The 56,483-nt window shown below is 70.8% G+C and carries 54 protein-coding genes and 1 tRNA gene (2 of these 55 cut by a window edge); 36 read left to right on the top strand and 19 right to left on the bottom strand.

Annotated features, from left to right (window positions below):
• The 10 genes from uvrA to ACIQH8_RS11595 form a co-directional block, all read left to right on the top strand.
• Positions 1–1,850 carry the 3' portion of an excinuclease ABC subunit UvrA gene (gene uvrA, locus ACIQH8_RS11640; protein WP_400998707.1) on the top strand. Its footprint begins 1,042 nt before the window's first position, so 1,850 of the gene's 2,892 nt are visible here — the last part of the coding sequence; the start codon falls outside the window, past its left edge; the stop codon is at positions 1,848–1,850.
• A 2-nt stretch (positions 1,851–1,852) separates the two neighbouring features.
• Positions 1,853–3,817 (top strand): excinuclease ABC subunit UvrC, encoded by a 1,965-nt coding sequence (uvrC, locus tag ACIQH8_RS11635; RefSeq protein WP_400998704.1) that lies wholly within the window; start codon positions 1,853–1,855, stop codon positions 3,815–3,817.
• 42 nt (positions 3,818–3,859) lie between these two features.
• Positions 3,860–4,732 (top strand): RNase adapter RapZ, encoded by an 873-nt coding sequence (gene rapZ / locus ACIQH8_RS11630; protein WP_400998701.1) that lies wholly within the window; start codon positions 3,860–3,862, stop codon positions 4,730–4,732.
• 43 nt (positions 4,733–4,775) lie between these two features.
• Positions 4,776–5,756, top strand: a complete 981-nt coding sequence (gene whiA / locus ACIQH8_RS11625; protein WP_400998698.1) for a DNA-binding protein WhiA — start codon at positions 4,776–4,778, stop codon at positions 5,754–5,756.
• 138 nt (positions 5,757–5,894) lie between these two features.
• Positions 5,895–6,521: a superoxide dismutase gene (locus ACIQH8_RS11620; protein ID WP_400998695.1), complete on the top strand. Its 627-nt coding sequence runs from the start codon at positions 5,895–5,897 to the stop codon at positions 6,519–6,521.
• Positions 6,522–6,619: 98 nt separating this feature from the next.
• Complete coding sequence (gene gap, locus ACIQH8_RS11615; RefSeq protein WP_400998691.1) at positions 6,620–7,624, top strand: type I glyceraldehyde-3-phosphate dehydrogenase; 1,005 nt, start codon at positions 6,620–6,622, stop codon at positions 7,622–7,624.
• 9 nt (positions 7,625–7,633) lie between these two features.
• Positions 7,634–8,848, top strand: a complete 1,215-nt coding sequence (locus ACIQH8_RS11610; RefSeq protein ID WP_400998688.1) for a phosphoglycerate kinase — start codon at positions 7,634–7,636, stop codon at positions 8,846–8,848.
• The gene (gene tpiA / locus ACIQH8_RS11605; RefSeq protein WP_400998685.1) at positions 8,839–9,627 is read left to right on the top strand and encodes a triose-phosphate isomerase; all 789 of its coding nucleotides are present in this window, start codon (positions 8,839–8,841) and stop codon (positions 9,625–9,627) included. Before ACIQH8_RS11610 ends, tpiA begins: the two co-directional genes overlap by 10 nt.
• Positions 9,628–9,754: 127 nt before the next feature.
• Complete coding sequence (secG, locus tag ACIQH8_RS11600; RefSeq protein WP_067947350.1) at positions 9,755–10,006, top strand: preprotein translocase subunit SecG; 252 nt, start codon at positions 9,755–9,757, stop codon at positions 10,004–10,006.
• Between the two features lie 10 nt (positions 10,007–10,016).
• Positions 10,017–10,382: an RNA polymerase-binding protein RbpA gene (locus ACIQH8_RS11595; RefSeq protein ID WP_166548841.1), complete on the top strand. Its 366-nt coding sequence runs from the start codon at positions 10,017–10,019 to the stop codon at positions 10,380–10,382.
• A 186-nt stretch (positions 10,383–10,568) separates the two neighbouring features.
• Here the strand turns inward: ACIQH8_RS11595 and pgl are convergent, their stop codons facing one another.
• The 6 genes from pgl to tkt are packed head-to-tail and all read right to left on the bottom strand — an operon-like array spanning position 10,569 to position 18,687.
• Positions 10,569–11,339 (bottom strand): 6-phosphogluconolactonase, encoded by a 771-nt coding sequence (pgl, locus tag ACIQH8_RS11590; protein WP_400998680.1) that lies wholly within the window; start codon positions 11,337–11,339, stop codon positions 10,569–10,571.
• Complete coding sequence (locus tag ACIQH8_RS11585) at positions 11,336–12,301, bottom strand: glucose-6-phosphate dehydrogenase assembly protein OpcA (RefSeq protein ID WP_400998677.1); 966 nt, start codon at positions 12,299–12,301, stop codon at positions 11,336–11,338. Before ACIQH8_RS11585 ends, pgl begins: the two co-directional genes overlap by 4 nt.
• Positions 12,298–13,839, bottom strand: coding sequence for a glucose-6-phosphate dehydrogenase (gene zwf / locus ACIQH8_RS11580; protein WP_400998674.1), 1,542 nt, complete (start codon positions 13,837–13,839; stop codon positions 12,298–12,300). The genes ACIQH8_RS11585 and zwf overlap by 4 nt, the downstream gene beginning before the upstream one ends.
• Before the next feature lie 13 nt (positions 13,840–13,852).
• Entirely contained in the window at positions 13,853–15,457 is a 1,605-nt protein-coding gene (locus ACIQH8_RS11575; protein WP_400998671.1) for a glucose-6-phosphate isomerase, read from the bottom strand.
• The gene (tal, locus tag ACIQH8_RS11570) at positions 15,454–16,566 is read right to left on the bottom strand and encodes a transaldolase (protein ID WP_400998668.1); all 1,113 of its coding nucleotides are present in this window, start codon (positions 16,564–16,566) and stop codon (positions 15,454–15,456) included. Before tal ends, ACIQH8_RS11575 begins: the two co-directional genes overlap by 4 nt.
• Positions 16,567–16,590: 24 nt before the next feature.
• Complete coding sequence (gene tkt, locus ACIQH8_RS11565; RefSeq protein ID WP_400998665.1) at positions 16,591–18,687, bottom strand: transketolase; 2,097 nt, start codon at positions 18,685–18,687, stop codon at positions 16,591–16,593.
• 286 nt (positions 18,688–18,973) lie between these two features.
• Here tkt and ACIQH8_RS11560 point away from each other — a divergent pair, with 286 nt between their 5' ends.
• Positions 18,974–19,894 carry a heme o synthase gene (locus tag ACIQH8_RS11560; protein WP_400998662.1) on the top strand — a complete coding sequence of 307 codons (921 nt, stop codon included), beginning with the start codon at positions 18,974–18,976 and terminating at the stop codon, positions 19,892–19,894.
• A 142-nt stretch (positions 19,895–20,036) separates the two neighbouring features.
• Here the strand turns inward: ACIQH8_RS11560 and ACIQH8_RS11555 are convergent, their stop codons facing one another.
• Complete coding sequence (locus ACIQH8_RS11555) at positions 20,037–20,975, bottom strand: heme A synthase (protein WP_400998659.1); 939 nt, start codon at positions 20,973–20,975, stop codon at positions 20,037–20,039.
• A gap of 246 nt (positions 20,976–21,221) precedes the next feature.
• On the opposite strand from ACIQH8_RS11555, the gene sufB reads away from it, so the two are divergent.
• The 6 genes from sufB (at position 21,222) to ACIQH8_RS11525 (ending at position 26,245) form a co-directional block, all read left to right on the top strand.
• A complete protein-coding gene (gene sufB / locus ACIQH8_RS11550) occupies positions 21,222–22,640 on the top strand; it encodes a Fe-S cluster assembly protein SufB (RefSeq protein WP_400998656.1) in 1,419 nt (472 codons plus the stop codon).
• Positions 22,641–22,655: 15 nt separating this feature from the next.
• A complete protein-coding gene (gene sufD, locus ACIQH8_RS11545) occupies positions 22,656–23,825 on the top strand; it encodes a Fe-S cluster assembly protein SufD (RefSeq protein ID WP_400998653.1) in 1,170 nt (389 codons plus the stop codon).
• Position 23,826: 1 nt separating this feature from the next.
• Complete coding sequence (locus tag ACIQH8_RS11540) at positions 23,827–24,153, top strand: non-heme iron oxygenase ferredoxin subunit (protein ID WP_400998650.1); 327 nt, start codon at positions 23,827–23,829, stop codon at positions 24,151–24,153.
• Positions 24,154–24,217: 64 nt separating this feature from the next.
• Entirely contained in the window at positions 24,218–24,985 is a 768-nt protein-coding gene (gene sufC, locus ACIQH8_RS11535; protein WP_400998647.1) for a Fe-S cluster assembly ATPase SufC, read from the top strand.
• A gap of 19 nt (positions 24,986–25,004) precedes the next feature.
• Positions 25,005–25,334 carry a metal-sulfur cluster assembly factor gene (locus tag ACIQH8_RS11530; RefSeq protein ID WP_092669939.1) on the top strand — a complete coding sequence of 110 codons (330 nt, stop codon included), beginning with the start codon at positions 25,005–25,007 and terminating at the stop codon, positions 25,332–25,334.
• 89 nt (positions 25,335–25,423) lie between these two features.
• Positions 25,424–26,245: a methyltransferase domain-containing protein gene (locus ACIQH8_RS11525; protein WP_400998643.1), complete on the top strand. Its 822-nt coding sequence runs from the start codon at positions 25,424–25,426 to the stop codon at positions 26,243–26,245.
• Between the two features lie 10 nt (positions 26,246–26,255).
• Here ACIQH8_RS11525 and ACIQH8_RS11520 read toward each other — a convergent pair whose 3' ends face one another.
• From ACIQH8_RS11520 to ACIQH8_RS11505, 4 genes are all read right to left on the bottom strand, one after another.
• Positions 26,256–26,429 (bottom strand): hypothetical protein, encoded by a 174-nt coding sequence (locus ACIQH8_RS11520; protein ID WP_400998641.1) that lies wholly within the window; start codon positions 26,427–26,429, stop codon positions 26,256–26,258.
• Between the two features lie 53 nt (positions 26,430–26,482).
• Entirely contained in the window at positions 26,483–26,929 is a 447-nt protein-coding gene (locus tag ACIQH8_RS11515; RefSeq protein ID WP_400998639.1) for a GNAT family N-acetyltransferase, read from the bottom strand.
• On the bottom strand, positions 26,926–29,520 hold the full coding sequence (gene valS / locus ACIQH8_RS11510; RefSeq protein ID WP_400998636.1) for a valine--tRNA ligase: 2,595 nt from the start codon (positions 29,518–29,520) through the stop codon (positions 26,926–26,928). Before valS ends, ACIQH8_RS11515 begins: the two co-directional genes overlap by 4 nt.
• A 190-nt stretch (positions 29,521–29,710) precedes the next feature.
• Positions 29,711–30,976: an MFS transporter gene (locus tag ACIQH8_RS11505; RefSeq protein WP_400998633.1), complete on the bottom strand. Its 1,266-nt coding sequence runs from the start codon at positions 30,974–30,976 to the stop codon at positions 29,711–29,713.
• 165 nt (positions 30,977–31,141) lie between these two features.
• On the opposite strand from ACIQH8_RS11505, the gene ACIQH8_RS11500 reads away from it, so the two are divergent.
• The 5 genes from ACIQH8_RS11500 to ndk all read left to right on the top strand — a co-directional run bounded on the left by ACIQH8_RS11500 (position 31,142) and on the right by ndk (position 37,374).
• Entirely contained in the window at positions 31,142–31,492 is a 351-nt protein-coding gene (locus tag ACIQH8_RS11500; protein ID WP_400998630.1) for a GntR family transcriptional regulator, read from the top strand.
• Positions 31,493–31,767: 275 nt separating this feature from the next.
• Complete coding sequence (ileS, locus tag ACIQH8_RS11495; protein ID WP_400998628.1) at positions 31,768–35,094, top strand: isoleucine--tRNA ligase; 3,327 nt, start codon at positions 31,768–31,770, stop codon at positions 35,092–35,094.
• Positions 35,091–36,464 (top strand): bifunctional folylpolyglutamate synthase/dihydrofolate synthase, encoded by a 1,374-nt coding sequence (locus ACIQH8_RS11490; protein ID WP_400998626.1) that lies wholly within the window; start codon positions 35,091–35,093, stop codon positions 36,462–36,464. The genes ileS and ACIQH8_RS11490 overlap by 4 nt, the downstream gene beginning before the upstream one ends.
• Positions 36,461–36,955 carry a DUF4233 domain-containing protein gene (locus tag ACIQH8_RS11485; protein WP_400998623.1) on the top strand — a complete coding sequence of 165 codons (495 nt, stop codon included), beginning with the start codon at positions 36,461–36,463 and terminating at the stop codon, positions 36,953–36,955. Before ACIQH8_RS11490 ends, ACIQH8_RS11485 begins: the two co-directional genes overlap by 4 nt.
• On the top strand, positions 36,952–37,374 hold the full coding sequence (gene ndk, locus ACIQH8_RS11480; protein WP_129235399.1) for a nucleoside-diphosphate kinase: 423 nt from the start codon (positions 36,952–36,954) through the stop codon (positions 37,372–37,374). Before ACIQH8_RS11485 ends, ndk begins: the two co-directional genes overlap by 4 nt.
• 99 nt (positions 37,375–37,473) lie before the next feature.
• Here ndk and ACIQH8_RS11475 read toward each other — a convergent pair whose 3' ends face one another.
• Positions 37,474–38,097, bottom strand: coding sequence for a vitamin K epoxide reductase family protein (locus ACIQH8_RS11475; RefSeq protein ID WP_400998620.1), 624 nt, complete (start codon positions 38,095–38,097; stop codon positions 37,474–37,476).
• Positions 38,098–38,369: 272 nt separating this feature from the next.
• On the opposite strand from ACIQH8_RS11475, the gene ACIQH8_RS11470 reads away from it, so the two are divergent.
• Positions 38,370–41,060, top strand: coding sequence for an Rne/Rng family ribonuclease (locus ACIQH8_RS11470; RefSeq protein WP_400998617.1), 2,691 nt, complete (start codon positions 38,370–38,372; stop codon positions 41,058–41,060).
• Here ACIQH8_RS11470 and ACIQH8_RS11465 read toward each other — a convergent pair.
• Positions 41,046–41,327: a DUF4031 domain-containing protein gene (locus tag ACIQH8_RS11465; protein WP_400998615.1), complete on the bottom strand. Its 282-nt coding sequence runs from the start codon at positions 41,325–41,327 to the stop codon at positions 41,046–41,048. The two genes, ACIQH8_RS11470 and ACIQH8_RS11465, sit on opposite strands and share 15 nt — an antisense overlap.
• A gap of 261 nt (positions 41,328–41,588) precedes the next feature.
• Here ACIQH8_RS11465 and rplU point away from each other — a divergent pair, with 261 nt between their 5' ends.
• The 10 genes from rplU (at position 41,589) to ACIQH8_RS11415 (ending at position 48,689) form a co-directional block, all read left to right on the top strand.
• Entirely contained in the window at positions 41,589–41,897 is a 309-nt protein-coding gene (gene rplU / locus ACIQH8_RS11460) for a 50S ribosomal protein L21 (RefSeq protein ID WP_166548834.1), read from the top strand.
• A gap of 21 nt (positions 41,898–41,918) precedes the next feature.
• Positions 41,919–42,176 (top strand): 50S ribosomal protein L27, encoded by a 258-nt coding sequence (rpmA, locus tag ACIQH8_RS11455; RefSeq protein ID WP_067948501.1) that lies wholly within the window; start codon positions 41,919–41,921, stop codon positions 42,174–42,176.
• 72 nt (positions 42,177–42,248) lie between these two features.
• On the top strand, positions 42,249–43,784 hold the full coding sequence (gene obgE / locus ACIQH8_RS11450; protein WP_400998611.1) for a GTPase ObgE: 1,536 nt from the start codon (positions 42,249–42,251) through the stop codon (positions 43,782–43,784).
• Complete coding sequence (proB, locus tag ACIQH8_RS11445) at positions 43,781–44,566, top strand: glutamate 5-kinase (protein WP_400998608.1); 786 nt, start codon at positions 43,781–43,783, stop codon at positions 44,564–44,566. Before obgE ends, proB begins: the two co-directional genes overlap by 4 nt.
• Positions 44,567–44,612: 46 nt before the next feature.
• Complete coding sequence (locus tag ACIQH8_RS11440; protein WP_400998605.1) at positions 44,613–45,893, top strand: glutamate-5-semialdehyde dehydrogenase; 1,281 nt, start codon at positions 44,613–44,615, stop codon at positions 45,891–45,893.
• A 69-nt stretch (positions 45,894–45,962) separates the two neighbouring features.
• Positions 45,963–46,184, top strand: a complete 222-nt coding sequence (locus ACIQH8_RS11435) for a hypothetical protein (RefSeq protein WP_400998603.1) — start codon at positions 45,963–45,965, stop codon at positions 46,182–46,184.
• Positions 46,108–46,806, top strand: a complete 699-nt coding sequence (gene nadD, locus ACIQH8_RS11430) for a nicotinate-nucleotide adenylyltransferase (RefSeq protein ID WP_400998601.1) — start codon at positions 46,108–46,110, stop codon at positions 46,804–46,806. The genes ACIQH8_RS11435 and nadD overlap by 77 nt, the downstream gene beginning before the upstream one ends.
• A 545-nt stretch (positions 46,807–47,351) precedes the next feature.
• The gene (locus ACIQH8_RS11425; RefSeq protein WP_400998599.1) at positions 47,352–48,077 is read left to right on the top strand and encodes a hypothetical protein; all 726 of its coding nucleotides are present in this window, start codon (positions 47,352–47,354) and stop codon (positions 48,075–48,077) included.
• Between the two features lie 52 nt (positions 48,078–48,129).
• Positions 48,130–48,534: a ribosome silencing factor gene (gene rsfS, locus ACIQH8_RS11420; RefSeq protein WP_400998597.1), complete on the top strand. Its 405-nt coding sequence runs from the start codon at positions 48,130–48,132 to the stop codon at positions 48,532–48,534.
• Between the two features lie 79 nt (positions 48,535–48,613).
• Positions 48,614–48,689, top strand: a tRNA-Ala gene (locus tag ACIQH8_RS11415).
• 125 nt (positions 48,690–48,814) lie between these two features.
• Here ACIQH8_RS11415 and ACIQH8_RS11410 read toward each other — a convergent pair.
• Positions 48,815–49,030, bottom strand: a complete 216-nt coding sequence (locus tag ACIQH8_RS11410) for a hypothetical protein (RefSeq protein ID WP_400998594.1) — start codon at positions 49,028–49,030, stop codon at positions 48,815–48,817.
• Between the two features lie 121 nt (positions 49,031–49,151).
• Between ACIQH8_RS11410 and ACIQH8_RS11405 the strand changes: the two genes are divergently transcribed.
• Positions 49,152–49,658 carry a hypothetical protein gene (locus ACIQH8_RS11405; RefSeq protein WP_400998591.1) on the top strand — a complete coding sequence of 169 codons (507 nt, stop codon included), beginning with the start codon at positions 49,152–49,154 and terminating at the stop codon, positions 49,656–49,658.
• 86 nt (positions 49,659–49,744) lie between these two features.
• On the opposite strand, the gene ACIQH8_RS11400 is transcribed toward ACIQH8_RS11405, so the two are convergent.
• From ACIQH8_RS11400 to ACIQH8_RS11380, 5 genes are all read right to left on the bottom strand, one after another.
• Positions 49,745–51,316 carry a dihydrolipoamide acetyltransferase family protein gene (locus ACIQH8_RS11400; RefSeq protein WP_400998588.1) on the bottom strand — a complete coding sequence of 524 codons (1,572 nt, stop codon included), beginning with the start codon at positions 51,314–51,316 and terminating at the stop codon, positions 49,745–49,747.
• Positions 51,313–52,341 carry an alpha-ketoacid dehydrogenase subunit beta gene (locus tag ACIQH8_RS11395; protein ID WP_400998583.1) on the bottom strand — a complete coding sequence of 343 codons (1,029 nt, stop codon included), beginning with the start codon at positions 52,339–52,341 and terminating at the stop codon, positions 51,313–51,315. Before ACIQH8_RS11395 ends, ACIQH8_RS11400 begins: the two co-directional genes overlap by 4 nt.
• Complete coding sequence (gene pdhA, locus ACIQH8_RS11390) at positions 52,338–53,474, bottom strand: pyruvate dehydrogenase (acetyl-transferring) E1 component subunit alpha (protein ID WP_400998581.1); 1,137 nt, start codon at positions 53,472–53,474, stop codon at positions 52,338–52,340. Before pdhA ends, ACIQH8_RS11395 begins: the two co-directional genes overlap by 4 nt.
• A gap of 109 nt (positions 53,475–53,583) precedes the next feature.
• Positions 53,584–54,078 (bottom strand): Lrp/AsnC family transcriptional regulator, encoded by a 495-nt coding sequence (locus ACIQH8_RS11385; RefSeq protein ID WP_400998579.1) that lies wholly within the window; start codon positions 54,076–54,078, stop codon positions 53,584–53,586.
• Positions 54,079–54,091: 13 nt separating this feature from the next.
• Entirely contained in the window at positions 54,092–54,916 is an 825-nt protein-coding gene (locus ACIQH8_RS11380) for an oxygenase MpaB family protein (protein WP_400998577.1), read from the bottom strand.
• Positions 54,917–54,979: 63 nt separating this feature from the next.
• Between ACIQH8_RS11380 and ACIQH8_RS11375 the strand changes: the two genes are divergently transcribed.
• The gene (locus ACIQH8_RS11375; RefSeq protein ID WP_400998575.1) at positions 54,980–56,164 is read left to right on the top strand and encodes a glycoside hydrolase family 3 N-terminal domain-containing protein; all 1,185 of its coding nucleotides are present in this window, start codon (positions 54,980–54,982) and stop codon (positions 56,162–56,164) included.
• A 75-nt stretch (positions 56,165–56,239) separates the two neighbouring features.
• A protein-coding gene (locus tag ACIQH8_RS11370) for a YceI family protein (protein ID WP_400998573.1) crosses the window boundary here: on the top strand, positions 56,240–56,483 show its start. The gene runs 323 nt beyond the window's last position; the window shows 244 of its 567 coding nt (coding positions 1–244); the start codon lies at positions 56,240–56,242; the stop codon falls past the right edge of the window.

Genomic DNA, 56,483 nt, shown 5'->3' with positions numbered 1-56,483 from the left:
CCCCGTGGGAGGAGTTGGACGCCGACGCTCGCCACGCCGTGCTGCGCGGCGACAACTTCGAGGTGCGCGTGCGCTGGCGAAACCGCTACGGGCGCGAGATGAGCTACACCTCCGGCTTCGAGGGCGTCGTGCCCTACATCGAGCGGCAGTACCTCCAGGCCGAGACCGATGTGCAGCGCGCGCGTTGGGCGGAGTACCTCCGCGAGATCCCCTGTCCGGTCTGCCACGGCGACCGGTTGAAGCCCGAGGTGCTCTCGGTCCTGATCCACGAGGCGTCGATCGCCGACGTGTGCCGGCTCAGCCTGCACGACGCGCGGGCGTTCATGGACCGCCTCGAGCTGACCGACCGCGAGCAGGCGATCGCGGCCCAGGTGCTCCGCGAGATCAAGCTCCGACTCGACTTCCTCATCCGCGTCGGGCTCAGCTACCTCGACCTGGCACGTGCCGCTGGCACGCTCTCCGGTGGCGAGGCGCAGCGCATCCGGCTCGCGACCCAGATCGGCTCGGGCCTGACCGGTGTGCTCTACGTACTCGACGAGCCCAGCATCGGCCTGCACCAGCGCGACAATCGCCGCCTCATCGACACGCTCGTCGCCCTGCGCGACCTCGGCAACACCCTGATCGTCGTGGAGCACGATGAGGACACGATCCGCACGGCCGACTGGATCGTCGATATCGGCCCGGGCGCGGGCGTGCACGGCGGCACGGTCGTGCACAGCGGCAGCTACGCCGACCTCATGAAGAACACCCGGTCGCTCACGGGCGACTACCTGGCCGGCCGCAAGGAGATCGCGATCCCGCCGACGCGGCGCCCGATCGACCCGTCGCGGGTCATCCGCGTCGAGGGCGCGCAGGCGAACAACCTTCGCGGCGTCGACGTCGACTTCCCGCTCGGGACCTTCACCGCGGTCACCGGTGTCAGCGGGTCGGGCAAGTCCTCCCTCGTCAATGACATCCTGTACCGCGTGCTCGCCAACCGGCTGAACGGGGCGCGCAAGGTGCCGGGCAAGCATCGCCGCGTGAGTGGTCTCGAGCACCTCGACAAGGTCGTGCACGTCGACCAGGCGCCCATCGGCCGGACGCCGCGATCGAACCCGGCGACCTACACCGGCGTCTTCGACCGCATCCGAACACTGTTCTCCGAGACGGCGGAGGCGAAGGCGCGCGGGTACCTGCCGGGGCGGTTCAGCTTCAACGTCAAGGGCGGCCGCTGCGAGGCGTGCTCGGGCGACGGCACCATCAAGATCGAGATGAACTTCCTCCCCGACGTCTACGTGGCGTGCGAGGTGTGCGGTGGGCAGCGATACAACCGCGAGACGCTCCAAGTGCACTACAAGGGCAAGAACATCGCCGAGGTGCTCGAGATGCCGATCAGCGAGGCCGCCGAGTTCTTCGAGCCGATCTCCGCGATCCACCGCTACCTCAAGACCCTCGTCGACGTCGGCCTCGGGTACGTGCAGCTCGGCCAGAGCGCGACCACGCTCTCAGGCGGCGAGGCGCAGCGGGTGAAGCTCGCGACGGAGCTGCAGCGTCGGTCGAACGGCCGCAGCGTCTACGTGCTCGACGAGCCGACGACCGGCCTGCACTTCGAAGACGTGCGGAAGCTGCTGAAGGTCCTCGGCAAGCTCGTCGACAAGGGCAACACGGTGATCGTCATCGAGCACAGCCTCGACGTCATCAAGTCGGCGGACTGGATCATCGACCTCGGGCCCGAGGGCGGCTCAGGGGGCGGGCAGGTCGTCGCGACGGGCACGCCCGAGCAGGTCGCCGCGGTCCACGAGAGTCACACCGGGTACTTCCTGCGCGAGATCTTCGAGGCTGCCGCCGGCCCGGCGGTCGCCGCCAGCTGAACATGGCGAACACCGTCCCGTACCGTCCGCGTCCGGGCGAGATCCCGACGAACCCCGGCGTGTACCGGTTCCGCGACGCCGACCGCCGCGTGCTCTACGTCGGCAAGGCCATGAACCTGCGCGCCCGGTTGTCGAACTACTTCGCACCGCTCCACACGCTGCACGAGCGCACGCGTCGGATGGTCACGACCGCGGCCTCCGTCGAGTGGACCGTCGTCGGCAACGACATCGAGGCGCTCCAGCTCGAGTACACGTGGATCAAGGAGTTCGATCCGCCGTTCAACGTCAAGTACCGCGACGACAAGTCGTACCCGTACCTCGCGGTGACGCTCGCCGACGAGGCGCCGCGCGCGATCGTCACGCGGCGCCGCGGCATCCCCGGTGCGAGGTACTTCGGCCCGTACCCCAAGGTGTGGGCGGTGAACGAGACGCTCGACCTGCTCTTGAAGCTCTTCCCGATACGCACCTGCAAGGACTCCGACTACAAGCGCGCGATGCAGACCGGCAAGCCCTGCTTCGCCGGCCAGATCGGGCGATGCTTCGGTCCGTGCTCGGGCCGGGTCACGGTGGCCGAGCATCGGGTGAACGTCGACCGCTTCGTCGCATTCATGCAGAACCAGGACCGCCGCATCATCACCGACCTCACGCAGCAGATGCGCGCGGCAGCAGCGGTCCAGGACTACGAGACCGCCGCTCGTCGGCGAGACGAGCTGCAGGCGGCCGAGTCGTTCTTCGAGAAGAGCGCGGTCGTGCTCCGCGACCACGTCGACGTCGACGTCTTCGGCATCGACCACGACGAGCTCGCCGCCGCAGTGCACCTGTTCATGGTCCGAGGCGGCCGCGTCCGCGGTGTGCGCTCATGGACCGTCGACACCGAGCTCGACATGAGCCTCGGCGACCTGGTCGACTCCGTCGTGCAGAACGCGTACGGCGACGACATCCGCCCGCCGGCCGAGGTCGTCGTCCCGGCACTGCCGGATGACGCGGACGCGCTCGAGGGCTGGCTTGCGGCGCTCGGCGGTCGGAAGGTGCGCCTCCGGGCCGCCCGTCGCGGCGACAAGGCCGCGCTGCTCGAGACGGCGACGCAGAACGCGCGCCAGACCCTCGTGCTGTACAAGACGCGGCGGAGCGCCGACTTCACCGCGCGATCGCGCGCGCTGGAAGACATCCAGGAGGCCCTCGGCATGGCCGACGCGCCGCTCCGCATCGAATGCTTCGACGTGTCGCACCTGAGCGGCACCAACGTCGTCGCCTCGATGGTGGTCTTCGAGGACGGCCTACCGAGAAAAGACGAGTACCGGCGTTTCACGATCCCGAGCACCACCGACGACACCGACTCCATCCACCAGGTGCTCACGCGGCGGCTCGCCTACTTGGCCGCGCCGACGCACGGTGAGGCCGAATCGGATGCTGCGGGTGCAGCTTCCACGCGGCGCGACGCGGCGGCGCGGGGCGCCGAGCCGACCCCCGAGAACGGCGGCGAGATCGTGACGCCATCGCGACGCGCGAAGTTCGCGTACCGCCCGAACCTGCTCGTGGTGGACGGCGGCCAGCCGCAGGTCGCGGCCGCCGAGCGCGCGCTGCGCGAATCCGGCGTCGAGGGCATCTACCTGTGCGGAATCGCCAAGCGCCTGGAGGAGATCTGGACCCCCGAGTCCGACTTCCCGGTCATCCTCCCGCGCAACAGCGACGCCCTCTTCCTGTTCCAGCGTGTCCGAGACGAGGCCCACCGCTTCGCGATCACGCATCAGCGTCAACGCCGGAAGCGCGACATCACGACGGTCCTCTCCGAGGTGCCCGGGCTCGGACCGGCACGGGTGAAGGCGCTCCTGAAGCACTTCGGCTCGGTCGCCCGACTCCGCCAGGCCGACGAGCCGGCCATCGCGGAAGTGCCCGGCATCGGCCCGAGCCTCGCCACGGCCATCCACGCGCACCTGGAGGGAACGCGCCGCTCCGCCGCGGGCTAGGCTGGACCACCGGGGGAACGCACGAAGGGAGCGCCGACCGAGATGACCGACGGCGATCGCCAGGAGATGCTCATCGTCACGGGGATGTCGGGAGCAGGCCGCTCCACCGTCGCCGACGCACTCGAAGACCTGGGGTGGTACGTCGTCGACAACCTCCCGCCCCAGATGCTCCGGCCGCTCGTCGACCTGGCGCAGCGAGCGGGAGCATCACTGCCGCGGATCGCGGCCGTCGTCGACATCCGCGGCGGCACCTTCTTCTCGGAGCTGCAGGAGATGGTCGAGTCCCTGCGTGCCAGGGTCGATGTCCGGGTCGTCTTCCTCGACGCCAACGACGCGGTGCTCGTGCGACGCTTCGAGTCCGTGCGACGACCCCACCCGCTGCAGGGAGACGGCACGCTGCTCGACGGCATCACCGCCGAACGTGCCAGGCTCGCAGAGGTCCGCGAATCCAGCGACATCATCGTCGACAGCTCCGACCTCAACATCCATCAGCTCGCCACGCTCGTCACCGAGACCTTCGCAGAGGAGGACCGCGCTGGACTGCGTGTCATCGTGCAGAGCTTCGGCTTCAAGTACGGCCTGCCCCCCGATGCCGATCTGGTGGCGGACGCCCGCTTCCTGCCGAACCCGTTCTGGGAACCCGAACTGCGCGCGCACACCGGCGAGGATCCGGAGGTCGCCGAGTACGTCCTCGATCAGCCAGGGGCGCGCGAGTTCCTCGATGCCTACGTCGCGGCACTCCGGCCGGTGCTCGAGGGCTACCAGCGCGAGAACAAGCGCCACGCGACGATCGCGCTCGGCTGCACCGGCGGCAAGCACCGGTCGGTGGCCCTGGTCCGCGAGCTCGCTGCGCGCCTGAGATCGATCCCCGGACTCGCGGTCAGCATCAAGCACCGCGACCTCGGACGCGAATGAACGGGCGCCGACCGCGCCGACGCAACACAGAGAGGACGACCACGTGGCCCTGACCGCTGAGGTGAAAGAGGAGCTGGCGAAGGTCGAGGTGACCCGGACCTCGGTCCGCGCCGCGGAACTCGCATCGGTGCTCCGATTCGCCGGGGGACTCCACATCATCTCGGGGCGCATCGCCATCGAGGCCGAACTCGACGCGCCCGTGATCGCGCGCAGGGTCACCCGCGACCTCGGTGAACTGTACGGCGTGCGGCCCGACGTCTCCGTGATCTCCGCGTCCGGACTGCGTCGCACGAACCAGTACCTCGTGCGCGTGCTCGACGGCGGCGAGACGCTCGCGCGCCAGACCGGGCTCCTCGACGCGCGACGTCGCCCGGTGCGCGGCCTCCCGAACAAGCTGACGACCGGTTCGCGCGACGAGGTCGCCGCCGTCTGGCGCGGCGCGTTCCTCGCGCGGGGGAGTCTCACGGACCCCGGCCGGTCCGCCGCCCTGGAGGTGACGTGCCCCGGAGGCGAGACGGCGATGGCGCTCGTCGGCGCTGCAGGGCGCCTCGGCGTCTCGGCGAAGGCGCGCGAGGTCCGAGGCGTGCACCGCGTGGTCATCCGCGATGGCGAGGCCATCAGCTCGATGCTCGCGGTCATGGGTGCCGACGAGACGGTCCGCAACTGGGAGGAGCTGCGCCAGCGGCGGGAGGTCAGGGCCACGGCGAACCGGCTCGTGAACTTCGACGACGCGAACCTGAGGCGCTCCGCGCAGGCCGCGGTCGCGGCGTGCGCGCGGGTCGAGCGCGCGATGGAGATCCTGGGTGACGAGATCCCGGAGCACCTGAAGTACGCCGGCGACCTGCGCCTCGCGCATCGCGACGCGAGCCTCGACGAGCTCGGCCACCACGCCGACCCGCCCCTGACGAAGGACGCGGTCGCAGGACGCATCCGTCGCCTCCTGGCCATGGCCGACAAGCGCGCCGTCGAACTCGGCGTGCCGGGCACGGAGGCGAACCTCCCCGCCGACCTCGACGACGTCTGAACGAGGCCCGAGCGGTGCCCGGGCGGTGCCCGCATGCCGTCAACCCCCGTCATCCGGCCCGGACACGGGCATAGGATCGAGAACGCCGCGGTCCCCGGGCAGACGTCCGGTTCACCCGGCTGCTGACAAGGAGAAGCAATGGCTGACTACACCCTCCCTGAACTCGCCTACGATTACTCGGCCCTCGAGCCGTCGATCAGCGGCACGATCATGGAGCTGCACCACTCGAAGCACCACCAGGCCTACGTGACCGGAGCGAACACCGCGCTCGCGCAGCTCGCCGAGGCGCGCGACTCCGGCAACCTGGCCAACGTGAACAAGCTCGAGAAGGACCTCGCGTTCAACCTCGGCGGTCACGTCAACCACTCGATCTTCTGGACCAACATGTCGCCGGACGGCGGCGACAAGCCGACCGGCGAGCTCGCCTCGGCGATCGACGACCACTTCGGCTCGTTCGACAAGTTCCAGGCGCACTTCACCGCGACCGCGCTCGGCGTCCAGGGCTCGGGATGGGCTGTGCTGGCGTGGGACTCGATCGGGCAGCGCCTGATCATCGTCCAGTTCTTCGACCAGCAGGCGAACCTCCCGGCCGGGATCGTCCCGCTCCTGATGCTGGACGTCTGGGAGCACGCGTACTACCTCGACTACAAGAACGTGCGCGCCGATTACGTGAAGGCGTTCTGGAACATCGTGAGCTGGGAGAACGTCCAGCAGCGCTTCCAGGCCGCCACTGAGAAGACCTCAGGCCTGCTGCTACTGTCATAGCGGATGGTGTCCCCGGACGCCGTCCGGGGACACCGGCGTCCGGTCAGAACCATCTCCAACAAGCGCGATCGCGCCCATCACAACAGGGGAGAATTCCTGTGTCTGTAAAGATCGGCATCAACGGCTTCGGCCGTATCGGCCGCAACTACTTCCGTGCGGCCCTCGCCCAGGGGGCCGACCTCGAGATCGTCGCGGTGAACGACCTCACCGACAACAAGACGCTCGCGCACCTGCTGAAGTACGACTCGATCACCGGACGCCTCGACGCGACGGTCGAGTACGACGACGAGCACCTGATCGTCGACGGGAAGTCGATCCGCGCATTCGCCGAGCGCGACCCCGCGAACCTGCCGTGGGGCGATCTCGGCGTCGACATCGTCATCGAGTCGACCGGCTTCTTCACCAAGGCCGCCGACGCGAAGAAGCACCTCGACGCCGGCGCGAAGAAGGTGCTCATCTCGGCACCCGCGACCGACGAGGACGCGACGTTCGTGATGGGAGTGAACGAGGACACGTACGACCCGGCGACGCACCACATCATCTCCAACGCCTCGTGCACGACGAACTGCCTCGCGCCGCTCGCCAAGGTGTTCAACGACGAGTTCGGGATCGAGCGGGGCCTGATGACCACCGTGCACGCGTACACCGCCGACCAGAACCTGCAGGACGGCCCGCACAAGGATCTCCGTCGCGCTCGCGCCGCCGCGATCAACATCGTGCCGACCTCGACCGGTGCCGCCAAGGCCATCGGGCTCGTGCTGCCCGAACTCGTCGGCAAGCTCGACGGATTCGCGCTGCGCGTCCCCGTCCCCACCGGCTCGATCACCGACCTGACGGTGACGGCATCCCGCCCGGTGACCGTCGACGAGGTGAAGGCCGCCTACCGGAAGGCCGCCGAAGGCCCGATGAAGGGGATCCTCAAGTACACCGAGGACCCGATCGTCTCGAGCGACATCACGACCGACCCGCACTCGTCGATCTTCGACGCGGGCCTCACGCGAGTGATCGGCGACCAGGTGAAGCTCTCGGCGTGGTACGACAACGAGTGGGGCTACTCGAACCGCCTGGTCGACCTCACCGAGTACGTGGCCGAGCGACTCTGAGGCGGCGACGTGACCCTCAGGACCATCGATTCCCTGGGTCCGCTCGCCGGCACGCGCGTCGTCGTCCGCTGCGACCTCAACGTCCCCCTCAAGGACGGGGTCATCACGGATGACGGCCGCGTGCGCGCGTCGGTCCCCACGCTCACCGCGCTCGTCGAACAGGGTGCGAAGGTGATCGTGATCTCGCATCTCGGCCGTCCCGACGGAGCGCCCGACCCGAAGTACAGCCTCGAGCCGGTGGCCGTGCGCCTCGGCGAGGTCCTCGACGCGCCGGTCGCCTTCGCGACCGACACGGTCGGCGACGATGCCGCGGCCAAGGTCGCCGCGCTCGGCGACGGCGAGGTGCTCGTGCTCGAGAACCTCCGCTTCAATCCGGGCGAGACGAGCAAGAACGAGGCCGAGCGCACCGCATTCGCCGGACAGCTGGCGGAGTTCGCCGACTCGGTCGTCTCCGACGGCTTCGGCGTCGTCCACCGCAAGCAGGCGAGCGTCTACGAGCTCGAGCAGCTTCGTCCGAGCGCTGCGGGCCTCCTCATCGCGACCGAACTCGACGTGCTCGACCGGCTCACCGAGAATCCCGAGCGCCCGTACGTGGTCGTGCTCGGCGGTTCGAAGGTGTCCGACAAGCTCGGCGTGATCGAGCACCTGCTTCCGCGTGTCGACGCCCTGCTCATCGGCGGTGGCATGCTCTTCACGTTCCTCGCGGCCCAGGGCCACAAGGTGGGCTCGAGCCTCCTCGAGGCCGACCAGATCGACACCGTGAAGGGGTACCTGGCCGATGCCGCCGAGCGCGGAGTCGACATCGTCCTCCCGACCGATGTCGTGGTCGCCGCGTCGTTCTCGGCTGAGGCCGAGCACCAGGTCGCCGCGGCCGACGCCATCGAGGACACCCCGTTCGGAGCGTCCGGGCTGGGCCTCGACATCGGCCCCGACACGGCGGCCGCGTTCGCGGAGCGCGTCCGCGGCGCGAAGACGGTGTTCTGGAACGGCCCGATGGGCGTCTTCGAGCTCGCGCCCTTCGCCGACGGCACGCGGACCGTGGCATCCGCTCTCACCGAGGTGGACGGGCTCAGCGTGGTCGGCGGTGGCGACTCGGCCGCGGCCGTGCGTCAGCTCGGGTTCGACGAGTCCGCTTTCGGGCACATCTCGACGGGCGGCGGCGCGAGCCTGGAATTCCTCGAAGGCAAGAAGCTCCCCGGACTGGAGGTCCTCGGATGGCAGTGACCCGCACCCCGTTCATCGCGGGCAACTGGAAGATGAACCTCGACCACCTGCAGGCGATCGCGTTCGTGCAGAAGCTCGCGTGGAACCTCTCCGACGCGAAGCACGACTTCGCGGACGCGGAGGTCGCGGTCTTCCCGCCCTTCACCGACCTTCGGTCGGTGCAGACGCTCGTCTCGGCCGACGACCTGCCCGTGAAGTACGGTGCTCAGGACCTCTCGGCGAAGGACTCGGGCGCCTACACCGGCGAGGTGTCGGGCGCGTTCCTGGCCAAGCTCGACTGCGCGTACGTCATCATCGGGCACTCCGAGCGGCGCACGATGCACGCCGAGACCGACGAGGTCGTGAACGCGAAGGTCGTCGCCGCGCACCGTCACGGCCTCGTGCCGGTGCTCTGCGTGGGCGAGACCGCGGAGGATCTCGAACAGCACGGCGCGAGCGCGGTCCCGGTGGCGCAGCTCCGCGCCGCGCTCGAGGGCGTCGACGTGTCGAAGGGCCTCGTCGTCGCCTACGAGCCGGTCTGGGCGATCGGGTCCGGTCAGGCGGCGACGCCCGAGCAGGCGCAGCAGGTCGCCGCCGCCCTCCGCGGCGTGCTCTCCGAGATCGCCGGCGCCGACCTCGCGGCGACGACGCGCATCCTGTACGGCGGTTCGGTGAAGGCGGCGAACATCGCGGCGTTCATGCGGGAGCCCGACGTGGACGGCGCGCTCGTCGGCGGAGCCAGCCTCGACCTCGACGAGTTCTCGAGCATCGTCCGTTTCAAGAAGCACGTCGGGGCCTGAGCCGAAGACCCCGCCCGCCGCAGCGAAGTCCGGCCGCGTCCGCCTCGCGGACGTCGGCCGGACAGCGCTGCGGCTATACTCGACAGGCGGCATCGACTCACCCCGTCATGCCCGGAAAGGTTTCACCGTGGAGATTCTCCAGGTCGTCCTGCAGGTGCTGCTCGGGCTCACGAGCATCCTGCTCACGCTCCTGATCCTGCTGCACAAGGGCCGCGGCGGCGGGCTGTCCGACATGTTCGGCGGCGGCGTCACCTCGAACCTCGGTGCCTCCGGGGTCGCAGAGCGCAACCTCAATCGGATCACGATCATCCTCGGACTCGTCTGGGTGACGTGCATCGTGGTGCTCGGCCTGATCACCAAGTTCGACGCCGGAATCTGACGGAGGAGACGTGGTTTCTGGAAACAGCGCGATCCGCGGTTCGCGGGTCGGCTCGGGGCCGATGGGCGAGCAGGACCGTGGATTCCACGCCGAGCGCGTCGCAGTGAGCTACTGGGACGCCCAGGGCAACGAGACCGTGCGGTACTTCGCGGCGAACGTGCCCGAGGAGGAGATCCCGGACGTCATCGACAGCCCGTCGACCGGCCTGCCCGCCGGCCGCGACAAGGACAACCCGCCCGCGGTGGCGAAGCTCGAGCCGTACAAGACCCACCTCGCGTACGTGAAGGAACGTCGCAGCGAGGAGGAGGCGGCCGCACTCCTCGAGGAGGCGCTGCAGCAGCTGCGCGCTCGTCGCGGCACGGCCTCCAACGACTGATCCCGATCACGGGAATGAGGAAGGGCCGCCCGTTCGGGCGGCCCTTCCTGTCGTGGTCGACAGCCCGGCGTTCCGGTGTCTCCTGAAGCCGCGAGCCCGACCGTGGACGGTCAGTAGTCGCGCGTGATGAGGGCGTCGGGCACCTCGGCCGCCGCATCCCGGTCGACGAAGAACACCGTGCGGCGGTCAGTAGTCGCGCGTGATGAGGGCGTCGGGCACCTCGGCCGCCGCATCCCGGTCGACGAAGAACACCGTGCGCCGACGGCCCTTGATGCCGGCCACGGGCACCTCGTCGCGACTGGCCCCGGCCAGGGCGAGTCCCAGGGCCGACGCCTTGTCGGCTCCGGCGAGCACCAGCCACACCCGCTGCGCGGCGTTGATGACCGGCCGGGTGAGGCTCAGTCGCTCCGGCGGCGGCTTCGGCGACTCGCGTACCGGGATCACGGCCCGATCGACGACCTGGATGCCTGAGCGGTGCGGGAACAGCGAGGCGATGTGCCCGTCCGGACCGACGCCGAGGAACACGATGTCGAAAACGGGATGCGGCAACCCGTCGGCACCGTATCGGGCGAGCTCGGACGCGTAGGCGTCGGCGGCCTCGTCGAGCGTGAGCCCGGAATCCGAGGCCGGGAACGGGTGGATGTGCTCCTCGGGCAGCTGCAGTGCGTCGAGGAGCGCCTCACGTGACTGGCGGTCGTTGCGCTCGTCGTCGCCCGTGGGGACCCAACGCTCGTCGCCCCACCAGAAGTGCACGCGCTGCCAGTCCACCGACTTGTGGGCGGGCGACGCCCCGACGGCCTCGAGCACGGCGCCGCCCATCGATCCGCCCGTGAGGACCACGTGGATCGTCTCCTGTACGTCGAGCAGGTCGAGGACCTTGGTGATGAAGCGAGCGGCGACCGCCCCGGCGAGGGTGTCCTTGTCGGGGTGGACGAGTACGCGCCGCTCATTCGTCATGCGGAGGCTCCTTCGCTCTCGGCGGTGCGGTGGTCGGGGAGCAGCCCGAGACCGCGCGTGATCACCTCACCGTACAGTTCGTCGGGATCGAGGCGGCGCAGCTCGTCGGCGAGGCAGTCGCGGAGGCTGCGCCGGGGGAGTGCGACGTCGTGCACGGGCTGCCCGGGCTGGCGGAGCGTCGCGACGCCCGGGACATCCCGAACCAGCTCGATCGTGCCGGAGGCGCGGACGAGGTGAACGCCGCGGATGCCGTGCGATCCGTGCTCGAGCCCGGTGAGTGCGCAGTTCGTGGACGCGCCGAGCTGCATCGACAGCCACGCGGCGAGGAGGGTCGTCGAGGGGGAGTCGATCGAGCCGGTGACCTGAACGGCGTTCACTGGTTCGTACGGCGGCTGGTCGAGGACGGCGGCCAGCTGCGCGCGCCAGAGCGTGAGGCGCGTCCAGGCGAAGTCGGCATCGCCCGGGCGGTAGCTCGTGGCCAGTGCGTCGAGCGCCGCCTGGGGGTCGGGCTGCGTCGAGGCGTCGGTGATACGGCGCTGGGCGATGCGACCGAGCGGCGAGTCTCCCGGGACCTCCGGCGCGGAGCCGGGCCACCAGGTGACGACCGGGGCGTCGGGCAGGAGCAGGCCCATCACGAGGCCCTGCTCGTCTGCGGCCGCGTCGCCGGTCGCGCGGAGGATGACGACCTCGCTGGCACCCGCGTCGCCCCCGACGCGGATCTCCGCGTCGAGGCGGCTGGGTCCGGCGTCGCCCTGGTCCTCGGTGGAGACCACGATGACACGCATCGGGTGCTCGCGGGACGCGTCGTTCGCGGCCTCGATGGCCTCCTCCTCGTCGTCGTGCGTGGTGGCGATGACGAGGGTCAGCACGCGACCGAGGGCGACGACGCCGCCCTCCTCGCGGATCTTCACGAGGGTCTTCGAGACCTGGCTCGTGGTCGTATCGGGAAGTTCGACGATCATGGGCGCCTCCAGGTGCGTCCGTCGCGGGCGAGGAGCTCGTCGGCCGACGACGGGCCCCACGAACCGGGCTTGTACTGCTCGGGCTGGCCCTGCGTCGCCCAGAACTCCTCGATCGGGTCGAGGATCTTCCAGGAGAGCTCGACCTCCTCCTGTCGGGGGAAGAGGGGTGGATCGCCGAGGAGCACGTCCAGGATGAGGCGCTCGTACGCCTCGGGGCTGGCCTCGGTGAACGCGTGGCCGTATCCGAAGTCCATGGTCACGTCGCGCACCTGCATGCCCGCTCCGGGAACCTTCGAACCGAATCGGATGGTGACGCCCTCGTCGGGCTGGACCCGGATCACGAGCGCGTTCTGGCCGAGCTGCGACGTCTGGCTGTCGGCGAACACCTGCTGGGGTGCGCGCTTGAAGACGACCGCGATCTCGGTCACTCGGCGTCCGAGGCGCTTGCCCGCTCGCAGGTAGAACGGCACTCCAGCCCACCGGCGAGTGCCGATGAGCAGCTTCATCGCCGCGTAGGTCTCGGTCGTCGACTCGGGGTTCATCCCGTCCTCGTCGAGGAAGCCGGTGACCTTCTCGCCGCCCTGCCACCCGCCCGAGTACTGCCCGCGGGCCGTGGCCGTCGACAGGTCGGACGGCAGTCGCACCGCGCGCAGGATCTTCTCCTTCTCGGCCCGCAGGTCGGCGGCGTCGAACGAGATCGGCTCCTCCATCGCGGTGAGCGCGAGCAGCTGGAGCAGGTGGTTCTGGATGACGTCGCGTGCCGCGCCGATGCCGTCGTAGTAGCCGGCGCGACCGCCGACGCCGATGTCCTCGGCCATGGTGATCTGCACGTGGTCGACGAAGTTGGCGTTCCAGATGGGCTCGTACAGCTGGTTGGCGAACCGCAGCGCGAGGATGTTCTGGACCGTCTCCTTGCCGAGGTAGTGGTCGATCCGGAACACCGAGTCGGGCGGGAAGACCGACGCGACCACGTCGTTCAGTTCGATCGCGGTCTTGAGGTCGGACCCGAACGGCTTCTCGATGACCACGCGCCGCCACTGGTCGCCCTTCTGCTCGGTGAGTCCCGAGCGCTTCAGCTGCTCGGTCACCTGCGGGAAGGACTTGGGCGGGATCGACAGGTAGAACGCATGGTTGCCCATCGTGCCGCGCTCGCGATCCAGGCTCTGGACCGTGGTTCGCAGGCGCTCGAACGCCTCGTCGTCGTCGAAGGTGCCCTGGACGAAGCGGATGCCCTGCGAGAGCTGCTTCCAGACGTCCTCGCGGAACTCGGTACGCGCGTACTGCTTCACCGAGTCGTGCACGACCTGGGCGAAGTCCTGGTCCTCCCAGTCGCGACGGGCGAATCCGACGAGTGCGAAGCCCGGCGGAAGGAGTCCCCGGTTCGCGAGGTCGTAGACGGCGGGCATGAGCTTCTTGCGGGAGAGGTCGCCGGTGACGCCGAAGATGATGAGGCTCGACGGGCCGGCGATCCGGTTCAGGCGGTAATCCTTGGGCGATCGCAACGGGTTGTGCGATGCGGTGATCTCGACCGGATGCATGTGCGCTCCAGGGTCAGCCGATGGCCTCGCGCAGCGACCGCAGGTCGGCGCTCGGATCGGGCAGGGTCAGTGTGAGGACCGGCCGGCCGTGTTCGGCGAGCACGGAGGCGTCGCCGGAGGCCTGGGCGGTGAGGAGCTCGCCGAACGTGAACGGCCGCCCGGGGACGGGGAGGTCGTTCGCCGGACGCTGGACGAGCTGGAGGAACACGCCGTTCGCCGGACCGCCCTTGTGGTACTGGCCGGTGGAGTGCAGGAACCGCGGCCCCCACCCGAACGTGACCGGGCGGCCGCTGCGTGCCGCCAGCAGGTCTCGGAGTTCGGCGAACCCGGGGTGAGCCACCCGGTCGACGTACGCCTGGACGGACAGGTACCCGTCTGCGGGGAGTTCCTCGAGCAGGACCTCGATCGCGGACGCGAGATCGCTGGCCGCGCCGATCACGTCGGGCGTACCGCGGACCTCGATGCCGTCGGCGACGAACGCCGCGGGTGCCGGCTCCGGCCGGGCCTCGAGCAGGCCGCGGGCCGCGACCTTCGCCGACTCGACGTCCGGCTGGTCGAACGGATTGATGCCGAGCAGCCGGCCGGCGACCGCCGTGGCGTACTCCCATGCGAGCAGCTGCGCGCCGAGCGTCCCGGACACGCGGATCTCGCCGTCGGTGCCGTCGACGAACCGCTCGGTGCCGGCGTCGTCGACGAGGCGCACGACCTGCAGGTCGGCAGGACGGGACGCGAGTTCGGGTGCATCCGGGCCGAGGACGACCGGGAGGATCCCGGTGCCCTGCTTGCCCGTCGATTCCGCGATGAGCTGCTCGGCCCAGTCGGCGAATCCGACGATGTGGGTGCCGTCTGCGACGATCGCGAGCTTGTCCCGGCGCGGGTCGGTCGCCGCGATGGCGGCGCCGAGCACCAGGCCCGGGTTCTCGTCGGAGTCGAGCGCGAGGGCGAGCTCGATCGCCTCGGCCTCGCCGAGAAGCTCGTCGAGGTCGACGCCGGCCAGGCCGGTCGGCACGAGACCGAACGCGGTGAGTGCCGAGTATCGTCCGCCGACCGACGGGTCGGCCGTGAACACCCGGTACCCGGCGTCGCGTGCGGACTCCTCGAGCGGTGAGCCCGGGTCGGTGACGACCACGATGCGCGTCGCGGGATCGATGCTCGCGTCGGTGAACGCCTGCTCGTAGGCGCGACGCTGCGAATCGGTCTCGACGGTCGAGCCGGACTTCGACGAGACGACGAGCACCGTCCGCTCGATCCGGTCGGCGAGCGCCGCACGCACCTGATCGGGCTCCGTCGAGTCCAGCACGGTGAGGCTCGCACCCGCGGTCCGGGCGATGACCTCGGGAGCCAGGGAGGACCCGCCCATGCCCGCGAGCACCACGTGATCGATGCCCCGCGCCCGGAGTTCGTCGCGGAGGGCCGCGATCTCGGGCAGGAGGGGACGCGAGACCGCGATGGCCTCGGTCCACCCGAGCCGCTTCGCGGCCTCCTCCTCGGCGGCCGGTCCCCACAGGCTCGAATCGAGCACGGTGATGCCCGTCGCCACACGGTCGGCCACCAGGCGCGGCACGGTCCGGCGCACCGCGTCGGCCGCAGGGCCGTTCACGGAGATGCGGACATTCACCGAGCTGCCTCCAGGGCGGAACGCACGGTGTCGAGCAGCTCGTTCCAGGACACGATGAACTTGTCGACGCCCTCCCGCTCGAGGAGCTCGGTCACGTCGTCGTACTCGACGCCGACGCCCGCGAGTGCGTCGAGCACTCGGCCCGCCTCTGCGAATGCGCCCGTCACCGTGTCGCCCTCGACGACGCCGTGGTCGAACGTCGCCTCGAGCGTCTTCTCGGGCATGGTGTTGACGACGCCGTGCGCCACGAGCTCGGTCACGTAGAGCGTGTCGGGCAGGGCCGGGTCCTTCACGCCGGTCGAGGCCCAGAGCGGGCGCTGGCGGTTCGCACCGGCGTCGAGCAGCGCGACCGCGCGCGGCGCGTTGAACTGCTGGAGGTAGAGCTCGTACGCGAGGCGCGCGTTGGCGACGCCGGCGCGGCTCTTCAGGGCGAGGGCCTCGGGCGAGCCGATCGCCTCGAGCCGCTTGTCGATCTCGGTGTCCACGCGCGAGACGAAGAACGACGCGACGGAGTGGATCGTCGACAGGTCGATCCCCGCGGCCTTCGCCCGTTCGAGTCCGGTCAGGTAGGCGTCGATGACCTCGCGGTACCGGTCGAGGCTGAAGATGAGCGTCACGTTGACGCTGATACCCGCGCCGATCGCGGCGGTGATCGCCGGCAGGCCCGCCTTCGTGGCGGGGATCTTGATCATGACGTTGGGACGGTCGACCTTCTCCCAGAGGCGGTGGGCCTCGGCGATGGTCGCCTCGGTCTCGTTCGCGAGGGCGGGGGAGACCTCGATCGACACGCGTCCGTCGTAGCCGTCGGTGCGGTCGTAGATCGGCCGGAAGTGGTCCGCCGCGTCGCGCACGTCGTCGGTCGTGATCTCGAAGACCGCGCGGTCCACGTCGGCCCCGTCGGCCGCGAGTGCGGCGACCTGGTCGCGGTACGCGTCGCCCTTCGCGAGTGCGCCGGCGAAGATCGTCGGGTTGGTGGTCACGCCGACGACGTCGCGTTCGGCGATGAGCCGCTCGAGGCCGCCCGAGACGATGCGCTCGCGCGAGAGGTCGTCGAGCCAGATGCTGACGCCGGCCTGCGACAGGGCGGCGGTGGGAGTGCTGGTGCTCATGGTGGATGTCTCCTTCGTGCTCGGTCAGTTCGACGCGAGCGATTCCTTCGCGGCGGCCACGACGTGCTCAGAGGTGATGCCGAACTCGCGGAAGAGGGTCTTGTAGTCGGCGGATGCGCCGAAGTGCTCGATCGACACGGCGCGCCCCCGAGTGCCGAGGTAGCGGTACCAGGTGAGCGCGAGGCCGGCCTCGACACTGACGCGTGCGGTGACCGAGCTCGGCAGCACGGACTCGCGGTACGCGGCATCCTGCTCCTCGAACCATTCGAGGCTCGGCGCCGACACGACGCGGGCCGAGACGCCCTCGGCGGCGAGCTGCTCGCGCGCGGCGAGCGCGACCTGCACCTCGGAACCGGTGGCGATGAGGATCACGTCGGGTGTGCCCGAGGCCGCCTCGGCGAGGACGTAGGCGCCCTTCGCGACGTTCGAGGCCGCAGCGAGCGTGTCGCCGGATGCCGCGCCATCGCCGCGCTCGAACACGGGGATGTTCTGCCGGGTCAGCGCGATGCCGGCGGGGCCGCCGCGGCGCTTGAGGATCTCGAGCCACGCGTACGCGGTCTCGTTCGCGTCGCCGGGGCGCACGACCGAGAGGTGCGGGATGGCGCGGAGCGAGCTGAGCTGCTCGATCGGCTGGTGCGTGGGGCCGTCCTCGCCGAGCGCCACCGAGTCGTGCGTCCACACGAAGATCGACGGGATCTGCATGAGCGCCGCAAGCCGGACGGCAGGTCGCATGTAGTCGCTGAAGATGAGGAACGTGCCGCCGAACGCGCGCGTCTTGCCGTGCAGCACGATGCCGTTCAGGATCGCGCCCATGGCGTGCTCGCGGATGCCGAAGTGCAGCACGCGCCCGTAGCGGTCGCCCGGGAACTCGTGCGTCGAGTGCTCTGCCGGGATGAACGACGGGGCACCGTTGATCGTCGTGAGGTTCGACTCGGCGAGGTCGGCCGATCCGCCCCACAGCTCGGGCAGCTGCGCAGCGAGCGCGTTGATCACCTTGCCCGACGCGGCACGCGTCGAGACCTCGGTGCCCCCCTCGAAGACCGGGAGCGCCGCCTCGAGGCCGTCGGGCAGTTCGCCCGCCTCGAGCCGATCGAGCAGCGCCTTGCGCTCGGGGTTCGCGGCCGCCCAGGCCTCGAACGAGGCATCCCACGACTGCTTCGCCTCGGCCGCGCGGTCGCGGGCGTTGGTGCGCGTGCGCTCGATGACCTCGTCGGCGACGACGAAGGTCTGCTCGGGGTCGAAGCCGAGCACCTCCTTCGTGGCGGCGAGCTCCTCGGCGCCGAGCGCCGAGCCGTGGATCTTGCCCGTGTTCTGCTTCTTCGGGGCGGGCCAGCCGATGATCGTCTTCAGGATGATGATCGACGGCCGGTCGGTCTCGGCCTTCGCGGCCTCGACGGCGTCGTTCAGCTCGGCGACGTCTTCGACGTAGTCGCCGGTCTTCTTCCAGTCGACGGTCTGCACGTGCCATCCGTACGCCTCGTAGCGCTTCGCGACGTCTTCGGTGAAGGCGATGTCGGTATCGTCCTCGATCGAGATCTGATTCGAGTCGTAGATCACGACGAGGTTGCCGAGCTGCTGGTGGCCGGCGAGCGAGGAGGCCTCGCTCGTCACGCCCTCCTCGAGGTCGCCGTCGGAGGCGATCACGTAGATGTGGTGATCGAACGGGCTCTCGCCGGCCGGCGCGTCGGGGTCGAACAGCCCGCGCTCGTAGCGCGAGGCGTACGCGAAGCCGACCGCAGACGCGAGGCCCTGGCCCAGTGGCCCGGTCGTGATCTCGACGCCGGCCGTGTGACCGTACTCGGGGTGGCCGGGGGTCTTCGAACCCCACGTGCGCAGCGCCTCGAGGTCGGCGAGTTCGAGGCCGTCGCCGGCGAGGTAGAGCTGGACGTACTGCGTCAGCGAGCTGTGGCCCGCGGAGAGGATGAAGCGGTCGCGGCCGAGCCAGTCGTGGTCGGCCGGGTCGCGGCGCATCACCTTCTGGAAGAGCAGGTACGCGACGGGAGCGAGGCTCATCGCCGTGCCGGGGTGGCCGTTGCCGACCTTCTCCACGGCATCGGCGGCGAGCACGCGCGCCGTGTCGACCGCGCGATCGTCGATGGGGTCCCAGTGCAGAGTTGCCACGGGTTAGGGTTCCTTCCGGTCGTGACGGCGTCGGGGAGCCTCTCCATTCGGCTCCCGGACCCGCCGGGAAACGCGACGGCGCGGTGGAGCCCGGGACCGATCCGGTCATGCATCAGGTGGAGTAGCACGTCGAATCCGCGCCACCGGGCGCGCTGGCTTCAGTATATGGAGTAGCCCTCACTCTATGACGGGGCTTGACGCGTCCGTCCGGCGACCGTCGGATGGCCTAGAATCGAACGGGTTGCGCGCGCCCCGCCTTCTCGGCGCGCGCCCGGAAGAGGAATTCATGCAGGCCGCGCCGACCATCCGTGACGCTCGACGGACGACGAACGTGCGACGCAAGGTCGCCGCGTACGTCGCGCTGACCAAGCCGCGTGTGATCGAGCTCCTGCTCGTGGTGACCGCGCCGACGATGATCCTCGCCTCGAACGGCCTGCCCGACGTCTGGCTCCTGCTCGCCACCCTCGTGGGCGGTGCCATGAGCGCCGGGTCGGCCGGTGCCTTCAACTGCTACATCGACCGCGACATCGACCGCGTCATGAAGCGCACGAAGGGTCGACCGCTCGTCACCGGAGAACTCACCGACCGCGAGGCGCTCGTGTTCGCGTACGCGCTCGGCATCGCCTCGATCGTCTGGCTCGGCGTGTTCACCAACTGGGTCGCGGCGGGGCTGTCGCTGCTGGCCATCCTGCTGTACGTCGTGTTCTACAGCCTGATCCTCAAGCGGCGGACCGCGCAGAACATCGTCTGGGGCGGGGTCGCCGGTTGCATGCCGGTCCTCATCGGCTGGGCGGCCGTGACGGGCAGCCTCGACTGGGCGCCGTTCATCCTGTTCCTCATCATCTTCCTGTGGACCCCGCCGCACTACTGGCCGCTGTCCATGAAGTACAAGGACGACTACGCGGCCGCCGGCGTGCCCATGCTCGCCGTCGTGCGCGGCCGCGCGCAGGTCGGGCTCCAGGTCATCCTCTACGCCTACGCGACCGTGGCCGCCTCACTGCTGCTCATCCCCGTCGCCGGCATGGGGCTGCTCTACTCGAGCGTCGCGCTCGTCGCGGGCGTGTGGTTCGTCGCCGAGTGCCACCGGCTCTACAACCTCGCGATCCGGGGCCAGGAGGTCTCGCCGATGCGCGTGTTCCACGGGTCGATCATCTACCTGTCGCTGCTGTTCCTCGCGGTCGGCGTCGACCCGCTGCTGCCCTTCTAGCCGTCGGCCCGCCGAGGCGCCGGCCCGGTCCTCGACGACGACTGGCACCTCGATCGCAACGGAGGCGTCGGCGTCGAGCACTCGGTGGCCAGCATCCGACCCGGCCAGCGAGTTCGCCGGCCCGGAGTCGGTCCTGCCCGGATCAGCGCGCGGATGCCGCCACGGCCGTGGCGTCGGCCGAGGCATCCGTCGCCACGGGCCGCTTGAGCTTCAGGACCACGACGGTCATCGCCGCAGCCGTGAGCGCCGCGAGGACCATGTGGACGCCGACCGCGAGCGGCGGGAGGCCGTTGCGGGCCTGGTAGAGCCCGACGGCGATCTGCACGAGCTCGACGGCGAGCAGGACGAGCATCCAGCGCGAGACGGGCAGTCGCAGGCGCCACGCGGTGATCGCGAGGACGACGGTGAGCACGAACAGGGCGTACCCGGGCCACGCGTGCACGTGTTCCAGCAGCTCGGCGTTGAATCCCGTGCGGCCGGCGTCGGCGTCACCGGAGTGCGGGCCGGAGGCGGTGGTGAGCACCCCGAACGCGATCGAGATCGCGAGCACCGCGGTCGTGGCATGCGTGAGCGCGGCGAACCAGCGGGGGACGGCGAGTTCGCGCGGACCGGGCGTCGCATTCAGACGCACCAGGTACGCCGCCGTCACGCAGACGAGCGCGAGCGAGGCGACGTAGTGGAACCCGACGATGAAGGGGTTGAGGCCCGTCCAGACCGTGATGCCGCCGACGATCGCCTGCGCGACGATGCCGAGCAGCACGACGACGGCGAGCGTCCAGAGGTCGCGCCGCTCGCGGCGCAGCCGCCAGATCGAGAGCAGCACGAGCAGGGCGACGACGCCCACGACGCCGGTCATGAGGCGGTTGCCGAACTCGATCACGCCGTGGATGCCCATCTCGGGCGTCGTGACGAGCGAGTCGGCCGTGCACATCGGCCAGGTCGGGCAGCCGAGGCCGGACCCGGTCAGTCGCACCGCTCCGCCCGTGGCGATGATGATCGTCTGGGCGAGGAAGGACAGCCACGCGACGACGCGGACTCGCCGGTCGATGCGGTCGGGCAGCCAGGCGGTGACGCGGTTCACGGCTCGTCGGGTTCCTGATCCGGGTCGGAGTGGGAGGGTTCTGGGAGTCGGGACTCCGGGACCTTCGACCCTATAGACTTGGTTGGTTGATGCGATCCCGCGCGCGTGTGCGGTGCGGGGCATCACCATTGTAGGTTCGCGACGAAGCCACCCGCACATCACCCCACGACCGAACCGGCACCTCGACCGGAAGGCCGGGGGTGGGCCGGACTGATAGCCGGTACGCGGGAGGAGAAGAGGGAGAGCATGACGGACGTACTCATCGACCGCCCCGAGTTGGAGGGGCTCGGCACGTACGAGTTCGGCTGGTCCGACTCCGACGTGGCCGGAGCATCCGCTCGCCGCGGTCTGTCGCCCGAAGTGGTGGCCGACATCTCGCGTCTGAAGGACGAACCCGAGTGGATGCTGCAGCGTCGCATGCGCGGCCTCCAGCTCTTCGACCGCAAGCCGATGCCGTCCTGGGGTGCCGACCTGTCGGAGATCGACTTCGAGAACATCAAGTACTTCGTCCGGTCCACCGAGAAGCAGGCGCAGACCTGGGAGGACCTCCCCGAGGACATCCGCAACACGTACGAGCGCCTCGGCATCCCCGAGGCCGAGCGTCAGCGCCTCGTCGCCGGCGTCGCGGCGCAGTACGAGTCCGAGGTCGTGTACCACCAGATCCGCGAGGACCTGGAGGAGCAGGGTGTCATCTTCCTCGACACGGACACGGCGCTCCGCGAGCACCCCGAGTTCTTCGAGGAGTACTTCGGGACCGTCATCCCGGCCGGCGACAACAAGTTCGCCGCACTGAACACGGCCGTCTGGTCGGGCGGCTCGTTCGTGTACGTGCCGAAGGGCGTGCACGTCGAGATCCCGCTGCAGGCCTACTTCCGGATCAACACCGAGAACATGGGCCAGTTCGAGCGGACCCTGATCATCGCCGACGAGGACAGCTACGTCCACTACATCGAGGGCTGCACCGCCCCGATCTACAAGTCCGACTCGCTGCACTCGGCCGTCGTCGAGATCATCGTGAAGAAGAACGCCCGGGTCCGGTACACGACGATCCAGAACTGGTCGAACAACGTCTACAACCTCGTCACCAAGCGCGCCGTCGCGCACGAGGGCGCCACCATGGAGTGGGTCGACGGCAACATCGGCTCGAAGGTCACGATGAAGTACCCGTCGATCTTCCTCATGGGCGAGCACGCCAAGGGCGAGACCCTCTCGGTCGCGTTCGCTGGCCCGGGCCAGCACCAGGACGCCGGCGCGAAGATGATCCACATGGCGCCGTACACGCAGTCGTCGATCGTCTCGAAGTCGATCGCGCGCGGCGGCGGCCGTGCGGGCTACCGCGGCGAGGTGCGGGTGGATGCCAATGCGCACCACTCCGCGAACACGGTTCGCTGCGACGCGCTCCTGGTCGACACGATCTCGCGCTCCGACACGTACCCGGCGATCGACATCCGCGTCGACGACGTGCAGCTCGGTCACGAGGCGACCGTCTCGAAGGTCAGTGAGGAGCAGCTCTTCTACCTCATGTCGCGCGGCCTCCCGGAGGACGAGGCGATGGCGATGATCGTGCGCGGCTTCATCGAGCCGATCGCGCGCGAGCTGCCGATGGAGTACGCGATGGAACTCAACAAGCTCATCGAGATGGGCATGGAAGGATCGGTCGGCTAACCGATGAGCACCGCGATGCAGAGCACCGCCCTGCCCACCCCCGAGCAGCACGGAATCCGTGCGCACTCCGACGGCCCGATCGTGCCCGTCCAGACGCGCTCCGAGCGGTTCCGCTCGACCGACGTCGCCGACTTCGCGCCCATCACCGGCCGCGAGCACGAGTGGAAGTTCTCGCCCGTCGCCGCGTTCGCCGACCTCACCTCCGGTGAGCTCGACGGTTCGCGCCTCGAGGTCGAGTCGACGGATGTCCCGGGTGTCACCGTCTCCTGGATCCCGCGCGACGACGCCCGCATCGGCCGCGCCGGCACGCCGGAGGAGCGCGCATCCGCGAACGCCTGGTCGAGCTTCGGCGAGGCGCTCCTCGTGGCCGTCGGCGGCGAGGAGGCGAAGACCGTCACGGTGACGCGTTCGGGTCTCGGTACCGGCCCGCGCGCCGCGCACACGATCATCGAGGCCGCACCGTTCAGCCAGGCGCTCGTCGTCCTGCGAGGCATCGGAGACGCCCGCCTCACCGAGAACGTCGAGGTCGTCGTCGGCGAGGGAGCGAACATCACGGTCGTCTCGCTGCAGGAATGGACCGACGAATCGGTGCACCTCGCGAGCCACTTCGCGCGCATCGGCCGCGACGCGAAGCTCAAGCACATCGTCGTCTCCCTCGGCGGGAAGGTCGTGCGGGTGAACCCGTCGACGCACCTCGCCGAGCAGGGCGCCGACGTCGAGGCACTCGGGCTCTACTTCTCCGACGCCGGCCAGCACCTCGAGCAGCAGGTGTTCGTCCACCACGACGCCCCGCACACGCGCTCGCGCGTGACGTACAAGGGCGCGCTGCAGGGCGAGGGAGCACGCAGCGTCTGGATCGGCGACGTCCTCATCGGGAACGCGGCCACCGGTACCGACAGCTACGAGCAGAACCGCAACCTCGTGCTCACCGACGGCACCCGTGCCGACTCGGTCCCGAACCTCGAGATCGAGACGGGCGACATCGAGGGCGCCGGGCACGCGTCGGCCACCGGCCGGTTCGACGACGAGCAGCTGTTCTACCTGCGGGCACGAGGCATTCCGGAGGACGAGGCGCGGCGCCTGGTCGTCCGCGGCTTCCTCGCCGAGGTCGTGCAGCAGATCGGCGACGCCGAACTCGAGGAGCGTCTCATCCGGGCGCTCGAAGCGGAACTCCAGGGGAGCTGACGTGGCATCCACTCGCGTGTGCGGGGTCGACGACCTCGCCGTCAATGAGGCGCAGAAGTTCATCGTCGGCGGCGTCCCGATCGCCGTCGTGAAGGACTCGGCCGGCGACATCTTCGCCATCGGCGACACCTGCACCCACGGCGACATCTCGCTCTCCGAGGGGTTCGTCGAGGACGACACGCTCGAGTGCTGGGCTCACGGCTCGAAGTTCTCCCTCCTCACGGGCAAGCCGCTCACGCTGCCGGCGTACGAGCCCGTGCCCGTCTACCAGGTCGAGATCACCGACGGGGGCGTGTTCATCGACCCCGCGGTGAAGCTCGCCGTCTGACCCGACCTTCCATGACCTCCCGGCCCGCGCGGCCGGACCACAACGAAAGAGACACCGAATCACCATGTCCGTGCTCGAGATCAAGAACCTGCACGTCAACGTCGAGACCGACCAGGGCACCCGCGAGATCCTCCGCGGCGTCGACCTGACCATCCGCGAGGGCGAGATCCACGCGATCATGGGGCCGAACGGCTCCGGCAAGTCGACCCTCGCATACACGATCGCCGGTCACCCGAAGTACACCGTCGTCGAGGGCGAGATCCTGCTCGACGGCGAGAACGTGCTCGAGATGTCGGTCGACGAGCGCGCCCGCGCCGGCATGTTCCTCGCCATGCAGTACCCGGTCGAGATCCCGGGCGTCACCGTCACCAACTTCCTCCGGACCGCCAAGACCGCGATCGACGGCGAGGCGCCGTCGATCCGCACGTGGCTGAAGGACGTCCGCGGCGCGATGACGAACCTCAAGATGGACTCGGCCTTCGCCGAGCGCAACGTCAACGAGGGATTCTCGGGCGGCGAGAAGAAGCGCAACGAGATCCTCCAGCTCGAGCTGCTGAAGCCGAAGTTCGCCGTGCTCGACGAGACCGACTCCGGCCTCGACGTCGACGCGCTGAAGGTCGTCTCCGAGGGTGTCAACCGCGCCCACCAGAACACCGGCCTCGGCATCCTGCTCATCACGCACTACACGCGCATCCTCCGCTACATCAAGCCCGACTTCGTGCACGTGTTCGTCGCCGGCAAGATCGCCGAGCAGGGCGGCCCCGAGCTCGCCGACCGCCTCGAGGAGGAGGGCTACGACCGCTACCACGTCGCCGAGTCGGCGACGCAGTAGTCGGGCGTAGGCTGGAAACATGGTCACCTCACTCGCACCTGAGCGCTTCGACGAGATCAGTGAGGCGTTGAAGGATGTCGTCGACCCCGAGCTGGGCGTCAACATCGTCGACCTCGGGCTCATCTACGACCTGAACTGGGACGACGAGCACGACGCACTCGTCATCAACATGACCCTCACGAGCGCCGGCTGCCCGCTGACCGACGTCATCGAGGAGCAGACCGCCGAGGCGCTCGACGGCACCGTCGAGCGGTTCCGCATCAACTGGGTGTGGATGCCGCCGTGGGGTCCCGAGCGGATCACCGACGACGGGCGCGACATGATGCGCGCACTCGGCTTCGCGATCTGAGTCATCGATCGGTGAGGGAGGTCCCGGACGGGGCCTCCCTCACGTCATTCTCCGGCGCGTCCGGGGCGGTGGAGGCATAGGCTCGGGTCATGCAGCACACCGCGGCGTCGACCCGCGACGCGTACATGCACGGCCACCACGAGAGCGTGCTCCGAGTGCACGAGTGGCGCACGGTCGACAATTCGGCGGCCTACCTCGCCCCGCACCTTCGCGAGGGGATGCGCGTGCTCGACATCGGCAGCGGGCCGGGCTCCATCACGCTCGACCTCGCGCGCCGCGTGCGTCCGGGGCACGTCGTCGGGGTCGATGCCTCGGAGGAGGTCGTCGCCCGCGCGCAGGGGCTCGCCGAGAGCGAGGGCGTGCCGAACGCGGAGTTCCGCGCCGGCGACGCCTACCGCCTCGACTTCCCGGACGGCGTGTTCGACGTCGTGCACGCACATCAGGTGCTGCAGCACCTGGCTCGCCCGGTCGACGCGCTGCGCGAGTTCCGACGCGTGCTCCGATCAGGCGGACTGCTCGCCGCACGCGACGTGGACTACGGCGGCGTGATCTGGAGCCCCGATTCGCCGGAGCTGACCAGATGGCGCGAACTGAACGAACTCGTCTGCGCGTGGAACGGCGGCGACGGCAACGCCGGGCGACACCTCACCCGCTGGGCGCGTGCGGCCGGGTTCGCCGAGGTCGAGGCGAGCGGGTCGGTCTGGGTGTTCGCGTCGGACCGCGACCGCGAGTGGTGGGGCGGCAACTGGGCCGAGCGCGCCCTCGAGTCGACCTTCGCCGCCCACGCCATCGAGTCGGGCCACGCCTCGCGCGCGGAGCTCGAGGCGATCTCGGCAGCCTGGCGTCGGTGGGCGGTCGACCCCGACGGGTGGTTCCTCATGCCGCACGGCGAGATCCTCGCCCGCGCGTAGCCGGCGGGAGTCACCAGTCGTCGTCGTCGCTCCCGTCGCGGGCGCCCGGCGCTTCGAGCGTCACGACCGTGCCGTCGTCGAGTTCGGCGATCGGTCGCCCCTCGAGCCAGGTGAGGGTCCAGTGCCGGCCGGCGCCGTCGGGCGTGCCGGACTCCGCCGCGACGATCCCCGGCCGCAGCTCCATGGGCACTGATCGCGGCGGTTCGTCCCCGAAGGCCCAACGCGTTCCGAGCTGCATCAGAGGTCCATCTCGAACACGACGGCGGGGGAGCGGCGAGCGACCTCGTCGGACAGTCGCAGGCCCTCGGCGTCGCCCGGATCGGTCGCCCAGGTGATGCGGGTGGCGTGCAGCTCGGCCGCCAGCGCCCGCAGGCGCTCGAGCAGGCGACCCGCGACGCCGGCCCCGCGGTGCGCCTCGACGACGAAGAGGTCGTCGACGAGGATGTCGGTGCTGGCATCGAGCGTGCGCGGCTCGGCGTGGGCGTGAACGAGGCCCACCAGGTTCCCCTCGTCGTCGACCGCGACGGCGGCGCGGAGCCCGTTGCGCGGCTCCTGGATCCAGCTCCAGACGATGAGCGCCTTGGTGTCGTCGAGCCGCCGCCCGCGACTGGTGCAGTACGCGTCGAACAGCGGGAGCCACGCGAAGAAGTCGTTCTCGGCGACGTCCCGGACGGTCACGTTCATGCGCTGGCCTCCTCCTGCGGGACCTCGAGCACGATGTCGCGCACCTCGAGCGCCTCCGCCTCGGCGAAGCCGAGGTGGGCGATCCGTCCGACGGCGCGCAGGTCGCCCTCGGCCGAGCCGAGGAGCGCGGTCGCGGCGGCGGGTGCGGCGATCACGGCGCTCGCGACCGGCGTCTTCTGCGAGGCCTTCGCATCGGTCTTCGCGCGACGGATGCCGGTGAGGGCGAGGCTCGCGAGCTCGAGGAGCTCCACGCCGGCTTCGCCGCGCGCGGCGAGCTCGTCGACGCCGGGCCACGCGGCCACGTGCACCGAGCCCTCGTTCGACCAGCTCCACGCCTCTTCGGCCGCGTAGGGGATCACGGGAGCGAACAGGCGCAGCAGCACGCTGAGCGCGGTCTTCAGCGCGGCCACGGCCGAGGCCTGCTCGGCGCTCGCCTCGCCGTACGCGCGCTCCTTCACGAGTTCGAGGTAGTCGTCGCAGAACGTCCAGAAGAACGTCTCGGACACCTCGAGCGCGCGGGCGTGGTCGTAGGACTCGAGCGCTCGCGTCGCCTGCTCGACGACCGTCGCGAGCCCGGCGAGCATGCTGCGGTCGACGGGCACGGTGACCGGGGCATCCGCTCGGCCCTCGAAGCCGAGGATGAACTTCGCGGCGTTCAGCACCTTGATCGCGAGGCGCCGGCCGATCTTCACCTGCGTCGGGTTCTGCGGGTCGAAGGCCGCGTCGGTGCCGAGGCGCGAGGATGCCGCCCAATAGCGCACCGCGTCGGCGCCATGCTGGTCGAGGAGCCCGGCGGGCGTCACGACGTTGCCCTTGGACTTCGACATCTTCTTGCGGTCGGGGTCGACGATGAAGCCGGAGATGGCCGCGTTCGACCAGGGCGCCACGCCGTGCTCGAGCTCGGCGCGCAGCGCGGTCGAGAACAGCCAGGTGCGGATGATGTCCTGGCCCTGCGGGCGCAGCGAGTACGGGAAGAGCAGGTCGAACAGCTCCGGGTCGCGCTCCCATCCGGCCGCGAGCTGGGGGGTGAGCGACGAGGTCGCCCAGGTGTCCATGATGTCGTGCTCGCCGACGAAGCCGCCCGGCTGGTCGCGCTGCGACTCGTCGTACCCGGGTGCGGGCGTCGACGAGGGGTCGACCGGGAGCATCTCGCGGGGTGCGATGATCGGCTGGTCGTGGACCGGGTTGCCGTCGGCGTCGATCGGGTACCAGACGGGGATCGGCACGCCGAAGAACCGTTGCCGCGAGATGAGCCAGTCGCCGGCGAGCCCGCCGACCCAGTTCTCGTACCGCACGCGCATGAAGTCGGGGTGCCAGTCGATCTCGCGGCCGCGCTGCACCAGGCGGTCGCGCAGTGCCTCGTCTCGGGCGCCGTTGACGATGTACCACTGGCGCGTCGACACGATCTCGAGCGGGCGGTCGCCCTTCTCGTAGAACTTCACCGGGTGGGTGATGGCCTTGGGATCGGCGAGCAGGTCGCCCGACTCGCGGAGCAGTTCGACGACCGCCTGCTTGGCCGAGAACGCCGTCTTGCCCGCGAGCTTCGCATACGCCTCGCGGCCGGCCTCGGTGGAGATGGCCTCGGGCGCCTCGGCGATGATGCGTCCGTCGAAGCCGATGATCGCGCGGTTCGGCAGGTCGAGTTCGCGCCACCACACGACGTCGGTCACGTCGCCGAAGGTGCAGATCATGGCGATGCCGGTGCCCTTGTCCTTCTGTGCGAGGTGGTGCGCCACCACGGGCACCTCGACGCCGAACACGGGCGTGGTCACGGTCGTGCCGAACAGCGGCTGGTACCGCTCGTCGTCGGGGTGCGCGACGAGCGCCACGCAGGCGGGGATAAGTTCGGGACGGCTCGTCTCGATCTCGACGTGGCCGCCGTCGGGCTTGGCGAACGCCACACGGTGGTAGTGCCCGGGCTGCTCGCGGTCCTCGAGCTCGGCCTGCGCGACGGCCGTGCGGAACGTGATGTCCCACAGCGTCGGCGCGAGGGCCTGGTAGGCCTCGCCGCGCTCGACGTTCTTCACGAAGGCGAGCTGCGACGTGAAGAGCGCCTCATCGGCGATGGTCCGGTACGTCTGGGTCCAGTCGACCGAGAGGGCGAGCTGGCGGAAGAGCGCCTCGAACTGCTGCTCGTCTTCAGCGGTGAGGCGCTCGCACAGCTCGATGAAGTTGCGGCGGCTGATCGGCACCTGGTCGGCCGGCTTGATGGTCTTGCCCTCGGTGCCCTCGTGGGGCGGCGTGAAGTCGGGCACGTAGGGCAGCGACGGGTCGCAGCGCACGCCGTAGTAGTTCTGCACGCGTCGCTCGGTCGGCAGGCCGTTGTCGTCCCACCCCATGGGGTAGAACACGTGCTTGCCGCGCATGCGCTGGAAGCGGGCGACGACGTCGGTGTGCGTGAACGAGAAGACGTGCCCGATGTGGAGCGAGCCGGAGGCGGTGGGCGGAGGCGTGTCGATCGAGTAGATGCGGTCGCGCGTCGCGCCCTCGCGTTCGAACCGGTAGGTTCCCTCGGTCTCCCAGACGCCGCCCCACTTCGTCTCGAGCCCCTCGAGGGCGGGCTTGTCGGGAATGCGCGCGGTGTCGGTCATGATGCTCCGGTTCGGTATGTGCGGCACCGAGTCCGTTGGGGTGCCTGAATATGAGACAGTCCAGCCTACCGGAGCCGGGGAATCCGCTGTGACCGGCGGAGATGCCGGTCTGCGATCGGCGCGCGACGACGGGGGCGGATGCGGCGCGCTCGCGCCGCGGCATCCGCCCCCGGGTCTCGGGTCGACCGACTCAGACGGTCGCGGGCTCGACCTCGCGGCCGTCCTCGGAGATCGGCGCGTGCCTCATGCGCGCGGCCGCCCACGCGGAGACCAGCGTGATCGCCGAGAGCAGCGCGAGCACGACGCCCGGGTGCCACCACACGTAGCCGGTCGACTCGCCGAGCAGCGTCGTCACGAGCGGGATGAACCCGCTGACGGCGGCCGCGACCGCGTACGCCACCGAGAGCGCCGAGTAGCGGTAGTGGTCGGCGAAGAGGTCGTTCATGAGCCCCCCGAGCGCCGCCCACGACATGGTCGGCAGGATGCCGCCGACGATCATCGTGCCGACGAGCACGGGGAAGCTCGCGAACTGCAGCAGCCAGTACATGGGGAACGTGATGAGCAGGGTCCCGAGCGCGCCGTACGCGACGACCTTCGCCGAGCCGATGCGGGTCGCCCACCATCCGAACAGCGGGATGGTGACGAGCTGGAGCAGCCCGCCGATCGTCGTCGCGACGAGGAGGTCCTGGAAGCTGAATCCGAGCGTGCCCACGCCGTAGTTGATGGTGTACGTGTTCATCAGCGAGTACGAGCCGATGCCGAGCAGGGCCGCGCCGAACGCGATGATCAGCGCGGTCGGCTGGGCGCGGAACATGGTCGCGAACGGCACGCGGTCGCGGCGCTGCTCCTGGACGACGGCCTTGAACACCGGCGTCTCGTCGATCGTCAGGCGCAGGTAGAGCGAGACCGCGAGCAGCGGGATGGCGAGGAGGAACGGGATCCGCCAGCCCCACGCCGCGAGCTCCTCGGCCGGGAGGGCGAGCGTCATCACGATGAACACGACCGCGGAGAGGATCGACCCGACGGGCGAGCCGAGCTGCGGCACGGCGGCGTAGAACGCGCGCTTGACGGGGCTCGAGTGCTCGGTCGCGAGCAGGATCGAACCGCCCCACTCGCCGCCGAGCGACAGGCCCTGGGCGATGCGGAGGAGGACGAGCAGCACGGCGCCGAGCCATCCGGCCTGTGCGTAGGTCGGGAGCAGGCCGATCAGGCCCGTCGCGACGCCCATGATGCCGATCGTCCAGAGCAGCGTGGCGCGGCGACCGAGCCGGTCGCCCATGTGGCCGAAGATCGCGGCGCCGAGCGGACGCACGACGAAGGCGACGCCGATCGTGGCGAACGCGGCGAGGGTGCCGCCGAACTGCCCGAGCGGGTCGAAGAACAGGGGCCCGATGAAGTACGCGCTGAAGTAGGCGAAGACGTAGAAGTCGAACGACTCGAGGGACGTGCCGATCATGGACGCCCACGCGACGCGCCGGACCGGCGACGAGGAGGCGGGAAGGGAAGCGGGGGATGGGGCTTCGGTGGTCACGGGGAGCCATCCTGACAGCGAGCGGATGCCGCGACAAGCGACTTGTGACAGTTCAGCTAGCGCAATTGGTTGAAGTGCTACCCTCGGTGCGTGCGCATCCGCATCGACCCCGCCGGCGAGGGCGCCATCTTCGAACGCCTCACCGACGCGCTCCGTGCCGCGATCGTCGACGGCCGCACCGGGTACGGCGAGCGGCTGCCGCCCGCCCGCTCGCTCGCCGACCAGCTCGGCGTCAACGTGAACACGGTGCTCCGCGCGTACCGACTGCTCCGCGACGAGGGGTTCATCGACCTCCACCCCGGCCGGGGCGCGACCGTCGCGAAGCGGCTCGGGCACCACACGGCGCTCGCCGGCGCCATCCACGACCTCGTCGACGAGGCCAGGCTGAACGGCGTCGACCGCGCCGCCCTCCTCGCGCTCGTCCGCGAGGCCTGGCGCTGACGCCCCCGGCCGCGTCGCGGTGGGCGCACGCCCCGCCCGGGCGCGCGGTACCATTGACGGCAACGACGTCGATCCGGCCATCACCGGGGAGTCTTCGGAAGAACGCGGAACGGATGCCCCGGCATCCGCCCCGTCACTAGAACCGAACGGGTCCAGCCCGTCACAGCTGACGAACGAGAGGTTCCGGCATCGCCGGGGCAAGCGGGGTGGTACCGCGGTGGGGCTCGACGAGCCAGCCGTCCTCGTGAACCGGCGAGATCCAGCAGGAGCGAGCGTTGTACCCCAAGGGCCAGGACCCCGAGCCGCAATCCGTCACGCCGTCGCCGTCCTTCCCGGCGATCGAGCAGGAGATGCTCGCGCACTGGAAGGCCGACGGCACCTTCCAGGCCTCCATCGACCAGCGCGACGGTGCCGAGGAATGGGTCTTCTACGACGGCCCGCCGTTCGCCAACGGCCTGCCCCACTACGGCCACCTCCTCACCGGGTACGCCAAGGACGTCTTCCCGCGCTTCCAGACCATGCGCGGCAAGCAGGTGCACCGACGCTTCGGCTGGGACACGCACGGCCTGCCCGCCGAGCTCGAGGCCGAGCGCCAGCTCGGCATCACCGACAAGGTGCAGATCGAGGAGATGGGCATCGCGGCGTTCAATCGCGCCGCGCGCGACGCCGTGCTCCGCTACACCGAGGAATGGCAGGACTACGTCACGCGCCAGGCGCGCTGGGTCGACTTCGAGAACGACTACAAGACGCTCGACGTGACCTTCATGGAATCCGTGCTCTGGGCCTTCAAGACGCTGCACGAGAAGGGCCTCGCCTACGAGGGCCACCGCGTGCTGCCCTACTGCTGGCGCGACCAGACGCCGCTGTCGAACCACGAGCTGCGCATGGACGACGACGTCTACAAGATGCGCCAGGACCAGACCGTCACGGTCACCTTCCCCCTCACGGGCCCGAAGGCCGAGGCGCTGGGCCTCACCGCCGTGCGCGCCCTGGCCTGGACCACGACCCCCTGGACGCTCCCGACGAACTTCGCGCTCGCCGTGGGACCCGAGATCACCTACGCGGTCGTCCCCGCCGGACCGAACGGCACCCCCGACGCCACGGTGCTCCGCGAGCAGTCGCCGGCCGAGGCATCCGACACCGAGGTGCTGGGTGCCGAGTACCTGCTCGCCCTCGACCTCGTCGGCAACTACGCCAAGGAGCTCGGCTACGACTCCGCCGAGGAGGCCCGCGCGGCCGTCTCCCGCACCATCCGCGGCGCCGAGCTCGAGGACGTCACCTACGACCGTCTCTTCGACTACTACGCCGACGTCGAGAAGTACGGCCTCGAGCGCGCGTGGCGCGTGCTCGTCGCCGACTACGTCACGACCGAGGACGGCACGGGCATCGTGCACCAGGCCCCCGCCTACGGCGAGGAGGACCAGAGGATCGGCGAGGCGCACGGCATCCCGGTCGTCATCTCGGTCGACGACTCCGGGCGCTTCCTCCCCGAGGTGACGGATGTCGCGGGGCTGCTCTGGTCCGACGCGAACAAGCCGCTCACGCAGCTGCTCAAGGCCGAGGGGCGCCTGCTCCGCCAGGCGAGCTACGAGCACTCGTACCCGCACTGCTGGCGCTGCCGGAATCCGCTCATCTACAAGGCGGTCTCGAGCTGGTTCGTGCGCGTGCCGGAGTTCCGCGACCGCATGTCCGAGCTCAACGAGGACATCACCTGGGTCCCGGAGAACGTCAAGTACGGCCAGTTCGGCAAGTGGGTCGGCAACGCGCGCGACTGGTCGATCAGCCGCAACCGGTACTTCGGCTCGCCGATCCCGGTGTGGAAGAGCGACGACCCCGAGTACCCGCGCGTCGACGTCTACGGCTCGCTCGAGGAGCTCGAGCGCGACTTCGGCCGCGTGCCGACGAACCCCGAGGGCGAGCCCGACCTGCACCGTCCGTACATCGACGAACTGACCCGGCCGAACCCCGACGACCCGACCGGGAAGTCGACCATGCGCCGCATCGACGACGTCTTCGACGTGTGGTTCGACTCGGGCTCGATGCCGTTCGCGCAGGTGCACTACCCGTTCGAGAACCAGGACTGGTTCGACACGCACAACCCGGCCGACTTCATCGTCGAGTACATCGGGCAGACGCGCGGCTGGTTCTACGTCATGCACGTGCTCGCGACGGCGCTCTTCGACCGCCCGGCGTTCAAGAACGTCGTGAGCCACGGCATCGTGCTCGGCAGCGACGGGCAGAAGATGTCGAAGTCGCTGCGGAACTACCCCGACGTCTCCGAGGTGTTCGAGCGCGACGGCTCCGACGCCATGCGCTGGTTCCTCATGTCGAGCCCGGTGCTGCGCGGCGGCAACCTCGTCGTGACCGAGGAAGGCATCCGCGAGGGCGTGCGCCAGCTCATGCTGCCGCTCTGGAGCACGTGGTACTTCTTCTCGCTCTACGCCAACACGGCCGAGGAGGGCGGCTACGAGGCATCGCGCCGGACCGACTCCACGGATGTGCTCGACCGCTACCTGCTCGCCAAGCTCCGCGACCTCGTCGACGCCGTGACCGCCGACTACGAGGACTTCGACACGACGCTCGCGTCGCAGAAGCTCCGCGACTTCGCCGACGTGCTCACGAACTGGTACGTGCGGCGTTCGCGCGACCGGTTCTGGCAGGGCGTGGCGGCCGACGGCTCGGGGGCCGAGGCGTTCGACACGCTGTACACGGTGCTCGAGACGCTCACGCGCCTCGCGGCGCCCATGCTGCCGCTCGTGACCGAGAAGGTGTGGCGGGGCCTCACGGGCGGGCGCAGCGTGCACCTCGCCGACTGGCCCGTCGCCGACGAGTTCCCCGCCGACCCCGAGCTCGTCGCGGCGATGGACGCCGTGCGCGAGGTCACCGGTGCGGTGCTCGCGCTCCGCAAGCAGGCGGGTCGCCGCGTGCGGCTGCCGCTCGCGTCGCTCACGGTCGTGACGACGGATGCCGCGAGCCTCGCGCCGTTCGAGTCGATCCTGCGGGACGAGCTCAACGTCAAGCGCGTCGACCTCGTCGAGCTCGACGACTCGAGCGCGGCGGCCTACGGCGTGACCAAGCGCCTCACCGTGAACGCCCGCGCCGCGGGCCCTCGCCTCGGCAAGCAGGTGCAGCAGGCCATCCAGGCCGCGCGCGGCGGCGACTGGTCGGTCGACGGCGACGCCGTCGTGGCCGGCGGCATCGCGCTCGAGCCCGGCGAGTACGACCTCGTCCTCGAGACGGGCGGCGGCGCCGAGGGCGGGAACGCGCTCGGCCTGCTCGCCGACGGCGGCTTCGCCATCCTCGACGTGCGGACGACGCCCGAGCTCGAGGCCGAGGGGCTCGCGCGCGACATCGTGCGCGCCGTGCAGGAGTCGCGCAAGGCCGCCGGCCTCGAGGTCGGCGACCGGATCCGGCTCGACCTCACGCTCGACGCCGCGGGCGCAGCCGCGGCCGAGGCGCACCGCGACCTCATCGGGCGCGAGACGCTCGCACCCGAGGTGCTCGTCACCGTCGGCGAGGTCGACGGCGAGGCCGCCCACAAGCTCGGCGACGGCTCGAAGCTGCTCGTCGCCGTCTCGAAGCTCGCGGAGGCCGCCCGATGAGCGAGGCGATCCCCGAGTCCACGCCCGAGGAGCGCGATGCGGCCGACGCCGTGTACGCCGACCTGCTCGCCCGCGTCGGCGAGTCGGCGCCCCAGCCGCGGCTCGACGCGACCCGCCGGGCCGTGGAACTCCTCGGCGACCCGCACCGCGCGGCACCTGTCATCCACCTCACGGGCACCAACGGCAAGACGTCGACGAGCCGGATGATCGAATCCATCCTGCGGGCGCAGGGGCTCCGGACGGGACTGCTGACGAGCCCGCACCTCGTGCGATTCACCGAGCGCATCCGCATCGACGGCGAGCCGATCGCCGACGAGGCCGTCGCCCGGATCTGGGAGGAGATCGCGCCCGTCGTCGCGATCGTCGACGACGAGCTGCGCGCCGCCGGCGAGGAGCCGCTGACGTTCTTCGAAGCGCTCACCGTCCTCGCGTTCGCGGCATTCGCGGACGCGCCGGTCGACGTCGTGGTGCTCGAGGTCGGCATGGGCGGCGAGTGGGACTCCACCAACGTCGCCGACGGCCAGGTCGCCGTGATCACGCCGATCGCGATCGACCACGAGCAGCGCCTCGGCCGGACCGTCGCGGAGATCGCCCGGACGAAGGCCGGGATCATCAAGCCCGGCGCCGAGGTCGTGACCGCGTTCCAGGACCCGGCGGCCCTCACCGTGCTGAGCGAGGTCGCCGAGCGGAACGAGGCGAGCCTCGCCGTCGAGGGCGGCGCGTTCGCCGTGCTCGACTCGCGCGTGGCCGTCGGTGGCCAGCTCGTGTCGGTCCGCGGGCTCGCGGGGGAGTACCGCGACCTCGCACTGCCGCTGCACGGCCGTCACCAGGCCGAGAACGTCGCCGTCGCGATCGCCGCGGTCGAGGCGTTCCTCGGCCGGGCGGTGCGGATCGCCGACGACGTGCTCGAGGTCGGGCTCGGCGCGGTGACCTCGCCCGGCCGGCTTCAGCTCGTCTCGACCGACCCGACGATGCTCATCGATGCCGCGCACAACCCGCACGGCGCCACGGCGCTCGTCGCCGCGCTCGGCGAGGTGTTCGACTTCGACGAGCTCGTGATCGTCCTCGGCGTGCTCGGGGACAAGGACGCGGCGGGGATCGTCCGCGCGCTCGAGCCGACCGGTGCCCACTTCATCGTCACCCGATCCGAGTCCGACCGTGCCGTGCCCGCCGATGAACTCGCGGCCGTCGTGGCATCGGTCGTCGGACCCGACCGCGTCGACGTCGCCGAACGACTCGACGACGCACTCGACGAGGCCCGCGACTGGGCCGGGCGCGCCGAGAAGCGCGCTGTCGTCGTCACCGGCTCGATCACGCTCGTGGGCGACGTCCTCGCGATCGCCGACGACCGCGGCTGGAGCGACCGATGACCGCCGCCGCTCCGAGCCCGGCTGACGAGCCGACGGGTGCAGACGAGCGGGCCGACGGCGTCGAGGGTGCGGATGCCGCTGCGGTCCGCCCGGCGCGCCGCGCTCGCTCGGTGCGCGAGAGCCTCGCCTCGATCGTCCTGACCTTCGAGATCGTCGTCGTCTTCCTCGCGGCGCTCGTGATCTGGGGCCTGTCCCGGGAGGACGGCGGCGCGTTCGGCCTGCCGACCTGGGTGCCGCTCGCGGCGGGCGGCGTCGTGATCCTCGGCCTCGTCGTCACCATCCCCCTGCTCCGCTACGAGTGGGCGTACGTGCTGGGCTGGGCCCTGCAGGTGCTCCTCATCCTCTCGGGGCTCCTCAACCCGGCGATGTTCGTCGTCGGCGCGCTGTTCGGCGGCATGTGGGCGTACTGCATGATCGTCGGCGCGCGCATCGATCGTGCCCGCGCGGCGGCCGCCGCCGCGGACGCCGAACCTGGAAAGGAAACCGCATGACCACCGCCATCGAAGAGACCCTCGTCCTCGTCAAGCCCGACGGCGTCGCGCGCAACCTCACCGGCGAGATCCTGCGCCGCATCGAGGCGAAGGGCTATTCCCTCGTCGACATCCGCATGGTGCAGGCCGACCGCGACCTGCTCGCCCGGCACTACGCCGAGCACGAGGGCAAGCCCTTCTACGAGCCGCTCATGGAGTTCATGGAGTCGGGCCCGGTCGTCGCGATGCGCGTCGCCGGCAACCGCGTGATCGAGGGCTTCCGCGTCCTCGCGGGCGCGACCGATCCGACCACCGCGCTGCCCGGAACGATCCGCGGCGACTTCGGACGAGACTGGGGACTGAAGGTCCAGCAGAACCTCGTGCACGGCTCCGACTCGGTCGAGTCGGCCGAGCGCGAGCTCTCGCTCTGGTTCGCCTGACTCACGTACGTCGCGAGGCCGGGGCATCCGATCAGCGGATGTCGCGGCCTCGTCGTCGTTCGGCTGCTCCGGTCGCTCCGGCCGGGAGGCCGGCGCTGATCAGAAGAGGTTCTGCAGGTCGATGATGACGCGCGGGATCGCGTTCATCTGGGCCTGCGCGAGGACGATCACGATGGCGTAGCAGCCCGCGGTGATCACCACGATCCATCCCATCGCGGATGCACCGAAGCGCCGGGGGCCGGGTGCGTCGCCGAAGACGCCCTCGCGGAGGTTGCGCAGCGTGACGACGAGGAAGGTCGGGATCGTGACCGCCCACGTGAGCATGCACCAGGGGCACAGCACGTCGAGCACGTAGATGCTCTGGTAGATCAGCCAGCCGACGAACACGACGGCCCCCGTGACGCCGACGTTCAGCCCGATCCAGAACCACCGGGCGAAGCTCGCGCCGGCGAGCAGGGCGATCGCGATCGTGACGACCACCGGCCAGGCCATGAGTCCGATGAACGGGTTCGGGAACCCGAAGAGGCTGCCCTGCCACGACGCGAGATTGGTGCTGCAGCCGACGAGCACGCCGACGTTGCAGTTCGGAATGTGGCTGGGATCGGCGAGCGTCAGCACCTTCTCGAGCGACAGCTCGAACGCGGCGAGGAGCCCCAGCGCCCCCGCGACGAGGAGGAAGACGGCAACGCCGATCGGTCGGGATCCGCGGGGGGAGTCGGGCATGCCCACGATTCTGGCACGGCGATTCACCGGGTCGCTGGGAGAGCGTGCGATAATCGAAGCAGTCGCCCGGGCCGCGCCCGGTGCGACGCCAACGAGGGCTTCGAGGATGCACCGCATCCCATCCGCGGAGGAACCGCGAGATTTGGCGTCACCGGCACCCGCCGGGCGCAGCAGTGAAGGATTGGCGGACCGGCGTGACACACGCCGGACCGCTCTGAGGAGTACGGGAACGATGGCGCGGCCGTCGAACCCGGTGTAGGAGTGCACCAGAGATGGTGGAAGACAACGCAACACCGCCGAGCGAACCCGGGGGCGACGAACCCCGCCGTCGGGGCGGACTCTTCGGGGGTCGCCGCAGCGGACGTCGTGCGCAGGTCGTGCCGCGATCCGCGTCCGACGCCCCGGTTCGCGATGAGACCGAGCCGACGACGACCGACGCGAGCGCGAGCGCACCGGCGGAGGAGACCGTCGTCGAACCCCCCGCCGCTGAGGCGCAGGACGCCGACGCCGAGCAGGAGACCCCGACGGAGGGTGCCGAGGCCACCGCGGACCGACCCGACGAGTCATCCGATGCGGAGGAGACAACCGGAACCGTCTCGCCCGAGGCCGAGTCGCCGATCCCCTCGGCGCTCTCGACCACCTCCCTCATCTTCCACGCCCCGCCCGTGTTCGCCCCGCCGCCCGGCGCCGGGCCCGAGCGCGGCGACGACCGCGACGGCGCGCACGAGTCCGACCGCGAGGCGTCGAGCGTGCGTCGCCGTTCGCGCCGCCGCAGCGGCGAGGAGTCGCGGTCCAACGACGACGATCCCGCGAACACGGTCGTCAAGGTGCGCAAGCCGCGCGAGCCCGAGCTCATCACCGAGCCGCAGAAGGTCAAGGGCTCGACCCGCCTGGAGGCGAAGAAGCAGCGTCGACGCGACGGTCGCGACGCCGGTCGCCGCCGCGCCGTGATCACCGAGGCCGAGTTCCTCGCGCGCCGCGAGTCGGTCGACCGTCGGATGGTCGTCCGCCAGAAGGGCGGCCGCATCCAGATCGGCGTGCTCGAAGACGACGTGCTCGTCGAGCACTACGTCGCGCGCAACCAGGACGCGTCGCTCATCGGCAACGTCTACCTCGGGCGCGTGCAGAACGTGCTGCCCTCGATGGAGGCCGCGTTCGTCGACATCGGCCGCGGCCGCAACGCCGTGCTCTACTCTGGCGAGGTCGACTGGGACGCCGCCGCCGAGAACGGCGAGAAGAACCAGCCCCGCCGCATCGAGCTCGCGCTGAAGCCGGGCGATCGCGTGCTCGTGCAGGTGACGAAAGACCCGGTCGGGCACAAGGGCGCCCGACTCACGAGCCAGATCTCGCTCCCCGGCCGCTACCTCGTGTACGTGCCGAACGGCTCGATGAACGGCATCAGCCGCAAGCTGCCCGACACCGAGCGCGCGCGCCTGAAGAAGATCCTGAAGGAGGTGCTCCCCGAGAACCAGGGCGTCATCGTCCGCACGGCCGCGGAGGGCGCCACCGAGGAGCAGCTCACGCGCGACGTGAACCGCCTGATCGCCCAGTGGGCCGACATCTCGCAGACCATCGAGAAGGTCCAGGCGCCTGCGCTCCTGCACTCCGAACCCGACCTGCTCATCAAGATCGTGCGCGACGTCTTCAACGAGGACTTCCAGAAGATGATCATCTCGGGCGACGAGGCGCGCCGGACGATCGAGAAGTACCTCGGCCAGGTCGCACCCGATCTGCTCGAGCGCGTCGAGGCATACGAAGGCGAGCGCGACGCGTTCGACGAGTTCCGCATCACCGAGCAGATCGAGAAGGCGCTCGAGCGCAAGGTGTGGTTGCCCTCGGGCGGTTCGCTGATCATCGACCGCACCGAGGCGATGACCGTCGTCGACGTCAACACGGGCAAGTTCGTCGGCTCCGGCGGCAACCTCGAGGAGACGGTGACCAAGAACAACCTCGAGGCCGCGGAGGAGATCGTCCGTCAGCTGCGCCTGCGCGACATCGGCGGCATCATCGTCGTCGACTTCATCGACATGGTGCTCGAGTCCAACCGCGACCTCGTGCTGCGCCGTCTCGTCGAGTGCCTCTCGCGCGACCGCACAAAGCACCAGGTCGCCGAGGTCACCTCGCTCGGCCTCGTGCAGATGACCCGCAAGAAGCTCGGCCTCGGGCTGCTCGAGACCTTCAGCGAGCCGTGCGAGGTCTGCGCCGGTCGCGGCATCATCGTGCACCACGAGCCGGTCGCGAAGCACCGCGCGCCGCAGCAGCAGGTCGAGCGACGGCGAAACCGCGGCGGCGGCAACGGCGGCAACGGCGGCGGCCAGCAGCAGCCGGCCGTCGACAAGGCGCATCAGGGCACGCACGCGATCACGGAGGACGTGAAGAACGCCCTCGCGCAGATCGCGGCATCGACGGTCGCCCATCAGGAGCAGCGCCCGCTCGCAGCGACCGCGGCGGCGGCCCAGGCCGAGGCGCCCGCGTCCGGCGGAACCCCCGCCGAGAGCCCGTCGGCCGCTGTCGCTCCCGAGGCCGACACGACGGATGCCGCGTCCGACGGCACCGGCCAGCGGAGCGAGCGTCGGCGCGGCCGGCGTCGTGCGCGCGGGTCGGGATCGCCGCAGCACGGCGAGCGCACGCCGTCGGGCGACCGCGAGGATCGCGTAGCCGAGCCCTCCGCGGACCGACCGGCCGACGAGTCGGCGCCGAAGTCGGAGCAGGCTGAGACGCGCCCGGCGACGCTGATCGACCTGCCCGAGGCACCCGCCCGACGCGAGCGGCCCGCGCGCGTCGCCGAGGCCGAGAACCTGCTCGACTCCGTGCTCGACGCGCTTCCCGCGCCGAAGGCCGCGGGGGAGGGTCGGTCGCGATCGCGCAGCCGCCGCGTGTCCACGGCCGCGCTGAGCCCGGCGGGCGCTCCGCCGGTCATCAGGCGGCCCGACGGCTCGACGGCGGACTCAGCGTCCGAGTGAGGCGCGCCGCTCGCGCGGCGTGACCCGCAGGCCGCTGGCCGCCAGCCGGCGGACGAGGTCGCGTGCGGGGACGGGCTGCGCCCCGGCGGCGACCAGCTCGTCGTAGCGTTCGGCGGGGACGTCGTAGTGGTCGAGGTCGAAGCCGCGGCGCGGGATGCCGTTCAGGTCGGCGAAGGCGACGAGCTCCTCGATCGACGTGTCGCTGACCAGGTGCGACCAGACGGTGCCGTGCTTCGGCCAGAGCGGCGGGTCGATGAGCACGGACATGCGCCGAGTGTACGCCGGGCTCGCGGCATCCGTTCGGGACTCGACGAGGGGAACCGGGACCCGCCGCCGACACGCGGGGGAAGCCCGTTTGACCGCCCTGCGGGCATCCGGTAAACTCGACCGTTGGTGCCGCCGCTTATCCCGGCCGGCACGCACAGTTTTCTGGCAGTGACGACCCTCCTTCCCGCTGGGGTCATCCGCGCAGTGACATCCCATCAAATTTGTAGGAGTCGCAAGGCTCCCTGGAGATAGGTACGAGAAGTGGTTTACGCAGTAGTGCGCGCCGGTGGCCGGCAGGAGAAGGTCGAGGTCGGCACCATCGTGACGATGGACCGGATCGCGGCCGACAAGGACGGCAACGTCCAGCTCACGCCCGTCCTCCTCGTGGACGGCGACAAGATCACCTCCGACGCGAAGTCGCTCGCCAAGGTCACGGTCACGGCCGAGGTCCTGAACGACCTGCGCGGTCCGAAGATCGTGATCCAGAAGTTCAAGAACAAGACCGGCTACAAGAAGCGCCAGGGCCACCGTCAGGAGCTCACGCGCGTCAAGATCACCGGCATCAAGTAACGGTCAGAGGAGACAGGGACAATGGCACACAAGAAGGGTGCGAGCTCCACTCGCAACGGTCGTGACTCGAACGCCAAGCGCCTCGGCGTGAAGCGCTTCGGCGGCCAGGTCGTCTCGGCCGGCGAGATCCTCGTCCGCCAGCGCGGCACGCACTTCCACCCCGGTGCGGGTGTGGGTCGCGGTGGCGACGACACGCTGTTCGCCCTCGAGGCGGGCGCCGTCGAGTTCGGCAACAAGGGCGGCCGCAAGGTCGTGAACATCGTCTCGGTCGACGCGTAAGCAGCGACCGGTCTTCGTGAGGGCGAGCTTCGGCTCGCCCTCACGTGTTTCCCGAGAAGGAGTGATGCGGCGATGGTGAGCTTCGTCGACCAGGTGCGCCTGTTCCTGCGCGCCGGCCACGGCGGCAACGGCTGCGTGTCGGTGCGCCGCGAGAAGTTCAAGCCGCTCGCCGGCCCCGACGGGGGCAACGGCGGCGACGGCGGCGACATCGTGCTCGTCGCCGACCCGCAGGTCACCACCCTCCTCGCGTACCACGGGCGTCCGCACCGCTCGTCCGAGAACGGACAGCCCGGCGCCGGGGACAACCGTTCGGGCGCGGCGGGGGAGATCCTCGAGCTCCCCGTGCCGGTCGGCACGGTCGTGAAGGACCAGGACGGCACCGAGCTCGTCGACTTCACCGAGCCGGGCATGCGCTTCGTCGTCGCGCCCGGCGGCCAGGGCGGCCTCGGCAACGCGGCCCTCGCCTCCCCGAAGCGCAAGGCGCCCGGCTTCGCACTGCTCGGCACGCCCGGGTACGAGGGCGAGGTCACGCTCGAGCTGAAGACCATCGCGGATGTCGCGCTCGTCGGCTTCCCGTCGGCGGGCAAGTCGAGCCTCATCGCCGCGCTCTCCGCGGCGCGGCCGAAGATCGCCGACTACCCGTTCACCACGCTGCACCCGAACCTCGGCGTCGTGCAGGCCGGCGACCACCGGTTCACCGTCGCCGACGTGCCCGGCCTCATCGAGGGCGCGAGCGAGGGCAAGGGCCTCGGCCTCGAGTTCCTCCGCCACGTCGAGCGCTGCTCGGCACTCCTGCACGTGCTCGACTGCGCGACGCTCGAGCCCGGCCGCGACCCGGTCACCGATCTCGAGGTCATCCTCCGCGAGCTCGAGGCGTACGAGGTGCCCGAGGGGCAGGTGCCGCTCCTCGAGCGCCCGCAGCTCGTCGCCCTGAACAAGATCGACGTGCCCGAGGCACGCGAGCTCGCCGAGTTCGTCCGGCCCGAGCTCGAGTCGCGCGGCTACCGCGTGTTCGAGATCTCCACCGTCAGCCACGAGGGCCTCCGACAGCTTGGCTTCGCGCTCGGCGAGGTCGTCGACCGCGCCCGAGCCGACGCCGCCCAGGAGACCGAGGCGCCCCGCATCGTGCTCCGACCCAAGGCCGTGCGCGAGGTCGAGTTCGTCGTGAAGCCCGAGGGCGGCAGCTACGGCACGATCTACCGGGTGCTCGGCACGAAGCCCGAGCGCTGGGTCGCGCAGACCGACTTCCAGAACGACGAGGCCGTCGGCTACCTCGCCGACCGGCTCGCCCGCCTCGGCGTCGAGGACGAACTGGTCCGTGCCGGCGCCGTCGCCGGATCGACCGTGGTCATCGGCCCCGGAGCCGGGGTCGTGTTCGACTGGGAGCCGACGCTCACCTCGACGGCCGAGCTCATCTCGTCGCCGCGCGGGACGGACGAGCGCCTCGATGAGAACCGTCGCGCCACGCGCGCCGAGCGTCGCGCCGGGTACCACGACCGCATGGACGCGAAGGCCGAGGCCCGCGCCGAGCTCGAGCGCGAGCGCGAGGCGGGCATCTGGGGCGATGGCGACGACACCTCCGACGTCGACGACGAGGGACGGGGATGACCGGCCTGAGCCGCGACGCGATCACCACGGCGCGTCGCATCGTCGTGAAGGTCGGCTCCTCCTCGATCTCCGGCGAGAACGTCGGACAGATCACGCCTCTCGTCGACGCCCTCGCGGCCGCACACGCGCGCGGTGCCGAGGTGATGCTCGTCTCGTCGGGCGCGATCGCGACCGGGATGCCGTACCTGCAGCTCGACGCACGACCCGACGACCTCGCGACCCAGCAGGCCGCGGCATCCGTCGGACAGAACATCCTCATCTACCGGTACCAGGAGTCGCTCCGGCGGTACCGGATCGTGGCCGGCCAGGTGCTGCTCACGGCCGGCGACCTCGAGAACTCGACCCACCGCCTCAACGCGCAGCGCGCGATGGAACGACTGCTCGGCCTCCGCATCCTGCCGATCGTGAACGAGAACGACACGGTCGCCACGCACGAGATCCGCTTCGGCGACAACGACCGTCTCGCCGCGATGGTCGCCGAACTCACCGGCGCCGACCTGCTCGTCCTCCTCTCCGACGTCGACGCGCTCTACACGCGGCCGCCGCACCTGCCGGGCGCCGAGCGCATCGTGCACGTGCCGTTCGGCGACGAGCTCGAGGGCGTCGAGATCGGGTCGATCGGCCGCGCCGGCGTCGGCACCGGCGGCGCGGAGACGAAGGTCTCGGCCGCGCGGATCGCCGCGGCATCCGGCACCGGGGTGCTCGTGACGGCGACCTCGCTCGTCGACGAGGCGCTCGCGGGCGAGCCGGTGGGGACCTGGTTCGAGCCCGCCGCACGCTGACGTCACACGCGGCATCCGGCCCGCGAGGCGGAACTAGGCTGGATGCATGACCGACGTCGCCACCGCTCCCGCCGACCTCGCCGAGGTGCTCGACGCGCGCCTCGCCGCCGCGAAGGAGGCGTCGCGCCGGCTCGCGCGTGCGACGACCGCCGAGAAGGATGCCGCGCTCGCGGCGATCGCGGAGCGGCTGCGGGCACGGGTCGACGACATCGTCGCGGCGAACCGCGAGGACCTCGAACGGGGGCGCGAGTCGGGCCTCGGCAGCGGGCTGCTCGACCGGTTGACGCTCGACGAACGCCGCATCGGCGCGATCGCCGACGCGGTGCTCGACGTGATCGCGCTCGGCGACCCGGTCGGCGAGACCGTGAACGGTCGCACGCTCCCCAACGGCGTGCGCATCGAGCAGGTGCGCGTGCCGCTCGGCGTCGTCGGGGCGATCTACGAGGCGCGCCCCAATGTCACCGTCGACATCGCGGCGCTGGCGCTGAAGAGCGGCAACGCCGTCGCCCTCCGCGGCGGCTCGGCGGCCGAGCGGACGAACGCGGTGCTCGTCGAGGTGCTCCGCGAGGCGATCGAGGCGGCCGGGCTTCCGGGCGACCTCGTGCAGACCGTCGACGACTTCGGCCGCGAGGGGGCTCGCCACCTGATGCGCGCCCGCGACCACGTCGACGTGCTGATCCCGCGGGGGAGCGCCGCCCTCATCCGCGCCGTCGTCGACGAGGCCACCGTGCCGGTCATCGAGACCGGAGCCGGCGTCGTGCACATGTTCCTCGACGCGAGCGCGCGCGAGGACTGGTCGGTCGACCTCGTGCACAACGCCAAGGTGCAGCGACCCAGCGTCTGCAACGCGCTCGAGACACTGCTCGTGCATGCCGATGCCGCCGAGCGGCTGCTGCCGCCCGTGCTCGCCCGGCTCGAGGCATCCGGCGTCACGGTGCACGGAGACGAGCGCGTGCGCGCGCTGCACCCGGGCGCGCTGCCGACGACCGACGAGGACTGGGCCACCGAGCACATGAGCCTCGACCTCAACGTCGGCGTGGTCGACTCGCTCGACGACGCGCTCGCGCACATCCGGCGGTTCTCGACGAAGCACACCGAATCGATCGTCACGAACGACCTGGGCAACGCCGAGCGGTTCCTCGACGAGGTGGATGCCGCGGCGGTCATGGTCAATGCCTCCACCCGGTTCACGGACGGCGCGGAGTTCGGCTTCGGCGCCGAGGTCGGGATCTCGACCCAGAAGTTGCACGCGCGTGGCCCGATGGGGCTGCCCGAGCTCACGAGCACGAAGTGGATCGTGCGGGGCGCCGGTCACGTGCGCGCCTGAGCCGATTCCGGACCCCCGCCCCCGCTAGACTGTCCTGAGCGTCACCCGAAACACCTGGAGGAACGGCTGATGAGCCTGGCGACCGCACTGCAGACGAGCATGGTCATGACCGAGACCGAGTTCGCGAGGGAACTCCCGTTCGACCCGATCTGGTACGGCGTGATCGTCTTCGCGATCTTCGTGACGCTCGGCTTCGTCGTCTACTCCTACCGCGATGTGGCCAACCGCCACCGCTCGAAGGCCGAGGCGTACGCCGCCCGCCACGCGGGAGGCGAGCACGGCGGTCACTGATCGCATCGGTCCGGCCGTGACCTCGACCTCGACCGCGCGGCGCCCGCGCCTCGGCGTGATGGGCGGCACGTTCGACCCGATTCACCACGGGCACCTCGTGGCGGCCAGCGAGGTCGCGCAGGAGTTCGGGCTCGACGAGGTCGTGTTCGTCCCGACCGGTCGGCCGTACTACAAGGAGGTCGTGACCCCGGCGGAGCACCGGTATCTGATGACCGTGATCGCGACGGCCTCGAATCCGCGTTTCACCGTCAGCCGGGTGGACATCGATCGCGAGAAGCCGACGTACACGATCGACACGCTGCGCGACATCCGCCGGGAGCGACCCGACGCCGACCTCTTCTTCATCTCGGGCGCCGATGCGATCGCGCAGATCCTGTCCTGGAAGGATGTGGCGGAGCTCTGGAGCCTCGCCCATTTCGTGGCTGTGAGTCGTCCGGGACATGTCCTGTCCGTTTCGGGTCTGCCCGAGCAGGACGTAAGCTTGCTGGAAGTCCCGGCGTTGGCGATCTCGTCGACCGATTGCCGGGATCGAGTGCACCGGGGATCACCGGTGTGGTACCTGGTGCCTGACGGGGTCGTCCAGTACATCTCCAAGCACCACCTCTACCGGAGTGTCGAATGACGTCGTCGCAGGAACCGCCGCTCACGCGCCGCGAGATGCGCGAGCGCGAGCGCATGCTCGAGCAGCAGCGTGCTGCGTCGTCGGCACCCGAGGGCGCCGCACCGGCTCCCGCGCAGTCCCCGACGCCCGCTGGGCAGCCGTACTCGCAGCAGTCGGCACGGCCGGCCCACCCGAACGGCGCCGACCCGCGGGTCGCGCAACCCGCCCGCACCGCTCCCGGTGGCCCGCCGAGTTCGACGCAGCGTCCGGCCGACCCGCGCCAGGCCCCGCCGACGCAGCGACCGCCGCAGGGATGGAACGACCCGCGCAGGCAGCCGCCCGCACCCGGTGCACCGGCTCAGGGGCCGCAGCGGGCCGCGCAGCCACCGCGGTCCGCGACTCCGTCGGGCCCGATGCCCGTGCCGGTCGACCACCGGCCGTACCCCGGCCAGGGGCAGGTTCCGCCCGGCGCAGCCGCGCCGCGTCCTCCTCAGGGACCTCCGCGAAGCGCACCCGCGCCGCAGACGACGCCCGAGCGAACGCTCACCCGTCGTGAGTTGCGCGCGATGCTCGAGTCGCACTCCGGCGACGGTTTCGACGACATCGACGAGGTCGAGCCCGAGGTCGTCGCACCGCAGCGGCCGGTGCCCGCCGGTGGGGCTCTGCAGCGTCAGGCACGCGGACCCGTCGCGGGACGACCGCAGGACGAGTTTCAGCCGCCGCGGCACCCCCATCAGCCGGCTCCGTCTCGGGCCGCCGCGCCGCACACGACCGTCGATGCCGGTCTCGACGAGCCCGTGGCCGCGCCGAAGCCCGTCGGCCACTGGACCTCGCAGCTGAACCTCCCGGACGACCACTCCGAGCCGTACGACCAGTTGCTCTCACGCGGCGGCTCGCCGCGCGGGGTCCCGACCACGACGAACGCGCTGATCCTGCCGTCGCTGCCCGACGAGGGGCCCCTCGGCCAGCAGCTCGCGCCGAGCGGCGAGATCATCGTGACCGGGTCGATCGACCTGCCCCGCAGCTACGGTGCGACCGGCGTGCACCCGAGCCAGATCGACTCGAGCGACGTCGACCGGCTGTTCGACTCGGTCGAAGACCTGGCGGGCCCGGGCGTCGCGCCGGTGGCGGCGACCCGCGCGATCAGCACGCAGCAGCCGAGCAAGGCGATGATGGCCCCGCCGAGCAAGGAGGGCATGAACGTGCCGCTCGTGCTCGCCGTCACCGCGGGCGTGCTGGCGCTCGGCGTCGTCGCGACCCTCGTCGTCGGTGCGATGGCGGGGCTCTTCTGATCGGGCACATGATGGGGGCGGGCAGCGCGTCGGCTCCCGGGAAGTCGAGGACATGACCGCAACCGACCACGCACACCGACTGCTCGCCATCGCCGCGCGGGCGGCGGACGCGAAGGGCGGTGAGGATCTCGTCGCACTCGACGTCTCCGAACCACTGCCGTTCGCGGACGTCTTCCTTCTCGTCACCGGCTCCGCCGAGCGCAACGTCGTCGCGATCGCCGATGCGATCGTCGAGGCGCTTCGCGAGGAGGGGCAGGATGTCGCGCGCCGCGAGGGCCGTGACGGCGGGCGCTGGGCGCTGCTCGACTTCGGCGATCTCGTCGTGCACGTCTTCCACCGCGAGGAGCGCATGTACTACGGCCTGGAGCGACTCTGGCGCGATTGCCCGGCCATTCCCGTGGCGCCGCTCATCGAACGCGACGGGGCAACCGGCTCGGGAACCACGTCGTTCAGCTGAGGCCGGCTCGATTTCACTTCCTTCGGGAGGCTGGTGTAGTCTGAATCCGTTGCCCCGCGAGGGCAGCAAAACCGAGAACGGGTCTGTGGCGCAGCTGGTAGCGCACCTGCATGGCATGCAGGGGGTCAGGGGTTCGAGTCCCCTCAGATCCACCAATCGAAGAGAAACCCCCGGGCAGATCGCTCGGGGGTTTCGTCGTCTGAGGGGCGGATGCCGCGGCGAAGCGGACCGCTCCGAAGCGCCGGTTCCGGCCTCGCCTGCACGCGCCGACCGGACGCCTTCAGGCGGCGTGCGTCGCGTGCGAACGGCGCGCACGGACGATGGACTCGGGTGCGGCGGTGAAGCGGCCCGGTCGCGCGTCTTCGGTCAGGTACTGCACGCGGATGCCACGCCCGACCCGTGCGACCTTGGTGATCTCGTACGAGCCGCCGGTGGCGCTGACGAGGATGTCGCCCACGGCGAGCTCCCTGGCCTGCATCAGTTCGACGATTCCCATGTCGAGAGGTTCTCATCACCCGCCGACATTCGGGCGTGCCACGATGCGGCGCGCTTGCTTGACCGTCCCACCGGCCCGGCCCACAATTGGGGGACATGCTGACACTGGGGGATTGCGCGACATGAGCGACACGACGACCCGGCCCGTCGATCACACGGGCGGCGACGGCGCCTACGGCGACACCGTCGTCTTCCAGCCCGAACCCGAGACCTCCGACACCCAGGCCGAGACGTCGGCGAAGCGTGGTTCGTGGAGCCGCGACCTCCGCTTCATGCTCGTGGTACTGGTCGCGATCGCGGCGCTCTTCCTCGCGTTCGCGCTCGTCGTCGCGTTCAGCCCCGATGCCTCGGGCATCGCCGCGCTCGCGATCGTCGCGGCGCCGATCGCGACCATGGTCGCGGCGTACTACGGCATCTCGCTCGCGCTGCGACAGGTGGCCGAGGCCCGGCGGTCGGCGGATGCCGCCGAGGCGCGCGCCCGCGCGGCCGAGACGAGTGCACGCGAGTCCGACGCCTGGGCCGCGCAGATGGAGTCCGGCCTGCGTGTGGCGGTCGCGAAGCTCGAGGCGGCCCGCATCGAGACCCGCGACGTCCAGCGCGCCGCCGGCACTCCCGACGACTTCTTCTAGACCGGCCGGAGCCCGGAAAGAGCGAAGGCGCATCCGCGAGGATGCGCCTTCGCCATGCAGGGGCAGCGGCACCTGCCCCCACCGACTCAGAGGTCGGCGAGGAGCGAGATCGGCCGCTCGATGCACCCGGCGATGAACGTCAGGAACGAGGCGGCCTCGGCGCCGTCGCAGACGCGGTGGTCGAACGAGATCGTGAGCTCGGTCACCGTCCGCACCGCGATGGCGCCGTCGACGACCCACGGCCGCTCGACGAGGCGCCCGATGCCCAGCATCGCGGCCTCCGGGTGGTTGATGATCGCGGCCGAGCCGTCGACGCCGAGGGTGCCGTAGTTGTTCAGCGTGAAGGTGCCGCCCGTGAGTGCGTCGGGTGGGAAGGCCCCGGTCGTCGCCTGCTCCGTGCGCGACTGGATCGCATCGCGCAACTCGCGCAGCGACATCCGCTCGACGCCGTGCACCACTGGGACGAGGAGGCCGCGCGGGGTCTGCGCGGCGAGCCCGAGGTTGATGCCCGAGTGCAGGACGAGCTCGTTCCGCTCTGCGTCGAAGCTCGCGTTCAGCGACGGATGCCGCCGGAGCCCGGCGATCGCGAACCGCGCGACGAGCGCGGTGATCCCGAACTTCTCGCCCGTCGCCGCGTTGAGCTGACGACGTGCGGCGAGCAGCTCGGTGGCGTCGACGTCCACCCAGACCGTCGCCTCGGGGATCTCGCGGCGCGAGCGCGTGAAGTGTGCGGCGGCCGCGCGCTGCATGCGGTCGAGCGGCACGCGCTGCTCGCCGGCGCGCGCGGCGGCCGGTGCGACCGGTGCCGCGGGTATCGACGGCATGGCGGGTGCGGTACCGCGCCCGGCTCGTGCATCGTCGAGTTCGGCGATGAACGCCTCGACGTCCGCCCGGACCACGAGGCCGTCCGGCCCGCTGCCGAGCAGCTCGGTGGCGTCGAAGCCATTCTCGCGGGCGAGCCGACGCACGATCGGCGAGATGACGGGGGAGTGGCGGCCGTGCTCGAGGGTGTGCGCGGCGTGCGCTTCGGCGAGCGCGCGCTCCTCGTCGTCCTGTGGGAGCCCGGGCGCGGCCGGCGCCGCGTCGACGACGTCGGCGGGCTCGGGCGTGTCGTCGGTGACGGCATCGTTCCCGTGCGCGGCCGGCGCTCCCGTCGACTCGGCCGACGGGTCGCCACCGGAACGGCGGCGACCGAAGCGCGAGGGCGCCGATGCCGAACGTGCCGTCGCTGCGCTCGAGCGCGTCCCGTAGCCGATGAGCACGGCGCCGGATTCCTCGGTTGCGGCGTCGGTGGGCACCGCGATTCCGGGTTCGGCTGCGACCGGGGCGCCGGTCTCCGCCGATGCGCCGGCGGGAGCCGCGGCCGGCGCGGACCCCGCGGCATCCGTCGCCGGCGCACCCTCATCGCTCGCCGCACCGACGGGGGTGAGGCGCATGAGCACCTGGCCCGCGTGCAGGACCTGGCCGACCTCGCCGCCGAGCGACTCGACGACGCCCGCGAACGGGGTCGGCAGCTGCACCACCGACTTCGCCGACTCGAGCTCGACGACCGGCTGGTCGACGCTCACCTCGTCGCCGGGCGCGACGAGCCAGGCGACCACCTCGGCCTCGGTGAGGCCCTCGCCGAGGTCGGGCAGGATGAACTCGCGCGCGCTCATGCGAGGTCCCATTCCCACGAGGCGAGTGCTTCGAGGACCCGGTCCGGCGTCGGCAGGTGATGCTCCTCGAGCTTGGGCGAGGGGTACGGGATGTCGTAGCCCGTGATCCGGAGGATCGGCGCGGCGAGGTGGAAGAAATTGCGCTCGGTCAGGCGCGCGGCGACCTCGGCGCCGTAGCCGCCGAACTGCGCGGCCTCGTGGATGACCGCGGCGCGCGAGGTCTTGCGCAGCGATGCACCGACGGTCTCGTCGTCGAACGGCGAGAGGCTCCGAAGGTCGACCACCTCGATCGAGAGCCCCTCCGCCTCAGCCGCGGCCGCGGCATCCAGTGCGGTGCGCACGGTCGGGCCGTAGCCGATGAGCGTGACGTCGGTGCCCTCGCGGACGACCTCGGCCCGATTCATGGGCGCGGTGCGCACCGGCAGGCTCAACTCGGCCTTCGACCAGTAGCGGCTCTTCGGCTCCATGAACACGATCGGGTCGTCGCTGTCGATGGCCTCGCGCAGCATCGAGTACGCGTCGGCCGGGTTCGAGGGCATGACGACGGTGAGGCCCGGCGTGGCGGCCCAGTACGCCTCGGACGAGTCGGAGTGGTGCTCGACACCGCCGATCGCGCCGGCGCACGGGATGCGGATCACCATGGGCAGGCTCACGCGGCCCTTCGTGCGGTTCCGCATCTTCGCGACGTGGGAGACGATCTGCTCGAACGCCGGGTAGCTGAACGCGTCGAACTGCATCTCGACGACGGGGCGCAGCCCGTACATGGCCATGCCGACGGCGGTGCCGACGATGCCGGCCTCGGCGAGCGGCGAATCCCAGACGCGGTCCTCGCCGAACGCCGCCTGGAGGCCGTCGGTGACGCGGAACACGCCTCCGAGCGGTCCGACGTCCTCGCCGTACACGACGACGCGGTCGTCCTCGGCCATCGCGTCGCGGAGGGCGGCGTTCAGCGCGCCCGCCATGGTGAGGGGCTGGGGGGCGGATGCCGCGGCATCCGTCGCGGGCTCGGTGACGGGCGTGCTCATCGGGCGGCCACCTCCTCGCGGGCGCGGTCGGCGTGGGCGGCGAGCTCCGCCTCGAGCGCGGCGCGCTGCTCGGCGAGCGCGGCGCGCGGGGTCGCGTAGACGTGGTCGAAGAGCTCGAGCGGATCGAGTTCGGGCGCCGCGCTCATCGCGTCGCGCGTGCGGGCGGCGAGCTCCTCGCCGGCCTCGGCGATCTCGGCGCGGACGTCGTCGGTGAGGGCGCCCTCGGAGACGAGGTACTTCTCGAGCCGCTCGATCGGGTCGCGGCGCTTCCAGTGCTCCACGTCGCGAGCGGCGCGGTAGCGGGTCGGGTCATCGGAGTTGGTGTGCGATTCGATGCGGTAGGTGAGGCCCTCGATGAGGGTCGGACCGCCGCCCGCGCGGGCGCGGTCGACCGCCGCGGACGCGACGGCGAACATCGCCGCGACATCGTTGCCGTCGACGTGGTAGCCGGGCATGCCGTAGCCGACGGCCTTGTCGGCGAGCGTCGCGGCGTGCGTCTGCCGGGCGATCGGGGTGCTGATCGCGAACTGGTTGTTCTGCACGAGGAACACGGTCGGCGTCTGCCACACCGCGGCGAAGTTGAACGCCTCGTGGGCGTCGCCCTCGCTCGTGGCGCCGTCGCCGAGGTAGGTGAGCGTCACGATCGGATCGTTCCGGAGGCGCGCGGCGTGCGCGAGGCCCACGGCGTGCAGGGCCTGTGTCGCGAGCGGGGTCGCCATGGCGGCAGTGCGGTGCGCGTGCTGGTCCCAGCCGTTGTGCCAGTCGCCGCGGAAGGACTGCAGGATCTCGCCCGGCTCGAGGCCGCGGGTGAGCAGTGCGATGCTGTCGCGGTAGGTCGGGAACAGCCAGTCGTCGGACGTGATCGCCGAGACGACGCCGATCTCGCAGGCCTCCTGCCCGTACGCGGACGGATAGGTCGCGAGCCGACCCTGCTTGGTGAGCGCGGTCACCTGGACGTCGAAGCGGCGGGCGACCACCATCCGCCGGTACAGGTCGAGCAGCCGCTCGACGGGCGGGAGTTCGAAGCCGCCGGTCTCGCGTCCGTGCAGCGCATGTCCCGCATTGTCCAGGAGTCGGATCGGCTTCTCGGAGGGGAGGACACGGGTCTCGTGATGCTCGACGTTGAGGCTCATGTGGCCATGGTGCGACAGTCTGCATCGACCTCGCTCGGGGTGCGGGACAACCGTGAACGATCGGCACGGGAACGGCGAAACCCGGACCGTTCGTCCCGTCGTGGGCGTTTCAGGAGCGCCAGATGTCCAACGACTGCGCGGGGGGCCGGCCGTCGATCTCCTCGAGGATGAGGTGGGACCGCGTCGAGACGACGCCGGGCATGTCGTGGATGTCGCGGAGGATCGCCTGGCTGAGCTGCTCGTGGTCGGGCGCGCTGACGGTGAGGATGATGTCGATGTCGCCGGAGACGGCCTGCACCTTCTCGACGAAGGGGAGCGTGGCGAGCTTCGCGGCGATCGACTCCCAGGAGACGTCGCCGATGCGAACCACGACGAGCGCCGAGATGTTCAGGCCGATCGACCTGCGGTCGATCTGCGCGCCGAACCCGGTGATCACGCCGCGCTGCTGCAGCGCGAGCACGCGATTGTGGGCGGCGGTGCGTGAGATGTGCACGCGTTCGGCGAGGGTGCGAACCGAGAGCCGGCCGTCGCGGCTGAGCTCCGCGACGATCCGCCGGTCGATCGCGTCGAGCGGCTCGTCGTGGTGGGGTGCGTGCTGGGTCATCCTCGTCCTCAGGTCAGTGCCCAGCGTAGCGGCTGCGACGTCGGAGGCGTCGGAGCGATGCCCGCGTCGGGATGGCTCGGACCCCGGCCGGCACGATGCGCCGGAGGATCGCGATGGTGGTGAGCCAGCCGCCGGCGGCGCGCTCGATGCGCGGCGTCCAGTTCATGCCGTACGCGGCGCGAAGCGACGGTGGGAGCAGGCCCGCGGTGATCAATCGGACGGGAACCATCAGTGGGAGCAGCGCCCGCGGAAGGCCGACCCCGGCGAGCAGGTCGCGGGCGACCGTGCGCGCGTCGTCTCCGACGTCGAGCGCGTCCAGCCGGGCGTTCCACCACGCGTCGAACTCGGCCCTCGTCTCGGGCCACCCGGCCGGTCCGCCCTGCAGGCGTGCGGCGATCGGCGCATAGCCGCGCACGAGCGCGTCGGCGGTCGGCGCGTCGAGCCGTGAGCCGCTCAGGCGCTCCTCGAGGTCGAGCGCGACGGCCAGCAGCGTCGCGGCGACCCACCGCTGCGCATCGGCGTCGCGTGCATCATAGGCGGGGCGATGCGGGTGCTCGCCCTCGCCGCGGACGCCCGCGTGCCGGGCGTCCACGATCCGCGAGACGTGACGGATGTCGCGCTCGTCGCCGAATACCAGCGCCGTGAGGTACGCGTGCGTGCCGACGAGCCGGTCGAGGGGGCGCTCGCGGAACCGGCTGTGGCCGGCCACGCCGGCCGCGACGCGCGGGTCGGCGAGCTGCAGCAGGATCGCCGTGGCGCCGCCCGCCATGAGCGTGGCATCCGCCGCATGCCGACGGAGCACCGCCAGTTCCGGGCCGCGATCGTGGTCGTCGCTCACCCGTCCAGTCTCCACCTGGCGCGCGCGGGCGTCGATCCAGCCGTGCCGCGTAGACTCCCGTCCGTGCGTCTGAGAGCGGGTTGGTCGTCGGTCGCCGCAGTACTCCTCGGTGCCGCGGTGCTCGCCGGCTGCGCGAGCCCGGGTGCGTCGACACCGCCCGCCGCCAGCGAAGCCGCAGTGACGCCATCGCCGACGCCGACGCCGACCCCGCCGACGCCGGCCGAGTGGGCCGCCGACCGGGTGGCGGCCATGACCGACCGGGAGCGCGCCGCATCCCTGCTCATGCTGCACGCGCCGGGTACCGACCCGGCCGCCATGCGCGAGCTCATCGACCAGGGCATCGCCGGGGTCATCCTCATGGGCGACAACATCCCGAGGTCCGAGGCCGAACTCGTCGGGCTGACGAGCGCCCTGCAGTCCGACCCCGAGGCGGCGACCCTCATCGGCATCGACCAGGAGGGCGGCATCGTCAGCCGCATCGACTGGGATCCGGCGCCGGCGCCGTACGAACTCCGCGACCAGCCGGCCACGGCGACGCGCGACGCGTTCGCCGCGCGCGCGGCGGCGCTCGAGGCATCGGGCGTGAACGTCAACTTCGGCATCGTGGCGGATGTCACGGACGATCCGGGTTCGTTCATCTACGACCGCGTCCTCGGCACGTCGCCGGAAGCCGCCGCCGCGCACGTCTCCGCAGCCGTCGAGGGTGAGCGCGGAGCCGTCGCGAGCACGGTGAAGCACTTCCCGGGCCACGGCGCCGCCCCCGGCGACTCGCACGTCTCGGTGCCGTCGGCGCCCCTGACCCTCGACGAATGGCGTGCGGGGCCGGCCGTTCCCTTCGAGGCGGCCGTCGACGCCGACGTGGAACTCGTGATGACGGGTCACCTCAGCTATCCGTCGGTGGACGCCGCGCCCGCGTCCCTGTCGCCGGCATGGCACGAGATCCTCCGCGACGAGCTCGGCTTCGACGGCGTGCTGGTGACCGACGACATGCTGATGCTGCAGCACAACGGCCTGCCCGAGTACGCGGACCCGGGGGAGAACGCGATCCGGGCGGTGGCCGCGGGCGGCGACCTGCTCCTCTACGTGCTGCCGGCCGATCCGTCGGAGTTCGGCATCAGCGTCGACGGGCTCGCCGCCTCCATCGCTGGCGCGGTCGCCGATGGCCGGATCCCCTCGAAGCGGCTCGAGGAGGCGGCGACTCGCGTGTTCGAGCTCCGCCGGGAACTCGCTTCGGAGAACGGGGAATAGTTCCGACCAGTCCATGCGTTTGCATTCACCGTGGCCATCCGGCCCGTCAACGCAACGACTGGGAGAGAGACCCGAATGACGACGACCGCGACGAACCTCGAGATCCCCGGCTACCGCGCCGGCACCTGGAAGGTCGACCCCACCCACAGCGAGGTGGCCTTCAGCGTTCGCCACCTGATGATCAGCAAGGTCAAGGGCAAGTTCGAGCGCTTCGACGCCACCTTCGTGACCGGCGAGGACCCGCTGGACTCGCGCGTGACCGCCACCGCCGAGGTCGTGTCGATCAACACCAACGAGGCCAACCGCGACGCGCACCTGC

The sequence above is a fragment of the Agromyces sp. GXQ0307 genome (assembly GCF_044769845.1).
Taxonomy (GTDB): Bacteria; Actinomycetota; Actinomycetes; order Actinomycetales; family Microbacteriaceae; genus Agromyces.
The sequence above is the reverse complement of the archived record's forward strand: the minus strand, read 5'-3'. Positions and strand labels throughout refer to the sequence as shown.

What these genes read in the sequence shown, in the direction of transcription:
- ACIQH8_RS11515 (WP_400998639.1), bottom strand. Translation starts at nt 26,929, where the DNA reads ATGAACGTGACCGTCCGGGACGTCGCCGAGAACGACTTCTTCGCGTGG.
- tal (WP_400998668.1), bottom strand. Translation starts at nt 16,566, where the DNA reads ATGAGCACCAGCACTCCCACCGCCGCCCTGTCGCAGGCCGGCGTCAGC.
- ACIQH8_RS11505 (WP_400998633.1), bottom strand. Translation starts at nt 30,976, where the DNA reads ATGATCGGCACGTCCCTCGAGTCGTTCGACTTCTACGTCTTCGCCTAC.
- ACIQH8_RS11410 (WP_400998594.1), bottom strand. Translation starts at nt 49,030, where the DNA reads ATGGGAATCGTCGAACTGATGCAGGCCAGGGAGCTCGCCGTGGGCGAC.
- ACIQH8_RS11475 (WP_400998620.1), bottom strand. Translation starts at nt 38,097, where the DNA reads ATGCCCGACTCCCCCCGCGGATCCCGACCGATCGGCGTTGCCGTCTTC.
- rapZ (WP_400998701.1), top strand. Translation starts at nt 3,860, where the DNA reads ATGACCGACGGCGATCGCCAGGAGATGCTCATCGTCACGGGGATGTCG.
- sufB (WP_400998656.1), top strand. Translation starts at nt 21,222, where the DNA reads ATGACGGACGTACTCATCGACCGCCCCGAGTTGGAGGGGCTCGGCACG.
- ACIQH8_RS11470 (WP_400998617.1), top strand. Translation starts at nt 38,370, where the DNA reads ATGGTGGAAGACAACGCAACACCGCCGAGCGAACCCGGGGGCGACGAA.
- ACIQH8_RS11400 (WP_400998588.1), bottom strand. Translation starts at nt 51,316, where the DNA reads ATGAGCGCGCGCGAGTTCATCCTGCCCGACCTCGGCGAGGGCCTCACC.
- ACIQH8_RS11485 (WP_400998623.1), top strand. Translation starts at nt 36,461, where the DNA reads ATGACCGCCGCCGCTCCGAGCCCGGCTGACGAGCCGACGGGTGCAGAC.
- nadD (WP_400998601.1), top strand. Translation starts at nt 46,108, where the DNA reads ATGTGGCCAACCGCCACCGCTCGAAGGCCGAGGCGTACGCCGCCCGCC.
- ACIQH8_RS11395 (WP_400998583.1), bottom strand. Translation starts at nt 52,341, where the DNA reads ATGAGCACGCCCGTCACCGAGCCCGCGACGGATGCCGCGGCATCCGCC.
- pgl (WP_400998680.1), bottom strand. Translation starts at nt 11,339, where the DNA reads ATGACGAATGAGCGGCGCGTACTCGTCCACCCCGACAAGGACACCCTC.
- ACIQH8_RS11525 (WP_400998643.1), top strand. Translation starts at nt 25,424, where the DNA reads ATGCAGCACACCGCGGCGTCGACCCGCGACGCGTACATGCACGGCCAC.
- ACIQH8_RS11620 (WP_400998695.1), top strand. Translation starts at nt 5,895, where the DNA reads ATGGCTGACTACACCCTCCCTGAACTCGCCTACGATTACTCGGCCCTC.
- sufC (WP_400998647.1), top strand. Translation starts at nt 24,218, where the DNA reads ATGTCCGTGCTCGAGATCAAGAACCTGCACGTCAACGTCGAGACCGAC.
- ACIQH8_RS11425 (WP_400998599.1), top strand. Translation starts at nt 47,352, where the DNA reads ATGCTCGAGTCGCACTCCGGCGACGGTTTCGACGACATCGACGAGGTC.
- ACIQH8_RS11465 (WP_400998615.1), bottom strand. Translation starts at nt 41,327, where the DNA reads ATGTCCGTGCTCATCGACCCGCCGCTCTGGCCGAAGCACGGCACCGTC.
- pdhA (WP_400998581.1), bottom strand. Translation starts at nt 53,474, where the DNA reads ATGAGCCTCAACGTCGAGCATCACGAGACCCGTGTCCTCCCCTCCGAG.
- ACIQH8_RS11435 (WP_400998603.1), top strand. Translation starts at nt 45,963, where the DNA reads ATGAGCCTGGCGACCGCACTGCAGACGAGCATGGTCATGACCGAGACC.
- ACIQH8_RS11440 (WP_400998605.1), top strand. Translation starts at nt 44,613, where the DNA reads ATGACCGACGTCGCCACCGCTCCCGCCGACCTCGCCGAGGTGCTCGAC.
- rsfS (WP_400998597.1), top strand. Translation starts at nt 48,130, where the DNA reads ATGACCGCAACCGACCACGCACACCGACTGCTCGCCATCGCCGCGCGG.
- ACIQH8_RS11530 (WP_092669939.1), top strand. Translation starts at nt 25,005, where the DNA reads ATGGTCACCTCACTCGCACCTGAGCGCTTCGACGAGATCAGTGAGGCG.
- ACIQH8_RS11385 (WP_400998579.1), bottom strand. Translation starts at nt 54,078, where the DNA reads ATGACCCAGCACGCACCCCACCACGACGAGCCGCTCGACGCGATCGAC.
- tpiA (WP_400998685.1), top strand. Translation starts at nt 8,839, where the DNA reads ATGGCAGTGACCCGCACCCCGTTCATCGCGGGCAACTGGAAGATGAAC.
- obgE (WP_400998611.1), top strand. Translation starts at nt 42,249, where the DNA reads ATGGTGAGCTTCGTCGACCAGGTGCGCCTGTTCCTGCGCGCCGGCCAC.
- proB (WP_400998608.1), top strand. Translation starts at nt 43,781, where the DNA reads ATGACCGGCCTGAGCCGCGACGCGATCACCACGGCGCGTCGCATCGTC.
- uvrC (WP_400998704.1), top strand. Translation starts at nt 1,853, where the DNA reads ATGGCGAACACCGTCCCGTACCGTCCGCGTCCGGGCGAGATCCCGACG.
- ACIQH8_RS11520 (WP_400998641.1), bottom strand. Translation starts at nt 26,429, where the DNA reads ATGGAGCTGCGGCCGGGGATCGTCGCGGCGGAGTCCGGCACGCCCGAC.
- ACIQH8_RS11405 (WP_400998591.1), top strand. Translation starts at nt 49,152, where the DNA reads ATGAGCGACACGACGACCCGGCCCGTCGATCACACGGGCGGCGACGGC.
- ndk (WP_129235399.1), top strand. Translation starts at nt 36,952, where the DNA reads ATGACCACCGCCATCGAAGAGACCCTCGTCCTCGTCAAGCCCGACGGC.
- sufD (WP_400998653.1), top strand. Translation starts at nt 22,656, where the DNA reads ATGCAGAGCACCGCCCTGCCCACCCCCGAGCAGCACGGAATCCGTGCG.
- valS (WP_400998636.1), bottom strand. Translation starts at nt 29,520, where the DNA reads ATGACCGACACCGCGCGCATTCCCGACAAGCCCGCCCTCGAGGGGCTC.
- ACIQH8_RS11585 (WP_400998677.1), bottom strand. Translation starts at nt 12,301, where the DNA reads ATGATCGTCGAACTTCCCGATACGACCACGAGCCAGGTCTCGAAGACC.
- ACIQH8_RS11490 (WP_400998626.1), top strand. Translation starts at nt 35,091, where the DNA reads ATGAGCGAGGCGATCCCCGAGTCCACGCCCGAGGAGCGCGATGCGGCC.
- zwf (WP_400998674.1), bottom strand. Translation starts at nt 13,839, where the DNA reads ATGCATCCGGTCGAGATCACCGCATCGCACAACCCGTTGCGATCGCCC.
- rpmA (WP_067948501.1), top strand. Translation starts at nt 41,919, where the DNA reads ATGGCACACAAGAAGGGTGCGAGCTCCACTCGCAACGGTCGTGACTCG.
- ACIQH8_RS11560 (WP_400998662.1), top strand. Translation starts at nt 18,974, where the DNA reads ATGCAGGCCGCGCCGACCATCCGTGACGCTCGACGGACGACGAACGTG.